The following is a 55,866-nucleotide window of genomic DNA, read 5'->3' on the forward strand; positions in this document are numbered from 1 at the left end:
CATGACCGCGCTGATCATCAAGCTGCTCGCAAGCAATGTCGATTTCCAGGCGCAGCTGAGACCAACCGATAAGCTGGAAGCCTTCTTCTCCGTCGCCGACAGCACCGGCCAGGCGACCGAGGATTCCGAACTGCTCTACGTCAACGCCCGTTTCGGCGATACGCAGACGCGCTTCTATCGTTTCCAGGATCCCGACGACGGTACGGTCGATTATTTCGACGAGAACGGCAAGAGCATCCGCCAGTTCCTGCTGCGCAATCCGGTTCCGAACGGCATTTTCAAATCGGGCTTTGGCATGCGCCGCCACCCGATCCTCGGTTTCGCCCGAATGCATACCGGCGTCGATTGGGCGGCACCGCGTGGCACAGCGATCATCGCCGCCGGCAACGGCACGGTCGAAAAAGCCGGCTGGGATTCCGGCGGCTACGGCAACCAGACGATCATCCGCCATGCCAACGGCTATGAATCCTCCTACAATCACCAGAGCGCCATCGCCAAAGGCGTCGTTCCCGGCGCGAAAATACGTCAGGGCCAGGTGATCGGCTGGGTCGGCACGACGGGTGAATCCACTGGCCCGCACCTGCATTACGAGCTGATCGTCAACGGCACCAAGGTAGATCCGCTGCGCATCCGCCTGCCGGGCGGCAAATCGCTGCAGGGCGAGCCGCTGGCGAAATTCGAAGACGAGCGAAAGCGTATCGATACGCTGCTGAACAACCAGACGCCGGATCAGGTGGCGAGCAAGTAATCTCAAGACGAAAATGGCGGCCAAAGCCGCCATTTTATTTCCCTGTAACCAATTTAAGCCGCTTGGCTTACCGTCTGCCGCGTTGTGAACTGCAACCGGTCCGAACCGTTCGTCACCTTGACAGTCGATCCGTCCGGCACCTGACCCGACAGGATCTGCTCGGCCAGCGGGTCCTGCACGAACTTCTGGATCACCCGCTTCAGCGGCCTTGCGCCGTAAATCGGGTCGTAACCCTTGTTCGCCAGCCAGTGCCGGGCTTCCTCGTCGAGATCGATGACGATCTTGCGTTCGGAGAGCAAGGCCACCAGCCGCTTCAACTGAATGTCGACGATCGCACCCATCTCTTCACGCTTCAAACGATGGAAGAGGATGATCTCATCGATGCGGTTCAGGAATTCCGGCCGGAAATGCCCACGCACGACGTCCATCACCTGCTCGCGAACCGTATCGCTATCGTCGCCGTCCCTGAGCTGGGTCAGATATTCGGCCCCGAGGTTCGAGGTCATGATGATCATCGTGTTGCGGAAGTCGACCGTCCGCCCCTGACCGTCCGTCAGCCGCCCATCGTCAAGCACCTGCAGCAGGATGTTGAAGACGTCGGGATGCGCCTTTTCGATCTCGTCGAACAGCACGACCTGATAGGGCCTACGACGCACGGCTTCCGTCAACGCCCCGCCTTCGTCATAGCCGACATAGCCGGGAGGTGCACCGATCAGCCGGGCGACGGAGTGTTTTTCCATATATTCCGACATGTCCATACGCACCATCGCCGTTTCGTCATCAAAGAGGAAGCGGGCGAGCGCCTTGGTAAGCTCCGTCTTGCCGACGCCGGTCGGGCCGAGGAAGATGAACGAGCCGATCGGCCGGTTCGGATCTTGCAGGCCGGCGCGGGCGCGGCGGACGGCGCGCGACACGGCCTGAACCGCATCGCCCTGGCCGATCACCGATCTCGCCAGCTCGTCTTCCATCCGAAGCAGCTTGTCGCGTTCCCCCTCCAGCATCTTGTCGACCGGAATGCCGGTCCAGCGGGAAACGACATGGGCTATATTGTCGGGGCTGACCACCTCCTGCACCATCGCGCCGCGCTCGCCGTCCTGCTTCTCGGCTTCGACCAGCTGCTTTTCGAGATCGGGAATGACGCCGTAGGTGAGCTCGCCGGCGCGCTGGAATTCACCCTTGCGCTGGGCAATCGCCAGTTCGTTGCGGGCGTCGTCGAGCTGCTTCTTGAGATCGGCGGCAAGGCCGAGCTTCTGCTTTTCCGCCTGCCAGCGGGCCGTCAGCGCGTCGGCCTCCTCTTCAAGCGCGGTGAGTTCAGTCTCCAGCCGCTTCAGCCGGTCGGCGGAAGCAACGTCGGTTTCCTTCTTCAGCGCCTCGCGCTCGATCTTCATCTGAATGATCCGGCGGTCGAGTTCATCGAGCTCTTCCGGCTTGGAATCCACCTGCATGCGCAGTCGCGCGGCCGCCTCATCCATCAGATCGATCGCCTTGTCGGGCAGGAAGCGATCCGTGATATAGCGGTTGGACAGCGTCGCGGCCGCAACCAGCGCCGCATCGGCGATGCGAACCTTGTGATGCTGCTCGTATTTTTCCTTGAGTCCGCGCAGGATCGAGATCGTATCTTCGACCGTCGGTTCGTCGACGACAACGGGCTGGAAGCGGCGGGCAAGCGCCGGATCCTTCTCGACATGTTTGCGATATTCGTCGAGCGTGGTTGCGCCGACGCAATGCAGTTCGCCACGGGCAAGGGCAGGCTTTAAAAGATTGGAGGCATCCATCGCTCCGTCCGCCTTGCCGGCGCCGACCAGCGTGTGCATCTCGTCAATGAACAGGATGATCTCGCCGTTTTCCGCCTGGACCTCATTGAGGACCGCTTTCAGCCGCTCTTCGAATTCGCCGCGGTATTTCGCGCCGGCAATCAGGGCGCCCATGTCGAGCGCCATCAGCTTCTTGTCCTTGAGCGATTCCGGCACGTCGCCGTTGACAATGCGCAGCGCCAGACCTTCGACGATCGCCGTCTTGCCGACGCCCGGCTCGCCGATCAGCACCGGATTATTCTTGGTGCGGCGCGACAGGACCTGGATGGTGCGGCGGATCTCGTCGTCGCGGCCGATCACCGGATCGAGCTTGCCCTCGCGGGCTTCGCCAGTGAGGTCGCGGGCGAATTTCTTCAGTGAATCGAAGCCCTGCTCGGCACTGGCGGAATCCGCCGTCCGGCCCTTGCGGATATCGTTGATGACCTGGTTTAGGCCTTGGGCTGTCACGCCCGCATTCTTCAGCGTCGAATAGGTCGAAGCCGAGGATTCGATCGCCAGCGCCTGCAGCAGACGTTCGACCGTGACAAAACTATCGCCGGCTTTCTTGGCCACCTCCTCGGCGGTCGAAAGCACCTTGGCGAGCGGCTGCGCCAGATAGATGTTGCCGTTGCCGCCTGATATCTTCGGCAACTTGGCAAGAACCGCGTCATTGGCAAGGCGAGCAGCCTTGGCATCGCCGCCGGCACGCTCGATCAGCGAGGCCGCCATGCCCTGATCGTCATCGAGCAGAACTTTGAGCACATGTTCGGGTGAAAATTGCTGATGACCCTGCGCCAGCGCATAGGTCTGGGCCGACTGGATGAAACCGCGCACCCGCTCGGAATATTTCTCGATATTCATATTCTACCTCCATTGATCGCCCTGCCCTTACGAGGCGCAGACCGATGATTGAGATCGACCCCCTGAAAAGGCAGGCCGCGCTTGGCCCGTCTGGGATTTGGGCGAAGCAGTCGAGGAGAATATGGTACGCTGTTCCGGGAGTTTAAAGACCCCGTAAGACGAAAATCCCCGGCACGAAGGCCGGGGATTTCCAAGGAAATCCGAACAGATGGCAGAGCACCCGGCTCTCTCCGAAGGGAGCGGCCAGATCCTTATTCCGATGCGGCGTCCGCCAGAACCGGCGCCTCGGCGGAAGCCCCCTCGCCTTCGGAGGCTGCATCGCCGTCTGCGCCCCGACGCGGGCGACGGGGACGATTGCCGGGGCTGCGACGACGGGGCTGGCGTTCGCGTGACTGGCCGGCAGAGCCTTCCTCGTCCATGGCGACCTCGGCGGGAATGCCTTCGATCTCCGGCTGCGGGCCGGTTCCGTCGATGATTTCGGGCTGGGGTGCCGGGGCAGGCGCCGCAACGGGTGCCGGCGCTGGCTTTGGCTGTGCCTGCGGTTGATGCTGCCTGCTCTGCGGCGGCTGGACGACGACGACATCGTCGCCATCATTGTCGCTGGTATCGATGTCGTCGCTGTCGCGATCCGCCGCGTCGCGGTCATTGTAGTCGCTGCGATCGTCGCGCTGGAACCGCTCCTGCATCTGCGCCTGAGCGCTGGCGATGATCCGATTGTAATGTTCGGCGTGCTGAAGATAATTCTCGGCTATCACACGGTCGCCGGAGCTCTGGGCATCACGGGCAAGCTGCGCATATTTCTCGGCGATATGCTGTGCAGTACCGCGAATCTTCACATCGGGGCCGGAGCTGTCATAGGTCCGGGTCAGCGGGTTGCCGCCCTTGCGGTTGAAATTGTTGTTATTGTTATTTCCGCCGCCGCCGCCATTGTTATTGTTGTTACCACGCCCTCGACCGCGCTTGTTTTGCTGTCCTGGCCTCATAGATCGTTCACCTGAATTCTCTGTTTGTGATGGATACATGGCACCAACCGCCATGACCGGAAAACCGGGTCAGGACCTTTGTGCCGCGAGCATACTGCGCCTTTGCGCCAACCTGCCGCTTGGTTCTCAAGTCAGTTTGACTGATTCACGCGTTGGGTCGTGTTTAACCGTTGAAACTCTCGTTTAAAAGAGCGGACCCCCGAGGCAAACCAAGTACCGAACGAATCTCGTTCATTCCTATCTGCCCAACACGTGCCCGCAACCTATATTGCTTCCCTCGGAAATCCAAGCCTTTTCTTCGCAATAGCAATAATGTCCGCCCCGGTGCCGCAATTATCGCCTTTTACGCGAGCGCGAAAACGAGCGCCCTGTCGTTCTGACCATAATCCTTCACAGATTTGAGGCACCTGAAACCTTTCGCTTCGAAGAGCGCCGTCACATCGTTTCGCTGATCGTAGCCGATTTCCAGTCCGAGAACCCCGTCGGGCCTCATGAACCTTGCCGCATCCTTGGCTATGGCTTTGTAAGCGTCAAGCCCATCCGGGCCGCCATCCAGCGCTGCAACCGGATCAAATTTCGTCACTTCGGGAGCGAGATCGTGAATGACACTGGAGGCAATATAGGGCGGATTTGAGACAATCGCGTGAAATGAGCCCTGGATGTTCTCGAACCATTTCGACTGCACGGCCTGAAAACGATCCTGCAACCCGTTTCTTTCTGCATTTGACTTCGCCGTCCTAAGTGCATCAGCCGATATGTCGCTGCCGATACCTGACGCCTCGGGACATTCGCTCAAGAGCGCGAGGCATATCGCTCCACTCCCGGTTCCGATATCAAGAATATGGAGATGGCGTTGCGGCTTTGCAAGATCCTTCAGATAAGGAAGCACCGTATCGACCAGGATTTCCGTATCCGGACGCGGCTCCAAAGTTTCCGCCGACAAGCCAAGCGGCAGGCCATAAAATTCCCGCTCGCCTAGAATACGATGCACCGGCTCATGGCCGAGCCGGCGTTCCAGGGCCCTCGAAATTGTCTCCGCCTGATCGGAAGAAAGCCTCTCAGTCGACCGCGTCAAAAGCTCCGTCGACGACAGTTTCAAAAGGCCAGCGACAAGCAGCCGCGCATCAGTCACCGGATCGACAATGCCCGCCTCTGTGAAACGACGGCGCGCTTCGGCAAGCATATCGGCGACCGTAGCACTCATAGTTGTTCGCCGAGCTGCGCCAGCTGGCTTGCCTGATAATCGGCCATCAGCGCGTCGACGACCTCTTCGATCTCGCCTTCCATCATCCGGTCGAGCTTGTAAAGCGTCAGATTGATGCGATGGTCCGTGACGCGCCCCTGGGGGAAATTGTAGGTACGGATGCGTTCCGATCGATCGCCGGAGCCGACCTGGCTCTTGCGATCGGCCGAGCGCTCGCTATCGGCCCGCTGCCGCTCGGCATCGTAAAGCCTGGAGCGCAAGACCTGCATCGCCTTGGCGCGGTTCTGATGCTGTGATTTTTCCGAGCTGGTGACGACGATGCCGGTCGGCAGATGGGTGATGCGCACCGCCGAATCCGTCGTATTGACGTGTTGGCCGCCTGCGCCCGACGAGCGCATCGTATCGATGCGGATGTCTTCCGGCCGGATGTCGATGTCGATCTCCTCGGCTTCCGGCAGCACCGCCACCGTCGCGGCCGAAGTATGGATGCGCCCGCCTGCTTCGGTCTCCGGTACGCGCTGCACCCGGTGCACGCCGGATTCGAACTTCAACTTGGCGAAGACCCCTCGGCCTGTGATCGTCGCGATGATTTCCTTGTAGCCGCCGGCTTCACCCTCGCTTGCCGAGAGCACCTCTACCTTCCAGCCCTTTTCCGACGCGAAACGCTCGTACATCCGGAAAAGATCACCGGCAAAAAGGGCAGCTTCCGAGCCGCCGGTGCCAGCGCGGATCTCCAGGATCGCGCTTTTTTCGTCGGCTGCGTCCTTCGGCAGAAGCAGGATCTGCATTTCCTGCTCCAGCGCCTCGATCCGCGCTTTCACTTCGGGCAATTCGAGTTCGGCAAGATCGCGCATCTCGCGATCGACCGATTTATCCTCGAGCAGCGTTTCGAGATCGGCAAGCTCGGCGCCAGCCTTCTCATAGGCGCGGATCTTCGTCACGACCGGCTGCAGCTCGGAATATTCGGATGCGAGCTTCACATAGACATCGGCGGCCGGCCCGGCCGACATGCGCGCCTCGATCTCGCCGAAACGGCGTTCAAGCTCGCGCATTTTTTCAACGGGAAGCTTCGCCACCCTGCACTCCGATTCTTCTTGTATTTCTCTAAAGGGGAATATTGTGGCTCTCGGCGAAGCGGGCAAGCACCTCGCGCATCGGCACCGTGCTGCGATGATCGTCCAGCACTTCGTCCATCACCTTTGCCAGGGCCCCGACATCAAGCCCGAGCAGCATCGCCTTCACCGGGCCGATCGAGGCCGGCGACATCGAGATCGACCGAAAGCCGATGCCGAGAAGCGCCATTGCCGAAAGCGGCTTGCCGGCAAGTTCGCCGCAAAGCGTCACCGGCGTCTTGTTCCGATCCGCCCCGCGCACGACATCGCGCAGGATCCGCAAAAACGGCTTGCCGAGTGGGTCGAAGCGATCAGACACCCGCGCATTGCCACGATCGACCGCCATGGCAAACTGGAAAAGGTCGTTGGAACCGACCGACACGAAATCGACCGCCTCCATCAGCTCGTCGAGCTGCCAGAGCAGCGCGGGCACCTCCAGCATCGCTCCGAATTGCAGCTTGCGCGGCAACCCGTGCCCGAAGCGCGACAGATGCTGTACTTCCTTCTGCAGGAGTTCGCGCACCATCTTCAGCTCGGAAACCTCGGTCACCATCGGCACCATCAGCTTCAGCTCGGTGCCGGCCGATGCCTTCAGCATGGCGCGCAGCTGGGTGCGCAACAATCCCGGCCGGTCGAGCGACAGCCGGATGGCGCGCCAGCCGAGTGCGGGATTTTCCTCCTCGTGGCCTCGGAAATAAGGCACCACCTTGTCGCCGCCGATATCGAGCGTGCGGAAGGTGACGACGCGGCCCGCCGCCTGTTTGATCACATTGCGGTAGAACTGCTCCTGCTCTTCCGCCTTCGGCATGGTCGAGGCGATCATGAACTGCAGCTCGGTGCGGAAGAGACCGATGCCCTCCGCACCCGATTCCGAGAGCTGCGGCAAGTCGACCAACAGGCCGGCATTCATCATCAGCGAAATCCGCTGGCCATCCTTGGTGACCGGCTCGATGGCGCGCAGCGCCCGGAACTGCTCCTGCCGCCGCGCCCGAAAACGCACCTTTTCCTCGTAGGAGCGCCGGTGATCGGCCATCGGCCGGAGGTGCACATGCCCTTCGTCGGCGTCGATGATCACGGCATCGCCATTCTCGGCGAGCGCGACAACACCCGCTGCCTGGCCGATGACGGGAATGCCCATGGCGCGGGCGACGATCACCACATGGCTCGTCACCGCCCCTTCTTCCAGCACCAGTCCACGGACATTGGCGCGAGGGTAATCGAGCAGCTCGGCCGCCCCCATGGCGCGCGCCAGGATGACCGCATCATTGGGGAAACCTTCGGCGGTCGTGCGCCCGGTATAACCCGTCAACTGCCTGAGCAGCCGGTTCGCCAGATCTTCGAAATCATGCATGCGTTCGCGCAGATAAGGGTCGGTCAGCCGCATCATTCGCGCCTTGGTGTCGCTCTGCACCTTTTCGACCGCCGCTTCCGCCGTCAGGCCGTTGCGGATCGCTTCCTCGAGCTTGCGCACCCAGCCCTGGTCGTGCGCGAACATGCGATAGGTTTCGAGCACCTCGCGATGCTCGCCTTCCATCGACACGTCGCGGCGAGACAGCATGTCGTCGATCGAGATCCGCAGCGACCCCATGGCCTCCGCCAGCCGGCGGATTTCCTTCTCCGCATCCTCGTTCAGCAGGTTGGTGACGACGATACGCGGCTCGTGCAAGACGACATAGCCGAGGCCGATGCCGTCATTATAGGTGTCGCCGTCAATCGTCACCGAACGCGTCAGGTCGAGTTCAAGGCCCGGTTTGGTGATCTTCTTGAGCTCGCCGGTGGCGATCATCTCGGCAAGCACCATCGCCGTCGTTTCGAGTGCTTCCACTTCCTCGTCGCGATAGTTGCGGCTCGCCTTGTTCTGGACGACGAGAACACCGAGCGAGCGCCCGGTTCTCAGGATCGGCACACCGAGGAAGGAATGGTAGATTTCTTCGCCCGTCTCCGGCAGGTAGCGGAAAGCCGGATGCGACTGCGCGTCGGAAAGGTTCAGCGGCTGCGCCGAGGCCGCGATCGTGCCGACGAGGCCCTGCCCCATCTTCAGCTGCGCCAGGTGCACCGCCTCGCGGTTGAGGCCTTCGGTCGCGTAGAGTTCGAGCACGCCGTCGGCGCGCAGCACATAGACGGAGCAGACTTCCGCCACCATGTTGCTGGCAATCTGGCGGACGATCCGGTCGAGGCGATCCTGCGGCTCCAGCGGCTCTGCCATCAACTCGCGCAGCCGCCTGAGCAGCACGCGCGGACCGCCGGAAAGGTCTCTCATGGCGTCTCAAGCTCCCGAAACAACGCACTCAGTCCCGGCAGGCTGGCCCTCGTCTCCTCAACCTGAAGGGGCAGGCCGCCCACTGGGAATCAATTCTTATCCAGACCGTAGCAGGAATGCAAAGTCCTGACAGCGAGTTCTGCATAGGGACCGTCTATCAGTATGGAAATCTTGATCTCGGAGGTGGTGATCGCCTTGATGTTGATGCCTTTTTCGGCAAGAGCGCGAAACGCGGTGGCAGCGACGCCCGCATGGCTGCGCATGCCGATGCCGATGACCGAGACTTTCACCAGCCCCGATTCGTTCTGCACGACATCGTAGCCGATCTTCTCCTTGTGGTCGCCGAGCACCTTGATCGCCTTCTCGACGTCACCTGACGGCACGGTGAAGGTCATGTCGGTCTTCGATCCGTCCTCGGAAATATTCTGGACGATCATGTCGACATTGATATGAGATTCGGCAAGCGGCCCGAAGATCGCGGCGGAGACGCCCGGCCGGTCGGCAAGACGGCGAAGCGAGATCTGAGCCTCATCCTTGGCATAGGCGATGCCGGTGACTACTTCCTGTTCCACGATTTCATCCTCGTCACAAATCAGCGTTCCGGGCGGGTTCAACAGATCGCCCATGCCCGGAGCATCGGGATCTTCGAAAGACGAGCGCACGAAGGTACGCACCTTGTGCACCATGGCAAGCTCGACCGAACGCACCTGCAGCACCTTGGCGCCGAGCGAGGCCATCTCAAGCATTTCCTCGAAGGCGATCTTCTTTAGCCTGCGCGCCTGCGGCACGATACGCGGATCGGTCGTGTAGACCCCGTCGACATCGGTATAGATATCGCAGCGATCCGCTTTGACAGCCGCGGCAATGGCGACGGCTGACGTGTCCGACCCGCCGCGCCCGAGAGTGGCGAGGCGGTTGTCAGGCCCCAATCCCTGGAAGCCGGCGATGACGGCGACCTGTCCCTCGCCCATCCGCTTGATGATGTCGGAGCCGTCGATTTCCAGAATCCGGGCCGCGCCATGCGCATTATCGGTTCGGATCGGGATCTGCCACCCCTGCCAGGAGCGCGCATTGATATCCATCGCCTGCAATGCGATCGCAAGCAGCCCAGACGTTACCTGCTCGCCGGAAGCGACCACCGCGTCGTATTCGCGCGCATCGTAAAAGGGAGAATTGGCGCCGATCACCTTCGGCATGCCCTGCACCCAGCCGACCAGCTCATTGGTCTTGCCGGACATGGCCGAGACCACCACTGCGACCTCGTGGCCGGCATCGACTTCGCGTTTCACGTGGCGGGCAACGTTCTTGATGCGATCCAGGTCAGCGACGGACGTGCCGCCGAATTTCATTACGATGCGTGCCATATGCCTCTACCACGTCTGGCGCCGGGAAGCGGAAAATCGGACCCGGCATAACGAGACCCAGGGGTGACCGGTTAGCGAGAGAGCCAGATCCCAGATTCTGGAACCGCTCCAAAAGCCAGGCCCCCAGAGGCCTCAAGTTGCGGCGTCTCTTAGCGAGTTTGGCGGGGTGAGGCAAGCGCGCGCGATAAAAGCAATTGCCGTGCGGTCCCGCGCCTGTCTGCCTCCTGATCTCCGCCCCTTGACTTATGCCCCCGATCGTCCGACTTCACATTTCACGAACGAAGGAGAGGACGATGACGGAAGGCGCCAGGAGCACGATCGACCAGGGCGAAGTGGACCGCTTCTCGGCGATGGCGACGGAATGGTGGAGCCCGACCGGCAAATTCAAGCCGCTGCACAAATTCAACCCCGTCCGCCTCGCCTACATAAGAGACAAGGCCTGCGAGAATTTCGGCCGTGATCCGAAAAGCGCCCGCCCGCTCGAAGGCCTGCGTGCGCTGGATATCGGCTGCGGCGGCGGTCTACTGTCCGAACCGGTCGCCCGCATGGGTGCCTCCGTCGTCGGCGCCGATCCTTCCGAGAAGAATATCGGCATCGCCTCGACCCACGCGAAGGCTTCCGGGGTTTCGGTCGACTATCGCGCCAACACCGCCGAGGAACTTGCCGACGCCGGCGAGACTTTCGATATCGTCTTGAACATGGAAGTGGTCGAACACGTCGCCGACGTCGAACTCTTCATGACGACCTGCGCAAAGATGGTCCGCCCCGGCGGCCTGATCTTCGTCGCCACCATCAACCGCACGATGAAGGCAGCAGCACTTGCCATCTTCGCCGCCGAAAACATCCTGCGCTGGCTGCCGCGTGGCACCCATCAATATGAGAAGCTGGTGCGCCCGGAAGAGCTGGAAAAGCCGCTCACGGCAAGCGGCCTTGAGATTACCGACCGCACCGGCGTCTTCTTCAATCCGCTGTCCAACCAGTGGAACCTGTCCAAAGATATGGATGTGAACTATATGTTGCTGGCGAAGCGGCCCGCATAGTTCCCGCAGGCAATACGCCGTTTACATGTCAGCGGCCGCTCCCGCCAACATTCAAGAAGACCAGGTGTCCTGACTTTGTTTCAATTTACGTCCTCAGGCAGCACCGGAATGGCGGCGATCTCGATGCCCTCCTCCACAAGAGCCTGTGCCTCGTCGACCGTCGCCTGGCCGATGATGCCGCGAGCATCCGCCTCGCCATAGTGGATCTTGCGGGCTTCCTCGGGGAACTTCGCGCCGACATCTTCGGAATTGGCCTTGACAGCCGCGACCGCCTCTTTCAGCTTTTCCAGGGCCTCCCGGCGCATGGCGTCCATCGCCAGCGTCTGCCTCTCATCCTTCTTGCGCGCGGTCGACACCGAAGGCGCCATCAGGAGCTTGGAAACGGCGGCAGAATGGCAGACTGGGCAGGTCAGGAACCCGCTCGCGACCTGACGGTCGAAATCGGCGCTTTCTGAAAACCAGCCTTCGAATTCATGGGCATTGTCACAGGTAAGGGAATAACGGATCAAGCGGCGACGCCTCCTGCGACTGCCCCCGCGATCTTCTCGACAGAGAATTCCCGGCCATTCCTCAAGTTCGGGATCTTGTCATGGGCGGCCTTGACCGCGCCTGGATCGATCTCGGCGACGATGACCGCCTCGCCGGTTGCGCCGCCCGAGGCCAGCACCGTCCCCCAGGGATCAATGATCATCGAGTGGCCGAAGGTCTCCCGGCCGTCCTCGTGCCGCCCATCCTCGTGCCGGCCGGCCTGCGCCGCAGCAACGACGAAAACGCCATTCTCTATCGCCCGCGCTCTCAGCAGGATTTCCCAATGCGCCTCACCGGTCTGCTTGGTGAACACGGCAGGAACCGTCATTACCTCGGCGCCGGCAACGGCCTGAGCGCGGAAAAGTGCGGGGAAGCGGACGTCGTAGCAGATAGCAAAACCCATTTCCGCAAAGGGCAGCGACAGAACGCGGGCTTCCGAGCCGGCGGTATAGAACGCGCTTTCGCGCCAGCTCTCACCATTGTCGAGATCGACGTCGAACATATGGATCTTGTCGTAGCGATTGAGAATCCGCCCGTCAGGACCGAAGAGGAAGCCGCGATTGGCGATCTTGCCATCGGTAAGCGCGATTGCGGTGGAGCCGACATGCATGTAGATGCCGAGTTCGCTGGCAAGCTCGGAGCCCGTTTTGACGATAATATCGCGCGTCTCGTCGGCAAGCACGGCGCGTGCCGCCGCGCGGTCACGCTGCAGCATGCCGGTCATTTCCGGCGTCTGCACATAGGTGGCGCCTCGGGCCGCAGCCTCGCGCACCAGCCGCGCCATCGCTGCAGCGTTCCTCACCGGATCGACCCCGGAGCACATCTGAACGGCGGCGGCCTTGAAGCTCATCGGTTCTTCCTCAAGCCGCCAGCATCGGATCGAGCTTGCCGGCCCGGTCAAGTGCGAAGAGGTCGTCGCAGCCACCGACATGTTCGGCGCCGATGAAGATCTGCGGGAACGTCGTGCGCCCGTTCGCCTTGCCGATCATCTCCTGGCGAAGATCCGGCGAATAGGTCGCGTCGTGCTCGACATAGTCGACACCCTTATGTTCGAGAAGGGACTTGGCGCGGCTGCAATAGCCGCAGAACTGCCGTGTATAGATCGTGACGGGTACCATGATATCTCCAGACGGATGCCGGGTATTTTCTGTCATATAGGCTCGGAGAGAGCCCTTGCAAAGGTCAAAACCGTTATCTCGGCCGCACCCGCCTTCCGCAGCGTCCGGCAGGCGGCGGCGACTGTCGCGCCTGTCGTGTAGACATCATCGACAAGCACAATACGCTTGCCGAAGACGTCGTTCTCGCAGCCTTTGGCAATCGCGAAAGCACCTCTGACATTGTCCTCGCGCGCCTTGGCGCCGAGGCCGACCTGCTGACTGGTGCGCTTGACGCGGATGAGCGTTGCGGCAAGCAGCGGTTTGCCCGATAGGCTCGCCACATGGCGGGCAAGTTCGGCAGCCTGGTTGAACTTACGGGCCAGCATACGGGTGCGGTGCAACGGCACCGGGATCAGCGCATCGCAGCTTTCTACCGCGCCGTCGGAGGCACGCAGCATCCAGCCGGCCATCATCGGCGCCAGATCGGTGCGATCGCGATATTTCAATCCGTGAACGAGATCTCGGACGGCGTGGTCATGTGTCGCCGCTGACCGCAACCGGTCGAAAGGCGGCGGATTGGCGATCGCCTCGGCGCTGAGGATGCCGGCGCCGAGATCATGCGAGAAGGGAATGCCGAGCACTTCGCAATAGGGCCGCTCGATAAAGCGGATGCCGGACCAACATTTCGCACACAGTCCGCGATGGCCGCCGGTCGAAATGCCGCAGACGGAACATGCGGGCGGATAGAGAAAATCGGCAAGCGCCGAAAACGGTCGCAGGAGATGCGCCCGGAGCAAATCTGTCGGCCATTCGGAATGGATCCGTTTCATAGGGTCGAGACTAGCCTGTTCTCTTCGAAAGGAAAATCGCCTTGCCGCTGCAGCGAGCCGGGACTATGGACATCCCCATGGAAACGATCTTCGACAGAGCCCTGATCGCCGCACATCGCCATCGCGCGCTTGTTAACAACGACCTGAAAGCCGCTTTCCTGCTCGACATCGCGGCGGAGGAAATGGCGGAGAGACTTGATGTCGTCGAGCGGCGCTTCGAAACCGCCGTTGAATTGCATGGCACGACCGGTGCACCCGCCCGCGCGGCAATGGCGACGGGCAAGATCGGCACGATGATCCGCGTCGAGAGCGAGAAGGCCTATGCGGGCCCGGGCGAAACTTTTGTCGAGGCGACGCTCGAGGAGGTGCCGCTTGCGCCGCAATCGGTCAATCTCATCCTCGCGCCGCTCAACCTTCATCTGACCAACGATACGCCCGGCGTTTTCGTCCAGATTCGTCGTGCCCTGAAGCCGGACGGCCTGTTCCTGGCGGCCATTCCCGGCGCCGGCACGCTGCAGGAACTGCGCGACGTATTCTTGGCAGCGGAGGTCGAGATGACGGGCGGCGCAAGCCCGCGCGTCATCCCTTTCGCCGATGTGCGCGATATCGGCAGTCTGATGCAGCGCGCCGGCTTCACCCTTCCGGTGATCGACGCTGAGAACTATACGGTCCGATATGACTCGCTCTTCCCGCTGATGCGCGATCTCAGGGCGATGGGCATGAACAATCCGCTTGCAGCCCGCAGTCGCATGCCGCTGACGCGCGCCTTCTTCCTGCGCGCCGCCGAGATCTACGCCGAGCGCTATTCCGATCCCGACAGACGCATTCGCGCGACATTCTCGATCATCTATGTCTCCGGATGGGCTCCGCACGAGAGCCAGCAGAAACCGCTTCAGCCGGGCTCGGCCAAAGCACGTCTTGCCGACGCTCTGAAAGTGGACGAACACAAGCTCAGGCAGTGATCGTCGGCAGCTTCGTCAATTGACGGTGATATTGTTGGTGACCACGTTGAAGACGTTCTGCAGGCTGCCGGTGAAGATGCCGAGACCCGAGACAAGTGCTGTGCAAATGATGGCGGCGATCAGGCCGTATTCGACCGCCGTCGCGCCTGTGTCATCTGCAAGAAATGCTTTCCAAAGACGCATTACCCAACCTTCTGCGTGAACCGCCTGCAACCATCAACTCCACGACCACCGGGCGATGACCGCCATTCCAAGCAACCGGCTTCAGCAACCGGCGCCGACGCCGTAGCCTTGGACGACGCAGACCGAGCCGGGCGTATCCTGAAGGACGCTACGACGAATCGTATAGTGCTTGCCGCTTTCGTTCTTCGGAATCGATCCGGTCGTGATTGTGTCGAAATCGACCGGGGCGCTGGCAAAGACGCTTTTCTTCGAGGAATCCGCAAGCATGGGTGTCAGAATCAGCGTCAGCGCGACCACAGCCGTGCCGAACAGAAGGGCGATATTGAGCGCCCCCGTCCTGCGCGAGGCAGACGAAGCCCGTTCCTTTTCCCGGACAGCTTTCCAGAAATCATCGTCCATGACGTCAAGCCTTTTAATACACGCACGCCAGATGCTTGATTGAGGCCGATCTTTGGCAGAAGGTGTTAAACGATCCATTAATATCCACAGCCGAAAACGCCGCGGCGCAATAATAATCAGCTAATGCTAATGCATGTTGCTTGGAAGCGTGCAGCGGTTCCAGGATGACGATATGCAATGGATAAAATCCAAAGCGCATCGCACCGATCAAATTCAACGGGACTCGCTTTAAAGAAAATCCTGCAGCATCGGGATAAGCGGCTCGTCGGCGGGCGGCATGGGGTAGTCGCGCAGCGCCTGCGCACGCACCCATTTCAAAGCCTGCCCCTCACGGCCCTCAGCAATCCCCTCATAGCGCCGGCAGATATAGAGCGGCATCAACAGGTGGAACGTCTCGTAGGAATGGCTGGCAAAGGTGAGCGGCGCCAGGCAGGCGATCTTAGTCTTGATTCCAAGCTCTTCCTCGAGCTCGCGCACCAGCGTCTCCTCCGGAGTCTCGCCGGGCTCGACTTTCCCTCCGGGAAACTCCCAGAGCCCCGCCAATGACTTTCCCTCCGGACGCTGTGCCAATAGGATACGCCCGTCGGCATCGATCAGCGCACAGGCGGCGACCAGCAATATTTTTCGGCCTGCCTCGCTCATCGCGACTCTCGCTGCCAATAGCAATAATGATAGGCGTCGCGAAAACCGAGGCGCTCGTAGAGCGCGATGGCCGGGCGATTGGAAAGCCTGACCTGCAGCCAGGCCGAGCGGGCGCTGCGCATCCGCGCCCAGCGCAATGCCGAGGTCAAGATTTCAGTGCCGAGTCCCTCGCGCCGCCTGGTTTCGCAAACTGAAAGCGACATGATGCCGGCAAGATCGTTGTCCTGGACGCAGAGCACGGTCGCGAGCGGTCCCTCCACGGCGTTCTCGATCATGAACAGACCCGACGGCGGCTTGATCGCCGAAATGATTTCGGCAAGCGCCGGCTTCAGGCTCAGCGGCGCCCTGTCGACCGCCAGGTTGGCATCGACGAAACGGCCGACATCATGGGTCGGCAGATGATCGAGCGTATCTGGCAACTCGGCCCCGGCGAGATCGCAGGTCATCACCACGGTCTCGTCGAACCGTGTCCAGTTCTGGGCGCTGAGAAGCTCGATCAGCACCGGCGAGGCGAGCGGCGTCTGGCGGACCACGGCGGCGCGACCATAGGCCTCGAACTTCCGGCTCGCCTTTTCCAGACGGATCTCGACATCGCGATGGTCCGAGGGGTCGAGCGGCACGATGGAATTCAGCCGGTTAGACGGGTGGCCCGCCGTCAGCCGCACCTGCCAGCTGCCGTCATATTGCACGGACGCCGCCGGCCAGGCGCGAAAGCCGACGGCCTCCAGCCTGCGGACCAACGGCAGATTCTTTGAAGATATGGATGCCTGGACCAATGGACGATCAGCTCCGATAGTCGCCATTGATTGCAACATATTCTTTGGTGAGGTCGCAGGTCCAGACGGTTGCCGACCCGGTGCCGAGGCCGATATCGACTTTAACGGGGATATCCTGCGCTTTCATCACGTTTGAGGCGGCTGCCTCGGAATAATCCGGGTCCCGCTCGCCGTTGACGGCGACCCTGATATCCCCGAACCAGATGGCGAGCCGGTCGCGATCCGCCATCTCCCCGGATTTGCCGACAGCCATGACGATACGGCCCCAATTGGCGTCTTCGCCGGCGGCCGCCGTCTTGACCAGCGGCGAATTGGCGATCGACAGTGCGATGCGCTTGGCGGCGGCATCGCTCTCGGCGCCCGTTACGGTGATTTCGAGCATCTTGGTGGCGCCTTCGCCGTCGCGCACCACCTGCAGCGACAAGTCCTTCAGCACTTCGTTGAGGGCGGCCCGGAAAGCGGCAAGGCGCGGATCGTCGGCACGTTCGATGCGGGGCTGGCCGTCCGCAGCCGCAGCCCCCGTCGCAAACAGCATCAGCGTATCGGAGGTGGACGTGTCGCTGTCGACGGTCATGGAATTGAAGGTCGGTCCGACGCCGTCGGACAGAAGCGCCTGCAGCGCTTCGGACGCGATATCGGCATCAGTGACGACGAAGGAGAGCATGGTCGCCATGTCGGGCGCAATCATGCCGGCGCCTTTGGCAATGCCGTTGATCGTCACGGCCACGCCGCCGATCTCGGCGCTGCGGGTCGAAACCTTGGGATAGGTATCGGTCGTCATGATCGCCTTGGCGGCTTCGAACCAGAAATCGCCGGTCGCCTCGGCCTGCATCCTGTCAAGGACGCCGGCGAATTTGGTGGCATCGAGCGGCTCGCCGATGACGCCGGTCGATGCCAGATAGATCTCGTTTTCGCGGCAGCCGACGGCCGCCGCAGCCGACTTCGCCGTCAGCGCGGTCGCCTGGCGGCCTTTCATGCCGGTAAAGGCATTGGCGTTGCCTGAATTGACGACGACGGCGCGCGCAGTGCCGTGCGGCAGGTTCGCGCGGCAGAAATCGACTGGCGCGGAGGGGCATTTGGAACGGGTGAAGACGCCCGCGACCGATGCCGGTTTATCGAAGACCATCATCAGCACGTCGGTGCGGTTCTTGTACTTGATGCCGGCCGACGCCGTCGCCATGCGCACGCCGCGCAGCGAAGGCATCGGAACGAAGGATTTCGGGGCGAGCGGCGAAACGGAACCGGACATGATGAAACCTGCCAATGGGCATTCCCCGGCGACTGAACGAACCGGCTCGCCGTCCGGAAAAGGCGACAACAACGATAAGGAAGGGCCCGGAAGAACCGGGCCCTGATGCGAATATTACTGCTTCGGCGCCGGCTGGGCGGGCTCGCTGCCCGGCTCCGGCTGCTTGTTGGCCTCGTCGTAACCCTTGCGCAGCGTCTCGTCCGAAATTTCGATCTTGGCAGACGACTTGGCCTCATTGAGGAGGGCAAGATACTTGTCGCGCATGACGAGCTGACGAACCTGATCCTGCACCTGGTCGAAAGGCGGCGGCGGAGCGTCACGTTTGTCCTCGACCTTGATGACATGATAGCCGAAATCGGTCTTGACGGGCGTTTTCGAATAGGCGCCCTTCTCGAGCGCGAAGGCCGCGTCCTCGAATTCCTTCACCATACGGCCGCGCGAGAAATAGCCGAGATCGCCGCCTTCCGACTTGTTCGGATCAGTGGATTTTTCCTTGGCGAGTTCGGCGAAATCCTTGCCGGCGTCGAGCTGCTTGATGATGTCCTTGGCTTCGTCCTCGGTCTTGACCAGGATGTGGCGGGCGTGGACTTCCTCCTGCTTCGGCAGGGCTGCGACTTCCTTGTCGTAACGAGCCTTGATTTCGTCAGGGGTTACGGTGTCGACGACGTGCTTCTTGAAATAGGCATTGTGAAGCTCGCGATCAGCGAGGTACTGCATGCGCTTCTTGAATTCGTCGGTCTGGTCGAGCTTCTCCGTCGTCGCGCCGGCCGCAAGCAGCTTCACATCGATGGCGGCGGACAGGGCTGCGACCTTCTTCTGGTCGTCCGGAAGCTGCGCCAGCTGCGGATCGAGGTTGGCGACGGCGAGATCGAGCTCAGACTGGTGGATCTCCAGATTGCCGACCTTGGCGACAACAGCGTCCTCTGCATGGGCCGGAGCCTGGAATGCAACAAAAGTTGCAAACGCCAGCACGGCGAATTTATTGGTGCTCAACATCAAATAACCCTTCACAGTTACATCGCCGGCTTCAGCATCGCCTGTTCCAGCTCAAAATAGCCATCAACACCGGATTGTGGCCTTTCTGTATCCGCCAAATCCGTTGACATCATTCGACCCCCCTCTTATCTGTCACGCAACCTCGCGTCCAGAACAGTTTCCGGGCGTTTCAAGGCGTGCGCCTGATTTTCGGCTGGGCCGCGGACAAGAAACGTCGCGGATGAATATTGAGAAAGGACCAGTCACATGGTCAGCTTTGGCGGTATAGCCCGCAAGTTATTTGGGTCGTCCAATGATCGCCGCGTGCGGTCCTACCAGCCGAACGTCGCCGCGATCAACTCCATCGAAGAGAAGACGAAGGCGCTGACGGACGAGCAGCTCGCGGCAAAGACCGTCGAATTCCGCGCTCTTCTCGCCGAGGGCAAGACGCTCGACGACATTCTGATTCCCGCCTTTGCCGTCGTGCGCGAGGCGTCACGCCGCGTTCTCGGCCTGCGACCTTTTGACGTGCAGCTGATCGGCGGCATGATCCTGCATTCGAATGCGATCGCCGAGATGAAGACCGGCGAAGGCAAGACCCTCGTCGCCACCCTGCCGGTCTATCTGAACGCGCTTTCCGGCAAGGGCGTGCACGTTGTCACCGTCAACGATTATCTCGCCCAGCGCGATGCCGCGACCATGGGCCGTGTCTACGGCTTCCTCGGCATGACCACAGGCGTCATCGTTCATGGCCTTTCCGACGAGGAGCGCCGCGCGGCTTATGCCTGCGACATCACCTATGCTACCAACAACGAGCTCGGCTTCGATTATCTGCGCGATAACATGAAGTACGAGAAGAACCAGATGGTCCAGCGCGGCCACAATTTCGCGATCGTCGACGAAGTCGACTCGATTCTCGTCGACGAAGCGCGCACGCCGCTGATCATCTCCGGTCCGCTCGACGACCGCTCGGAACTCTACAATACGATCGACGCCTTCATTCCGCTGCTCGCGCCCAGCGATTACGAGATCGACGAGAAGCAGCGTTCCGCCAACTTCTCCGAAGAGGGCACCGAGAAGCTGGAAAACCTGCTGCGTCAGGCCGGCCTCTTGAAGGGTAACGCGCTCTACGACATCGAGAACGTCGCAATCGTCCACCACATCAACAATGCGCTGAAGGCCCACAAGCTCTTCCAGCGAGACAAGGACTATATCGTCCGCAACGACGAAGTCGTCATCATCGATGAATTCACCGGCCGCATGATGCCGGGCCGGCGTTATTCGGAAGGCCAGCACCAGGCACTCGAAGCCAAGGAAAAGGTGCAGATCCAGCCGGAAAACCAGACGTTGGCATCGATCACTTTCCAGAACTACTTCCGCATGTACGACAAGCTCGCCGGCATGACCGGCACGGCGCAGACGGAAGCGGAGGAATTCGGCAATATCTACAATCTTGACGTTATCGAAGTCCCGACCAACCTGCCGATCAAGCGTATCGATGAGGACGACGAGGTCTATCGGACCTTCGACGAGAAGTTCAAGGCGATCATCGACGAAATCCTCGATGCCCACAAGCGCGGCCAGCCGGTGCTCGTCGGTACGACCTCGATCGAGAAGTCGGAGCTGCTCGCCGAGCGCATGCGCAAGCAGGGCTTCGACAATTTCCAGGTGCTGAACGCCCGCTATCACGAGCAGGAAGCCTATATCGTCGCCCAGGCCGGCGTGCCGGGCGCCGTTACGATCGCCACCAACATGGCCGGCCGCGGCACCGACATTCAGCTCGGCGGCAACCTGGATATGCGCATCGAGCGCGAGCTCGGCGAACTCGAAGCCGGTCCGGAGCGCGACGCCAGGATCCAGGCGATCGTCGAGGAGATCAAGGAGCTCAAGCAGAAGGCGCTCGCCGCCGGCGGTCTCTACGTCATCGCCACCGAACGCCACGAGAGCCGTCGCATCGACAACCAGCTGCGCGGCCGCTCTGGCCGTCAGGGCGACCCCGGCCGCTCGAAATTCTACCTTTCGCTCCAGGACGATCTGATGCGCATCTTCGGCTCCGATCGCATGGACAGCATGCTGACCAAGCTCGGCCTCAAGGAAGGCGAGGCGATCGTCCACCCGTGGATCAACAAGGCGCTCGAGCGCGCGCAGAAGAAGGTCGAAGCCCGCAACTTCGATATCCGCAAGAATTTGCTGAAGTATGACGACGTTCTCAACGATCAGCGCAAGGTGATCTTCGAGCAGCGCCTCGAACTGATGGAATCGACCAATATTTCCGAGACCGTCTCCGACATGCGCCGCGAAGTGATAGAGGATCTGGTTGAGAAGCATATCCCCGAGCGCGCCTATGCCGAACAGTGGGATGCCGTCGGCCTGAAGGCCGGCGTTGCCAATATTCTGAACCTCGATCTGCCGATCGAGGAGTGGTTCAAGGAAGAAGGCATCGGCGAGGACGACATTCGCGAGCGCCTGACGCAAGCCGCCAATGCCGCCTTTACCGAAAAGGCCGAGCGCTTCGGCGACGACATCATGCATTATGTCGAACGCTCGATCGTCATGCAGACGCTCGATCATCTCTGGCGCGAGCACATCGTCAACCTCGACCATCTACGCTCCGTCATCGGTTTCCGCGGCTATGCCCAGCGCGATCCGCTGCAAGAATACAAGTCCGAAGCCTTCGAACTCTTCACCGGCCTCCTCAATAATCTGCGCGAGGCGGTCACCGCCCAGCTGATGCGCGTCGAACTGGTGCAGCAGGCGCCCGCTGAGCCGGAACCGCCGCTGATGCAGGCCCATCATCTTGATCCGACGACCGGAGAGGACGATTTCGCCCCGATCTACCAGGCCTCTGAAGTCATCGTCTCACCCGAGAACCGCAATCCGGACGACCCCGCCACCTGGGGCAAGGTCGGGCGCAACGAGGCCTGCCCTTGCGGTTCCGGCAAGAAATACAAGCATTGCCACGGTGCCTTCGAGCAGGTCTGAGGCAAATCGCGAAAAGCTGGAATGCCGCCTTCGGGCGGCATTTTTCTTTTCTGCGGCAGCGCCGAGAACCCGATCTTCATAGCTTGATGGCAGCCCGATCCGGAACCGTTTCTTAACCCTGTTCTGTCAAGACTTCGGGGGCGATTTGCCTGACCTTTAGAGTTTTGCGTGTTCATCATGGCGGTCATAGAAACAGCGGAGAAACTGCTGCCCGCGGGCCTGCGCCCGATCGGCGGCCGCACGCTGCGCATGTTTGCCGCCATGCTCACCGAAGGCGGCGAAAAAGCGGCCGCCCGGCGGATGGCGCTGACGGCCTTCTCGATCCGTATCCTCAGCGCCGCGCTCGCCTTTATCTCCCAGATCGTGCTCGCTCGGCTGATGGGCGAATATGAATATGGCATCTTCGTTTTCGTCTGGGTGCTGATCGTCGTCTTCGGCGATCTCTCCTGCCTTGGCTTCCACACCGCGATCGTCCGCTTTCTGCCGCAGTACAAGGCGGCGGGCGCCTTCGACGAAATCCGCGGCCTGACCGGCACGGCACGCATCTTTGCGATGCTTTCCGGCACAGTGATGCTCGCCGCCGGCATGATCGGGCTGCATTTCTTCGGCGATAGGATCGAAGCCTATTACCTCATCCCGATCTTCCTCGGCCTGCTTGCCATGCCGATGATCGCGCTTGGCGATATTCTGGAAGGCACGTCGCGGGCGAACCATTGGCCGGTGATGGCGCTGAGCCCGGTCTATATCGTCCGGCCGGTCCTCATCATCGCCTTCATGCTGATCGCGATTGCGATGGGCGCAGAGCATACGGCCGTCACGGCCATGCAGGCGGCGCTTGCCGCCACCTTCGTCACCGCGCTTGGCCAATATGGCGCGACACTCTATCGTCTTCGCCGGCACTATGACGAAGGTCCGCGCAAGATCGATTTCCTCGCCTGGCTCAGTGTAGCCTTCCCGATCTTCCTGATCGAAGGCGTAAGTTTCCTGCTCACCAATTCAGATGTCATCGTCGTCGGCATTTTCCTTGAACCGCACGACGTCGCTATCTATTTCGCCGCCGCCAAGACCATGGCGCTGGTGCATTTCATCAATTTCTCCGTCAAGGCCGCTTCCGGCCCGCGCTTTTCCTCGATTATTGCCGAAGGCGACCACGCTCAACTGGCGGCGGCCGCCGCCGACGCCGCCCGCTGGACCTTCTGGCCGGCGTTCGGAGTCGGCCTCGTCGTGCTCGCGGCCGGCCACCTGCTGCTGTCGCTGTTCGGCGGCGCCTTCACGTCAGGTTATCTTGTCATGGCGATCCTGCTCGCCGGCATCCTTGCCAAGTCACTGGTCGGCCCGGCCGAAACGCTGCTGATGATGGCGGGCAAGCAGAACCTCTGTGTGGCTCTCTATGCCGGCGCATTGGCCGCCAATGTCAGCCTCAATCTTGCTTTGATCCCGCACTACGGCATCGAAGGCACCGCCGTCGCCACCGCCTCGGCCATGGCAGTCGAGGCTATCCTCCTGCATGTCGCCGTGCGCCGCACGCTCGGCATCGTCCTCTTCGCCTTCGCCAGCCCCTCCGCCGCAACGCCAGAAATGAGAGTTCGATAGATGGTGCGCCTACCACCCGTCACCGAAAGCACCGACAGCATCAGCAACCGCATGATCCATGAGCTCGCGGCGCTGCATTTTGAAGCGCCGCAGGCCGAGGCCCGCGCCGAGATCGGCCGGCCGGGGCGCGAGCTCTGCCTCTATCCCGGCAAGCTCGGCTACGAACTTCAGGACGAGCTCGACTTCCTTTCCAACCGAGCGATGGAACCGAACGTCTTTTTCTCCGGCCGCTTCCTTGCGCCCGCCATGCCGCGGATCGAAGACCGGCAAGTAAATTTCGCCCTGATCCGCGATTACAGCGCCGGCCGCAGCCGCATGCGCTTCCTCCTGCCGTTTTCGGTCGACAGACCGGGCTTTGCCGTCGGCCCCTCGATCATCCGCGGCTGGTCGAACAGCTTCGGTCCGCTCGGCACACCGCTCGTCGACAGCGAAGATGCGGCCGAAACCCTCGACAATTTCTTCGAAGGGCTGATCGCTCCCGATCTCAACCTGCCGAGCACACTGGTCTTGCCGGACCTGAGATTGAACGGCATTTTCGTGCGCATGCTCAAGGCCGTGGCGCTCGGCCGCAACCTTCCGCTCACCGTGACCAATCCCTATCAGCGCCCGATGCTGCAGAGTGAGGAAGAGGCGCCCGCCTATCTCGGCAAAACCATCTCCTCGTCGCACATGCGTGAGATGCGCCGCCAGTGGCGCCTGCTGGAGGAACAGGGAACGGCGGTCTATGCCGTCGCCCGCCAGCCGCGCGACGTCCACGTCCGTTTCGAGGAATTCTTGGCGATGGAGGCTGGCGGCTGGAAGGGCAAACGGCGAAGCGCTCTCGTCACCGATCGCTACCATACCGCATTCGCGCGCGAGGCCGTGTCGAACCTTGCCGCCGTCGACGCCGTGCGTATCCACACGATCGATCTCAACGGCAAAGCGATCGCTGCCATCGTGGTGTTGATGATGGGCGGCGAGGCCTATACCTGGAAGACCGCCTATGATGAGAACTATGCCCGCTATTCGCCGGGCAAGCTCTTGATGAGCGAACTCACGGAATGGCATCTCGATGACGCCAATATCGTGCGCTCCGATTCCTGTGCCGTCTCCGACCATCCGATCATGAGTCGCTTGTGGCAGGAGCGCGAGGAGATGGGAACTTTGGTCATCGGCCTGACCCAGAACGGCGACCGCGACATGCGCCAGGCCGCCGCCCAGCTCCACATGTACCGCAGCACGCGCAACATGGCGAAGATGCTGCGCGAGAAGATCATGTCGCTCACCGGCCGAGGCTAAAGCATCTCCGGGCGGCGCTCAGCCCTCAGCCGCAGCTTTCTCTCGCAGCAGCCGGCGGATGACCTTGCCGGTTGTCGTCAGCGGCAATGACTCGACGAATTCCACCTCGCGCGGATATTCGTGCATCGAAAGCCGCATCTTCACCCATTCCCTGATTTCGGCGGCCAGCGACTCGCTCGGCGAATGACCGGGTGATAGCACGATGTAGGCCTTGACGATCTCGGTGCGCACCGCATCGGGTTTGCCGACGGCCGCGGCAAGCTGCACGGCGGGATGGCCGATCAGGCAATCCTCGATCTCGGCCGGGCCGATGCGATACCCGGACGAGGTGATGACGTCGTCGTCACGGCCTTCAAAGGTGACGTAGCCGTCTTCGTCCTGCCGGCCGATGTCACCGGTAAGCAGCCAGCCGTGAAGAAATTTTCGCGCGGTCGCCGCCGCATCGTTCCAATAGCCGAGGAACATCACGGGATCGGGACTCGCGATGGCGATCTGACCGGATTCGCCCGCCGGCAGTTCGTCACCGGCCTCGCTGACGATCGCGACGCGATGGCCGGGCACCGCGCGTCCGATGGCGCCCGCCTTGGTGACGCCAAAGGCAGCACTCGACGACAGCACGAAATTGCATTCCGTCTGGCCGTAGAATTCGTTGACGGTGATGTCGAGCGTGCGCCGCGCCCAGTCATAGGTCTCGCGGCCGAGCGCTTCTCCCGCCGAGCCGATGGTGCGCAACACCAGATCATATTTCGACCGCGGATCGGAAACCGACCGCATCAGCCGCAGCGCCGTCGGCGGGATGAAGGCATTGCGCACCTTCATCTCCGCCATGATCCGATAGGCCGTGTTGGCATCGAATTTCTGCGCCGGCGACGAGACGACGGGAACGCCGAGCAGAAGGCTCGGCAGCAACGCGTTGAGAAGACCGCCGGCCCAGGCCCAGTCGGACGGGGTCCAGACCTTGTCGCCCGCCTTGGGAAACCCTTCATGGGCGAACTGCATGCCGGGAATATGCCCGGGCAGAACACGGTGGCCATGCAATGCGCCCTTGGGCGGCCCTGTCGTGCCCGAGGTGAAGATCATCAGCGCCGGATCGTCGGGCGTTGTCTTCTCTCCCTCGAAGACCGGCGCATGCGAGGCGGTCAGATCGGCAAAGGAGAGGGCGTCGCGAGCGCCGCTGACACTGATCACATGTCGCAGTTCCGGCAGGCGATCGCGGATTTGCCGGACCCGATCAAGGCCGAAATCATTGGTGATAATTGCCGCCGCGCCTGAGATTCTGAGCCGATATTCAAGCGCCTCGACGCCGAACAGCAGCGCCAGCGGCAGGGCGATCGCGCCCATCTTATAGATTGCGACGTGCGCAATCACGGTCTCGAAGGACTGGGGCACCAGCAGAGCGACGCGATCGCCACGCTTGATGCCGAGCGATGCCAGCGCATTGGCGAACATCGAAGATGCCGCGGAAAGTTCACCATAGGTCAGCGAAAGATCGTCTCCGTCCGGGCTGAAATGCTCCAGACAGACGCGTCCCGGATCTCGCACCGCCCATTCGTCGCTGACGGCGCGGCCGATATTGAAATCCTCCGGAATCCGCCAGGAAAAATCACGGCAGAGATCGTCATAACGATCAAGGGACGGCAGTCGCATAGTCGAGTTCCGGTGAATGCTGCGGCAGCTAACACCGTGCGGCGCGGATACGCAAGCTGCAGAGAAAAACGAGCCGATCACACACCATTGTATGCGTAGTCCGCAGATTGTTCATTCAGCCCCTGCGACTTTCGCAGTTGCGCACTAGATCATGAAACGCCGCGCGGGGTTATCTCAAGTCTTGGAGCGTTTCATGGAATACGTCAAATTCGGAAAGACCGGGCTCGAAGTCTCGAAAGTCTGCCTCGGCTGCATGACCTTCGGTGATCCCGGCCGCGGCAATCATGCCTGGAGCCTGCGGGAAGAGGAAAGCCGGACGATAATCAAGCAGGCGATCGACCTCGGAATCAATTTCCTCGACACCGCCAACACCTATTCCAACGGCTCTTCGGAGGAGATCGTCGGCCGTGCCATCAAAGACTTTGCCAAGCGCGAAGACATCGTGCTTGCGACCAAGGTGTTCAACCGCATGCGGCCGGGCCCGAACGGTGCCGGTCTGTCGCGCAAAGCGATCTTCGACGAGATCGACAATAGCCTGCGGCGCCTCGGCACCGACTATGTCGATCTCTACCAGATCCATCGTTTCGACTATACGACGCCGATCGAGGAAACGCTGGAAGCGCTGCATGACGTCGTCAAATCGGGCAAGGCACGTTATATCGGCGCCTCATCCATGTATGCCTGGCAATTCACCAAGGCGCTCTACGTCTCCCGGCTGAACGGCTGGACCGAGTTCGTCAGCATGCAGGACCACCTGAACCTGCTCTACCGCGAGGAAGAGCGCGAAATGCTGCCCTTCTGCGCAGACCAGAAGATCGCCGTCATTCCCTGGAGCCCGCTGGCCCGCGGCCGTCTGACCCGCGACTGGGACGAGACGACGGCGCGTAGCGAAACCGACGAATTCGGCAAGACGCTCTACACGCAGTCCATCGATGCCGACCGCAAGATCGTCGATGCCGTCGCCGAAATCGCCAGAGCCCGCAGCATCTCCCGCGCCCAGGTCGCCACCGCCTGGATCCTTCAGAAGAGCGTGGTGACCGCGCCGATCATCGGCGCATCCAAACCGAACCACCTGAACGATGCCGTTGCCTCGCTCTCGGTCAAACTCACCGCCGAGGAAATCGCGGCCCTGGAAGCCCCCTATGTCCCGCGCGCCGTCGCCGGCTTCAAGTAACCGCCGGCGGGATCGAGCTGCCGACGCATCGTCACCAGAAACTGCTCGGCAAGCGCCCTGTCCTCGACGGCGCGGGCAAGAATAACGGCCCCCATCATCGATGAGAGCGTCGTCGCTGCATTGGCGCGGCGCTCGTCCTCGGTCTTTCCGGGAACGATATCGGCAAGTGTGTCGACCAATACGGATAGCCCGTCGCTGAAGACGGCGCGCATCGCGCCGTGGCTGCGGCTCACCTCCTGAATCAAGGTCGCGAAAACACAGCTGCCGCCCGGATCGTCAACCGTGCGCCAGTGAATATAATGGTCGAGAAGTGCCTGCAGCGGCCGGTCGGGAGACTCGGCAATATGTTCCTTCCAGCGCCTCTCGACCTTGTCGATCAGCTTGCGGCTGACCTCAAGCGCCAACTCGTCCTTCGAACTGAAGTGGCCGTAGAAGCCGCCATGCGTCAGCCCCGCCGCCTTCATGATATCGACGACACCGACGCCGTCGAAACCGTTCTCGCGAAAGAGCACGCCGGCAACACTGAGTATCTTCTCGCGGTTCTCGGCAAATTTTTCGCGGCTGACCCGCATCTTCATCTCCAGAAATCGTCGCTTGACAAAATATATGATGTCCATCATCAATAAGCAAGAAATATGATGATCATCATGTAAATCGGCTCTGTATCTTCTCCACCTGAATTCGAATGGAATCCCCTCATGGTTTCAGCAGTTCTTGCCTCTTCCCTTGCGCGGCGCAACATTCACTACGGTTGGGTCGTCGTTGCCGCGACCTTCCTGACCATGCTGGTGACGGCAGGCGCCATGGGCGCCCCCGGCGTCCTCATCAAGCCGCTCCAGGATGAGTTCGGCTGGGAAACGTCGCAGATTTCCTCCGCTCTTGCGATTCGCTTGATCCTTTTCGGTTTCATGGGTCCGTTCGCCGCCGCCTTCATGAATTATTTCGGCGTGCGAAAGGTCATCGTCTTTGCACTGGCGCTGATTGGCGCAGGCTTCATCGGTTCGCTGTTCATGACCAGGCTTTGGCATCTGCTGGCGCTGTGGGGCATCGTCGTCGGCTTCGGCACCGGCCTGACGGCCATGGTGCTGGCGGCAACGGTTTCGACGCGCTGGTTCGTCAAGCACCGCGGCCTTGTCGTCGGCATGCTCTCGGCGAGTTCGGCAACCGGCCAGCTCGTCTTCCTGCCGCTGATGGCGGAACTCACCGAACGCTACGGCTGGCGTGCCACCGTGTTCTTCGTCTGCGCCATGATCATGGTTGCCGCGCTTCTCGTCCTTCTCTTCATGCGTGACCGCCCGTCGGACGTGAACCTGCCGTCGCTGGGAGAAGCCCATGTCGCGCCAGCGCCGGCCCGCACGACGCTCGGCGCTGCGCTGATGACGCCGATCACCACGCTCCGCGAAATATCGACGACCTCGACCTTCTGGATCCTGTTTGCGACCTTCTTCATCTGCGGCCTCAGCACCAACGGCCTGATCCAGACCCATTTCGTCACCCTCTGCGGCGATTTCGGCATCGTGCCGGTGGCAGCCGCCAGCGTGCTTGCCGTCATGGGCATCTTCGATTTCTTCGGCACCATCGGCTCCGGCTGGCTCTCCGACCGCTTCGATAATCGTTGGCTGCTGTTCTGGTATTACGGCCTACGCGGTCTCTCGCTGCTCTACCTGCCCTTCAGCGATTTCAGCTTCTATGGCCTCTCGATCTTCGCGATCTTCTACGGTCTCGACTGGATTGCCACCGTGCCGCCGACCGTCAAGATTGCCGCCGACCGCTTCGGCCGCGAAAAGGCCGGCCTCGTCTTCGGCTGGGTCTTTGCCGGCCATCAGCTGGGCGCCGCCACCGCCGCCTATGGCGCCGGCCTGTCGCGCACGGAGCTGTCGAGCTACCTGCCCGCCTTCTTCGTCGCCGGCGCCTTCTGCCTCTTGGCTTCGATCCTGGCGATCACACTGAAGAAGTCCGGCCTGACCAACCCGGCCCCTGCCGCCGCCCACTGATATGAAACAGGATCCGGCCTCGAGACCAGGCCGGATCTTCCAACGCTTCATTGCGATAACTTCGCCGGCCCGTCTTGCGCGCGCGGGCGCTCGCATGTTAGACAGCCGCCCGTCCGTATCCGTTGCCCCATTGGCGGAATTGGTAGACGCGCTCGACTCAAAATCGAGTTTCGAAAGAAGTGCTGGTTCGACCCCGGCATGGGGCACCAGCCTCCGCTCTGTGAGCTTCGGTCGGCGAGCCGAAGAGAGCATTGAGGCGGATGCAGCCGCGCCGCAGTTCCGTCAGGAACGAAGGCGGACTGGTTCGATTATGCTCCGCTTAGCGGCACCATTATCCCGAATACAATCGTGTCACGCCTCCGCATCATCAAGCTGACGCGGAAGCACGGAACGAATTCACATCTGCCCGAAACTACTTGTTCTTCAGCAGCCACATCTTGCCGGCCATCGTGATGCCGTAGACATCTTTTGATGCGTCATCGTCGAGATGCCGCCGCTCGAGGAAGCCCGGCTCTCTCAACTCGCCCAGCGTCTTAGCCGTGACCGATTTCACCTTCTGCGGCCGCTCTTTCCAGCGGTCGGTCTTTGCGTAGGTCACCGTCGCGTTCTGATGCGTCCATTTAATTGCTGGCTGAGGATAGAGATCTCCGGCCTTGGCGAGTTTAAGTGCGACGATCTGGGATGGGGTAAGCTCAATCATACTGAAAAATTCCTGTGCGGGGTTCTGTGCGCCGAAAATGCGCTTCGAACGAAAGGGTGCTCATAACACCGCCTGATCACTTCCACCACCGCATTGCGCGTGCGTGCCATTCGAAACGCGAAAACCCGGCTTGCGGGAGCCGGGCTTCGTCTTTGTCGCGAATCTTCGTCAATAGCAGCGCCTAACCGTCCGGGTTACTTCGCCTTCATCGGTCTGACGGGTGACGCTCCTGGTTTCGCAGCCATCATGTCGGTAGCGGCGGTGCTCACGTTCGCGCACAGCGCCGAGAGTGACGCCGCGCTCACTGATGGTGATGCCGGGCCGCTCCCGCTCGTAACGATAGTCATCGTCATACGAACGCTCCCTGACATAGACGCTGTCGGCGAGAACAGGCGCTGCAAACGAGCAGGCGGCAAGGGCCGTCACGGCACAGTTCAGAATGATCTTTCGCATGTCGTTTCTCCTTGTCTAAAGGGCCAACGAAGCAAAAGGGAAGTGGTTCCGACATAGGCGGCAAACCTGTCATTCTGGAGTGGACGCGGAATTTATTGTTCGTGACCAAGCCGACGCTTCCGAGAGCAGCCGCAAAACGCAAATCAACTATTTAATTTTGCTTGCGCTTCGTCCAAGGTGGCGCCGTTACCATCAGGCGAGGGCAGACGTGCATCAGGAAGTGGGACTCATCGCGACGGTCGCCGTCAGTTTTGTTTTCGCGGCGGTCCTCGGTTATGGCGCCGACCGGCTGCGACTGCCGCCGCTCGTTGGCTATCTGATGGCCGGCATCCTGATCGGGCCACTCACACCAGGTTTCGTCGCCGATACCGCCCTTGCCGGCCAGCTTGCCGAAATGGGTGTCATCCTGCTGATGTTCGGCGTCGGCCTGCATTTTTCCGCTTCCGACCTGCTTGCCGTACGCGGGATCGCTGTGCCGGGCGCGATCGGCCGAATTATTCTGGCCACTCTGCTGGGTATCGGCCTCTGCACGCTCTGGGGCTGGAGCCTCGGCGCCGGCGTCGTGTTCGGGCTCAGCCTCTCGGTAGCGAGTACGGTCGTACTCCTGAAGGCGCTGGAGGAGCGCAATCTCGTCAATGCGCCGAGCGGGCGCGTGGCCGTCGGCTGGCTGATTGTCGAGGATCTGGTGATGGTGCTGGCGCTGGTGCTGCTGCCGGCGCTGGCAGAGCTTCTCGGCGGCCACGCCGTTGATACGAATCACGGCCTCGGTGAGCTGCCGCTGGTGTTGACGATCGGACTGACCTTGTTCAAGGTGCTGGCTTTCGCCGCGATGGCAATCTTCCTCGGCCCCCGTATCGTGCCCTGGCTGCTGACGATGATCGCCCGCACCGGCTCGCGCGAACTCTTCACGCTGACGGTGCTGGCAATCGCGCTCGGCATCGCTTTCGGCTCGGCGGCGATTTTCGGTGTCTCCTTTGCACTCGGCGCCTTTTTCGCCGGCGTCGTCATGAGCGAATCCCAGCTCAGCCACAGAGCAGCGGCCGATTCACTGCCCTTGCAGAACGCCTTCTCCGTGCTGTTCTTCGTCTCGGTCGGCATGCTCTTCGACCCCTCGATCCTGGTTCGCCAACCGTTGGCCGTGATCGGCGCCCTGGCGCTCGTCATTCTCGGCAAGGCCGTCATCACCTTCGCCATCGTCATGCTGCTGCGATATCCGATCGGCATGGGGCTGACCTTGGCCGGCGGCCTTGCCCAGATCGGCGAATTTTCCTTCATCCTTGCCGGCCTCGGCGTCTCGCTCGGGCTTCTGCCGCATGAAGGCCAGGATCTGATCCTTGCCGCAGCGATCCTGTCGATCACACTCAACCCGATCGTGATCATCGCAACCGAGGGCCTGAAGAAACATATCCATGCGCAATGGCCCTCGCTCTTCGAAAATTTCGGCAGAAAGAGGCAGAAGACGCTCGGCAAAGAACTGGAAAAAATCAGGGCGCTCGGCGAGGAACGAGAACGCCAGCATCAGTTGAAGATGCAGCAGCTGATCGAAACCTTTCCGCTGTTCTCTCAGGTCGGGGAAGATGCGCAGGAAGAGCTGCTGCTGCTCTTCAAGGCGAAGTCGGCTCCACCAGGCGAACGCGTCATCCGTCGCGGCGATCGCGGCGACAGCATGTATTTCATCTCCTCAGGCGCGGTCGAAGTACGTCTCGCCAGCGGTGCGATCCGCCTGGAACCGGGCGCCTTCTTCGGGGAAATGGCGTTGCTGAGCGGCGGAAGGCGCACGGCAGACGTCATCGCCGTCGACTTCTGTCAGTTCGAGGTGCTCGAGCGGCGCGATTTCAATATGTTCATGTCGCATCATCCCAACTTGCGCGCCGTCGTCAGCGAAATGGCGCAAAAACGCACCGAAATGAACGTCCTGCGTCAGCAATGGGAAAAGTCGATGGATCTATCCTGACGCGGCGATCGTCTCAGCCCGCCGGCCAATAGCCGTCAGAGCGGAAATCGTCCGGGATCGGGTCGAGCCGCGACAAGGTCTCGGCCGCGAAATCGATCTGCATCGACAGGTATCTCAGGGAGGCCAGCATCGGCACGCCGGTGGCAAATTCCCGAATGCGGGACGGGTGATAACCACTTTCCTTGAGCCGCCGGTTCGCTTCCCGGCGCACATCTTCCCGGCTCGGTCCCGAACCCGCTTCGGCCCGGTCATTCATCTGCACGGCCCGCCCAAGGCCGCCTTCAATCACTTTGAACATTCTCATGCCACCCTGCACGTCGACCACGTAAACCTTGCCCTAGAATGGCCGATTCGCAATCCCATGAAATCTTGGGAGAGGCGGCGACGCCTCCGCATCACAAAATTTTTAGACGACGGTGGCACGAAGGACACGGGCGAGCATTTACAGCGCCGCATACGACCCCTAAAGCTTTTTGCACCGCAATAGGAAAGGAATGGAATGCTTCGCAGACTTTACGACTGGACCATGTCTCTGGCCTCGCGCAAATCGGCCGAAGTCTGGCTCGCCGTCATCGCCTTCGTCGAAAGCTCCGTCTTTCTCGTCCCCGCCGATGTGCTGTTTCTGCCGATGGCGCTTGCCAAGCCGGAACGCTCCTATCGCTATGCGCTGATCGCGACCGTCGCCTCCGTGCTCGGCGGCATCGCCGGTTGGGCGCTCGGCTTTTACGCCTACGAGACGGTGGCGCGGCCGGTTCTCGCATTCTACGGCAAGCTCGATGCCTTTGAGCAGATGAAGGCCTATGTCACCTACGAGTGGATCCTGTTGCTGCTCGTCACATCAGGTCTCGCACATCTGCCGCCGATCAAGATCGTGACCATCCTGTCCGGCGTCATCCACGTCAATCTCGGTCTTTTCATCGTTTCGGCGATCGTTGCGCGCGGCGCGCGTTTCCTGTTCCTCGCCTGGCTGCTGCGCCGCTACGGCGAGCCGATCCGGCATTTCATCGAAAAGCGCCTCGGCCAGATCGTCGGCATCGGTGCCGGGGCCGTGATCGTGCTATATGTCGGCTACCGCTCTTTCGCTCACTAGGCCCATCTTGCGGAGTTCCGCCATGACTGCCATCTCTTCGCCGCTCGTCCGCCCCGGCTTTACCTATTCGATATTGCTCGCTATCGGCATGGCGGCGGTGGTCGGCGCCGCGCTCGGCTTCCAATATATCGGCGGCTATATTCCCTGCGCACTCTGCCTCTTGCAGCGCCAGCCCTATTATTATGCCATCCCGATCGCCATTCTCGCCGCCATATGCGAGCTTGCCGGTCTGCCGAACTGGATTTCCCGGGCAATGCTGCTTGCGGCCGGCATCCTGATGCTGGTGACGGCCGGCATGGGCGTCTATCACGCCGGCGTGGAATGGCATTTCTGGCCGGGGCCGGCGACCTGCTCGACGACCGCAAACAGCATGACGAGCAATGCCGGCGATCTGCTGACCGAGCTCAATACGATCAAAGGTCCATCCTGCACCGATGCAGCGCTGCGGGTGCTTGGCCTGTCTTTTGCAGGTTGGAACGTGATCGCCGGTATTCTGCTGGCAGCTTTCGCCTTCGTCGGCGTCCGCAAATCTGCGTGAGGCGAGCCTATCAGGGCTGCAGTTCGGTATCCCAGTAGAGATAGTCGAGCCAGCTTTCATGCAGATAGTTGGGCGGAAACAGCCGGCCGTTATTGTGCAGATCCTGCACCGTCGGCTGGTAGGGCTTTTGCGCCGGGAACATGCCCGCCTGCTTCGGAAGCTTGCTGCCCTTGCGCAGATTGCAGGGCGAGCAGGCTGCCACGACATTCTCCCAGGTCGTCTCGCCGCCATGGGCACGCGGGATGACGTGGTCGAACGTCAGATCGTCATGAGAGCCGCAATACTGGCACTCGAACCGGTCGCGCAGGAAGACGTTGAACCGGGTGAAAGCCGGATTGCGCGATGGCTGAACGTAAGTCTTCAGGGACACGACACTCGGAAGCCGCATCGAAAAGCTCGGTGAGGAAACCGAATGTTCATATTCCGCGATGATGTTCACACGGTCGAGAAAGACCGCCTTGATCGCGTCCTGCCAGGACCAGAGCGACAAGGGATAATAACTCAGCGGCCGGTAGTCAGCGTTCAGGACGAGCGCCGGCAGGGCCTGCGGGGAGACTGCAATCGTCAAGGGACTCTCCTGATCGATTCGGCATCTGCATCTGTATATTAGGCCGGTTGTTACAGGATTGTGAAGTCCAATAAATTCAGAGGATAAAGGCAATTTGAAGAGTGTTGCCGATCAGCCGATCGGCAGCATGTCGCGCCGCATTTTCGTGGCGTAATAGGCCCAGAAAAGCCGCGCCGCCACCGAGCGCCATGGCGACCAGACTTGCGAGAGCCTGGCAAGCGCCTTGGCTTGCGGCCGCGCCGCAAGTCCAAGCGCGGTACCGACGGCATTCTGCAGCGCCACATCGCCGGCTGGAAAGACATCGGCATGGCCGCCGCAGAACATCAGATAGACCTCCGCCGTCCACGGACCGACGCCCTTTAAGGCGGTGAGTTCACCAAGCGCTTCGTCCGGCGGTTTCAGGCAGAGGCCGGAAAGATCGAGGCGGTCGGAGACAACCGCTTCAGCAATCCGCGACAGCGTGTCGGCCTTGGCGCGCGACAGGCCGAATTCCCGCCATGCTTCCGGCGCAAGCAGCACGTAGCCTTCGGCCGTCAACGGCCCGTCCGCCGGCAGCATCCGCCGCCAGATCGCCTCGGCGCTGGCGCGCGAGACCATTTGCGAGACGATGATATGGGCAAGGCCGGCAAAGCCGGGTTCACGCAACCGCAATGGGACAGGCCCTGCATCCGCCGCGATTGGTGCAAGGCGAGGGTCGAGGCGCAGCAATGCTTCGAGCCCCAGCCTGACGTCATCGTCGTTACGGATGATCTGCACGCGTCCTCCCAGTGGTTCGAAACCAAAATCCGTGGCAGAAGAAAGCATGACCACGAGCGAGCGTCAAAAGCCTGTCTTTCGTTTTGCGCCGAGTCCGAACGGACCGCTGCATCTCGGCCATGCGCTGTCGGCCTTTTTGAACCGCGACATGGCCGAAGCCGAAAATGGCCGCCTGCTGCTGCGCATCGAGGATATCGACCAGGCGCGCTGCACCCCCGAATTTGAGGCCGGCATCCTGAGGGACCTCGACTGGCTTGCTATCGATTGGGAAAGCCCGGTGCGGCGGCAGTCGGAACATTTCCCGGAATATCAGGCGGCGCTCCACGCATTGATCGAGCGCGGCCTGGTCTACCCCGCCTTCCTGACGCGCGGCGAGGTGAAGGCACGTGTCTCCGCCTACGAGGCAACGGGCCAATCCTGGCCGCGCGACCCCGATGGCACGCCACATTACCCGCCGATTGATCGCGAGCGGCTCGAGGCCGAATGGCGGGATATTCTTGCCTCCGGGAAAAAACATGCCTGGCGGCTCGATATGCGCAAGGCGCTCGACCTGATCGGCGAACTGCTGTTCTGGACCGAAACCGGCGACGGCAGGACGGGCGAGATCGCCGCCGAACCCGAGGTCTGGGGAGACGTCATCCTGTCTCGCTCGGATGCACCCTCGAGCTATCATCTTTCGGTGGTCGTCGACGATGCGCTGCAGGGCGTCACCCATGTCGTGCGTGGGCTCGACCTCTTCCACGCCACGTCGGTCCACCGGCTGCTGCAGGTGCTGCTCGGCCTGCCCCAGCCTCTCTATCACCATCATCGTCTCATCCTCGACGCCGATGGCCGCAAGCTTTCGAAAAGCGAAGGTGACAGCGGCCTTGCCGAATTGCGTGCCCAGGGCATGTCAGGGGCCGATATTCGCCGCCTTGTCGGGCTCTGACCGCCGTTCGGCACGCTCTCTGCCGACGATCGAAAGCGTGTGCGAGAACATCCGGAAGACGCGGAACTTGATCAGCGCCGCGTTGATCTCTGCGCCGATGATGAAGATGACGCCGACCATGTAGAGGAAGATCAGCACGATCATCACCGAGGCGAGACCGGCATAGGTCGCCGTATAATTGGCGAAGGTCGCAAGATAATAGGCAAAGACCAGCGCGCCGGCGAGCCACAGAAGCAGCGTCAGCAGCACGCCGGGAATGACGTCGAACACCCGCCGCTTACCGGCCGGCAGCCACAGATGCATGACGAGCAGCCCGACGGTGAGCACGACAAGCGTGCCGTAGATGCGCCAGCTGAAGACGATGTCGAGCGTATCGGCAAACAGCGGAAGCCATTTCCTGGCATAGTCGAGAGCCAATGGCACGGCCACCAGCAGAATGCTGATCGCCGCGAAGATGATGACGGCAATCAGCACATAGCCGAGGCTGGCGAGGCGGGTGAAATACCACGGCCGCGTTTCCTGCACCCGATAGGCACGGTTGAGCGAGATGCGCAGCGCTTCGACGCCGTTCGAGGCGAAATAGGCAGCCGCCAGCACCGAGACCGTCAGCAGCCCGCCGCGCTGAATGGTCAGGACCTGCAGCACCTGGTCGGCGAGCGGCTTGGCGATCGCTTCCGGCCAGGTGTCGAAGATCAGATGGATGGCGGTGGAGGAAAACTGATCGGCGCCGAGGAAGCTTGCAAGCGCCGTGCCGAAGATCAGGAAGGGAAAAACCGCAAGCAGGCTCGACAGCGCCACGTGGCTCGCCATTGCAAATCCGTCATCCTCGACCATGTGACAGATCGCGTCGTAGACCACGTCGTAGATCGTGCGCAGCACCTTCCGCATTCCGTCCCCGGCTTCCAGATTGTATCCTCTGGCCGAATATGGGAAACGAGTCTCATTTTGTACAGGAATCATTCCATGGCGGAACAGCGCACAATCGTCGTCACCGGCTGTTCCTCCGGCATCGGCGCTTACTGCGCCCGGGCGCTGAAGGCCGATGGCTGGCGTGTCTTTGCGACGGTGCGCAAGGCGGATGATCTGCCGGCACTGGAAGCCGACGGCATCGAGGCCTTCGTGATGGATTATGCCAGGGCCGAGACGATTTCCGACTTCGTCGGCGCGGCCCTCGGCCGCAGCGGCGGCCGCATCGACGCGCTCTTCAACAATGGTGCCTACGGCCAGCCTGGCGCCGTCGAGGATCTGTCGACGGCGGCGCTGCGCGCACAGTTCGAAGCGAACTTCTTCGGCTGGCACGAATTGACGCGGCAGCTCATCCCCTCGATGCGCAAACATGGTCACGGACGGATCGTGCAATGCTCCTCCATTCTCGGCCTGGTCCCCTATCGCTATCGCGGTGCCTATACCGCCTCGAAATTTGCGCTCGAGGGGCTCAGCATCACCCTGCGTATGGAGCTTTACGGCAGCGGCATCCATGTGAGTCTGATCGAGCCTGGGCCGATCGCCACGCGTTTCACCGCCAACGCGCTCGCAAAGATCAGGGAAAACATCGATCTCGAGAATTCGCCGCACGCAGCAGATTATGCCAGACAGTTGGCGAGGCTCGACGGATCGGGGCCGGTCAACCGCCACAAACTTGGCCCCGACGCGGTCTACTCCGTATTGAAACAAGCATTGAACTCGAAAAGACCAAAGCCACATTATCCTGTAACGACTCCGGCTAAACAGGGCATGCTCCTGAAGCGACTGCTTCCGGCAGACCTCTTCTACAATCTGATGCGCTGGACCGATTGACCGAGAAAGCTGAATACCATGTCCACGGCCACCTATATCCTTGCGATCATCGTCATGGGCATCGTCGCCCTCGTGCTGATCCGCGGCCTCTTCAACATGATGAAGGGCGGTGATGCCAACCTTTCCAACAAGCTGATGCAGCTTCGCGTCCTGCTGCAGGCAATCGCCGTCGTCCTGATTATGATCACGCTCTGGCTGACCGGCGGCGGCCGTCCGAGCTGACGGAAACTATGGAGTGGTTGGTGTGATGAGGAGTGGGAATGACCAAGGAGACGTGATCCCGGATGGGGTGTCTCTTCACGCAGCATCAAGTTTGGCGAAAGGGCCAACTCCATTCTCCGTCATCCTCGGCATTGAGCCGAGGATCTATGCCACGGCCTCTGATCGATGCGATCTGGATGCTCGGGTCAAGCCCGAGCATGACGGAGGTCGGGGTGGAACGACAATCCTCCCGCTAGGCGGTGCGACATGGTAAAACTCAACAAGATCTACACCAAAACCGGCGATGACGGCACGACCGGGTTGGTGTCCGGCCCGCGTCGGACAAAGGACGATCTGCGGGTCGAAGCCTATGGCACGATCGACGAGGCCAATTCCGCGATCGGCCTGGCGCGGCTGCACACATCAGGCTTGCCCGAACTCGACGCCATGCTGATGTCGATCCAGAACGATCTCTTCGATCTCGGCGCGGATCTCGCCACACCGGATATCGGTGAGACGCCGGCCTACGAACCACTGCGGATCATCGAGACTCAGGTCGCCCGCGTCGAGAGCGATATCGATCAGTTGAACGCCGGTCTCGAGCCGCTGAAATCCTTCATCCTGCCGGGCGGCAGCCCCGCTGCCGCATATCTGCACCTTGCCCGTACGATTGCCCGGCGCGCCGAACGTCTGATGGTGGCGCTTGCCCACACCGACGGCGAAATCGTCAGCGAGTCGGCGAGGAAATACGTCAACCGGCTCTCGGATTTCCTCTTCGTCGCTGCGCGCCATGCAAATGACCGGGGCCAAGCAGATGTGCTTTGGGTTCCCGGAAAAAACAGATAGGTTCGCCGCGACGACGATCGCCGGGGGGCCTTTATGTTCATACCACTTCACGACGCCAATACGCTGAAATATATCAAGGTCCAGTGGGTGACCCTCTCGCTGATCGCGCTGAATGTCGCAATCTGGCTATTCACCAGCCTGGAGAGCGAGCAGGCAGCCCAGGCGACAACAGTCGGGCTCGGTTACATCCCGGCCATCGTCTTCGGCGATGCGGTGCTGGCGCCGGGGCTCGAAATCGTGCCGGAACCGCTGACTTATCTCACCTATGCCTTCGTCCACGCCGGCTTCTGGCATCTCGCCGGTAACATGATCTTCCTATGGGTCTTCGGCGACAATGTCGAGGATGCGATGGGGCATCTGCGCTTCCTGATGTTCTACCTCGCCTGCGCAGCCGCCGGCGCGCTCTGCCACGGCCTGTTCAGCATGACGTCGCAAGCGCCGCTGGTCGGCGCATCGGGAGCGATCTCCGGCGTGGTTGCCGCCTATGTCATGCTGCATCCGCGCGTCAGGGTTTGGGTGCTGGTCTTCTTCCGTGTGCCGTTGCCCCTGCCGGCTTTCGTGCCGCTGCTTTTGTGGATCGGGCAGCAGTTCGTCATGCTGGCGATCACACCCGAAAGCGATGTTTCCTGGGGCGCGCATGTCGGCGGCATCATTGCCGGAGGTATTTTAATCCTCGTCTTGCGCCGGTCCGGCGTGCCGCTCTTCGACCGGGAGATCGTCACACCTCGGGCCGTGAGAAACAGTCCCGGCGCCGTTCCGAGCACCGCCGCCGGAACGGGGGGCGGGATAGGGCAGCGCTTCCCCTGGGGTCGGCGCTCATAGCGATATTGACGTGAACGTAAACGTCCATATATTGCCCGTCAAATCGCCTGCCTGCGTCATGCGAGCGTTGAAATTGGAGGAAAAACGCGTATCCATGTCGCCATTCGACAATCGGAGCAGCGCCTGAGCGCGCATTTTCTAGAAAAGTCTCTGAAGCCAGTTTTCCCTGAAGGAAGGACCCCATGAAGATTCTCGTGCCCGTCAAGCGGGTTGTCGACTACAACGTGAAGATCCGCGTCAAGCCGGATGGCACGGGTGTCGAGCTTGCCAATGTGAAGATGTCGATGAACCCGTTCGACGAGATCTCGGTGGAAGAGGCGCTGCGGCTGAAGGAGGCCGGCAAGGCGGAAGAAGTGGTGGTGGTGTCGATCGGCCCCGCCAAGGCCGAGGAGACGCTGCGGACGGCGCTCGCCATGGGCGCCGACCGGGCGATCCTGGTCGAGACCGACGATCAGGTCGAGCCGCTCGCCGTCGCCAAGATCCTGAAAGCGGTGGCTGATGCCGAGCAGCCGGGGCTTGTCATCGTCGGCAAGCAGGCGATCGACGACGATTCGAACCAGACCGGCCAGATGCTGGCGGCGCTGCTGGGCTCAGCCCAGGCAACCTTCGCCTCGAAGATCGAGATTGGGGACGGCAAGGCGCAGGTCACCCGCGAGGTCGATGGCGGCCTGCAGACGATCGAGATCAAGCTGCCGGCGGTCATCACCACCGATCTCAGACTGAACGAGCCGCGTTATGCCTCGCTGCCGAACATCATGAAGGCGAAGAAGAAGCCGCTCGACAAGAAGAGCCCTGCCGATTTCGGCGTCGACACGACGCCGCGGCTGAAGGTGCTGAAGACCGAGGAGCCGTCCGGCCGCAAGGCCGGCGTCAAGGTCAAGTCGGTCGCCGAACTCGTCGACAAGCTGAAGAACGAAGCCGGCGTGCTGTAATCGGGCTGGAACAGGAGCAACTATCATGACCATTCTTCTTCTGGCCGACCATGACGGCAATCACCTTTCCGACCAGACCGCCAAGGCGCTGACGGCGGCAAGCCAGATCGGCTCCGACGTGCATGTGCTGGTTGCCGGCAAGGCTGCCAGGGCTGCGGCCGATCAGGCGGCAAAACTTTCCGGCGTCTCCAAGGTGCTGCTCGCCGAAAGCGACGCGCTTGCCAACAATCTCGCCGAATCGCTGGCCGACCTGATCGTCTCGCTCGCCGGCTCCTACGACACGATCGTCTCGGCCGCCACTTCGGTCGGCAAGACGGTGCTGCCGCGGGTGGCCGCCCTCATCGATGTCGCCCAGGTCTCGGAGATCATCGAGGTCGTTTCCGCCGACACCTTCAAGCGGCCGATCTATGCCGGCAACGCCATCCAGACGGTGCAATCAAGCGATGCCAGGAAGGTGATCACCGTGCGCACCGCCTCGTTTGCTTCCGCGGCTGAAGGCGGCTCTGCCTCTGTCGAGGCGATCCCGGCGGTCTCCGATCCGGGGCTGTCGCGTTTCGTCTCCGATGCGCTGTCGGCCTCGGAACGGCCGGAACTGACCTCGGCCAAGGTCATCATCTCCGGCGGTCGGGCGCTCGGTTCGTCCGAGAAGTTCAGGCAAGTCATCCTGCCGGTGGCCGACAAGCTCGGCGCCGCCGTCGGCGCATCCCGTGCCGCCGTCGATGCCGGTTATGCCCCGAACGACTGGCAGGTCGGTCAGACCGGCAAGGTGGTGGCGCCCGATCTCTATATCGCCTGCGGCATCTCCGGCGCCATCCAGCATCTCGCCGGCATGAAGGATAGTAAGGTGATCGTCGCCATCAACAAGGACGAGGAGGCGCCGATCTTCCAGGTCGCCGACTATGGCCTCGTCGCCGATCTCTTTGAAGCACTGCCGGAATTGCAAAAGGCGCTCTGAGCGAGGCAAATGCCTTTCTTTCGCACTTGCGAATGACTGGAAAATTGTCTTTTATCGGTCTACTACATACTGCCGGACGATCCTTCGTCCGGCAGTATTGCTAATAATGCGGCAGCGCGGGGGCGAATGCCGAGCGGGGGTTTGGAGATGAGTGCGGTGTTGAAGAATATTGGTATCATTGGTGCCGGCCAGATGGGCTGCGGCATCGCGCATGTTTCGGCCGCCGCAGGTTACCGGGTCCACATCTACGATCTCTCACAGGACCGCATCGAATCCGGCCTCGCCACCATCAACGGCAATCTCGCCCGCCTGGTGACGAACGGCAAGATGACCGACGAGGAACGCAAGGCGACCTTGTCGCGCATATCAGGCTCCGCCGATGTCAACGATCTCGCCCCGTCCGATCTCGTCATCGAGGCGGCCACCGAGGACGAAAGCGTCAAGCGCAAGATCTATAGCCAGGTTTGTCCGGTGATGAAGCCGGAAGCGCTGCTGGCCACCAACACCTCTTCGCTTTCCATCACCCGGCTTGCTGCCGCCACCGACCGCGCCGAGCGCTTCATGGGCATACATTTCATGAACCCGGTGCCTGTCATGAAGCTGGTCGAGCTGGTGCGCGGCATTGCGACCGATGAGAAGACCTTCACCGCCGCCAAGGAGTTCGTCGGCTCGCTGGAGAAGACCGTCACCGTCGCCGAGGACTTCCCGGCCTTCATCGTCAACCGCATCCTGCTGCCGATGATCAACGAGGCGATCTATACGCTCTACGAAGGTGTCGGCACCGTCGACGCCATCGATACGGCGATGAAGCTCGGCGCCAACCATCCGATGGGGCCGCTGCAGCTTGCCGATTTCATCGGCCTCGACACCTGCCTGTCGATCATGCAGGTGCTGCATGACGGCCTGGCGGACTCGAAGTATCGCCCCTGCCCGCTGCTGGTGAAATATGTCGAAGCCGGCTGGCTCGGACGCAAATCCGGCCGCGGCTTCTATGATTATCGTGGCGAAGTGCCCGTCCCGACGCGATAAGCAGACATCATCAGAAAGGGCGAGTGGACCGCACGCCCGCGAAATGCTTTCCTTGCCGAGAACGGGAGGAATGCCATGTCGACCGAAACACCCATGTTCCTGCTGCAATGCTGCGTCCTGATCGGACTCGCGGGCGTCTTCCTCATAAGAGGAGATGGAGACTCCTGAGCAATATCCTCACGACCCGATCACAGCCTTGATCAGCGCCTTTGCATCTTCACTATCCCAGGCGGCAGGCCCGTTCATGGCGGAGATCAGGCAGCCTTTGTCGTCGAGCAGCAGCGTCACCGGCAGGCCGAAAGCGAGACCTTCCTTCTTCAAGCTGTTGAAGACGCCGATCGTATTGTCTCGGTAAAGCTGCAGCGCATCGACACCGGTCTCGGCAAGGAAACTCTTCGGCTTTTCATCATTGCCAGTGTCGATATTGACGGGCACGACCTGGAACTTGTCGCTGCCCATCTCCTTTTCCAGAGCGTTCAGCGCCGGCATCTCCTCGCGACAGGGCACACACCACGTGGCCCAGAGATTGAGAAGAACGGTCCTGCCGGCGAAATGATCGAGCGTCAGCGGTTTACCGTCCGGTTCGTTGAAGGAAACCGCGGTCAGCTTGCGCGGCTCGTTGGCGGCAACCATGGCGGCGACCTGCCCCTTCATGAGCGGCGCCAGATTGGCGGCGCGCTCCTTTGCCAGCGCGCATTCGGCTGAAGCGCTGCTGGCGATGCCATTGCCAATGCCCGTCTCCTTCACGTATACCGCTGCCGCACCTGCAACGACACCTGCGACGGCGGCGATTGCGATCAGTTTTCCGGACGGCAGGCCGAATGGTTTTTTCGTCGTCATTTCATTCTCCAGGACGGGCATCTTATGGCCGAGAAAAATACGGACACCAAATCCTCCAACCAGATGTGGGGTGGGCGCTTCGCCTCCGGCCCGGACGCGATCATGGAGGAGATAAATGCCTCGATCGGTTTCGACAAGAAGCTATTCGCGCAGGATATCCGCGGTTCCGTCGCCCATGCGACGATGCTCGCCCATCAGGGGATCATTTCATCAGACGATAGGGACAAGATCGTTCACGGGCTAAACACGATCCTGTCAGAAATCGAAAGCGGCAATTTCGAATTCTCGCGCCGGCTCGAAGACATCCACATGAATATCGAGGCGCGCCTGGCGACGCTGATCGGGCCGGCGGCCGGCCGGCTGCACACCGCCCGCTCGCGCAACGACCAGGTGGCGCTCGACTTCCGCCTCTGGGTGAAGGAAGAACTCGAGAAGACCGAGAAGATGCTCACCGGCTTGATCGCCGCCTTCCTCGACCGCGCCGAGGAACATGCCGAAAGCGTCATGCCGGGCTTTACCCATCTGCAGACCGCCCAGCCCGTCACCTTCGGCCATCACTGCATGGCCTATGTCGAAATGTTCGGCCGTGACCGCTCGCGCGTGCGCCACGCCATCGAGCACCTGGACGAAAGCCCGATTGGTGCGGCCGCCCTTGCCGGCACCGGCTATCCGATCGATCGCCACATGACGGCCAAGGCGCTTGGTTTCCGCGAGCCGACCCGCAACTCCATCGACACCGTCTCCGACCGCGACTTCGCCATCGAATTCCTGTCGATCGCCGCGATTACGGGCATGCATCTGTCGCGCCTCGCCGAAGAGATCGTCATCTGGTCGACCCCGCAATTCGGCTTTGTGCGCCTGTCCGACGCTTTCTCGACCGGCTCCTCGATCATGCCGCAGAAGAAGAACCCCGATGCGGCCGAACTGGTGCGCGCCAAGACCGGCCGCATCAATGGCTCGCTGATCGCGCTGCTGACGATCATGAAGGGCCTGCCGCTCGCCTATTCCAAGGACATGCAGGAAGACAAGGAGCAGGTCTTCGACGCGGCCGAGAGCCTGGAGTTGGCAATCGCCGCCATGACCGGCATGGTGCGCGACATGGCCGTCAATACAGCGCGCATGAAGGCGGCGGCCGGCTCCGGCTTTTCGACGGCGACCGATCTTGCCGACTGGCTGGTGCGCGAAGCGGGCCTGCCCTTCCGTGACGCCCATCACGTCACCGGTCGCGCCGTGGCGCTCGCCGAAAGCGAGGGCTGCGATCTTGCCGAGCTGCCGCTCTCCGATCTGCAGGCGATCCATTCCGCGATCACCGACAAGGTCTACGACGTGTTGACGGTGGAAGCCTCGGTCGCCAGCCGCAAGAGCTTCGGTGGCACGGCGCCCTCCGAGGTACGCAAGCAGATTGCCTTCTGGCGCGCCCGCAATTGAGAGATAGGGGGAGGCTGAAAGCCGCCTCCCCCTTGCTGCAAGCGCGGGAATGCCGTCCAACAATCAGGGTGCACAAGGCGGACAAACTTCGCTATGAAGATCCCGTCGTTCGAAATGAACGATATCAGCCATACGCCGCACAAGAGGATATCCATGCAGAAGAGCTTGCCGCACCTCATCCGCCTGACGGCGGTGCTCGCCGTCATCGGCCTTGCCGTTGCCGGATGCGGACGCAAGGGTGATCTCGATCCGCCGAGTGCTGCGGCGACGAAGGAAGGCGACGTTTCCAAGCCGACGAAACAGCCCGGCACCGTTGATAAGCCCTTCCTTCTTGACCCCCTCCTTTAAGGCGCGCACCCCGTGAACCATTTCGATTACCGCGACGGCATCCTTTACGCCGAGAACGTCCCCGTTCCCGAGATCGCCAGGGCGGTCGGCACGCCATTCTACGTTTATTCCACAGCAACGCTGGAGCGCCACTATCGCGTTTTCTCGGAAGCCTTCGCCGATGTCGACTCCATGGTTTGCTACGCGATGAAGGCGAACTCGAACCAAGCCGTGCTGAAGACCCTGGGACGCCTCGGTGCCGGCATCGACGTCGTCTCGGAAGGCGAACTGCGCCGTGCGCTTGCTGCCGGCATTCCGGCCAGCCGCATCATGTTTTCGGGCGTCGGCAAGACGCCGCAGGAGATGGATTTCGCCCTCGAGGCCGGCATCTACTGCTTCAACGTCGAATCCGAACCTGAGCTCGAGATTCTCAACCAGCGCGCTGTCAACGTCGGCAAGAAGGCGCCGGTCTCCTTCCGCATCAATCCTGATGTCGATGCCAAGACCCATGCGAAGATCTCGACCGGCAAGAAGGAAAACAAGTTCGGTATCTCCTGGGATCGCGCCCGCGCCATCTATGCCCATGCCGCCAAGCTGCCCGGCATCGAAGTCACCGGCATCGACATGCATATCGGCAGCCAGATCACCGAGCTGCAGCCCTTCGACGACGCCTTCAAGCTGCTGCGCGATCTCGTCGCGACGCTGCGTGCCGACGGCCACTCCATCCATCATGTCGACATCGGCGGCGGCCTTGGCGTTCCCTACAAGGATGACAACAATCCGCCGCCGCTGCCCGATGCCTATGCGGCGATCGTCAAGAACCAGCTGCGCGGCCTGAACTGCAAGATCGTCACCGAACCCGGTCGGCTGATCGTCGGGAATGCCGGCATCCTCGTGACCGAAGTTCTGTACGTGAAGGACGGCGGCGAGAAGACCTTCGTCATCGTCGACGGTGCGATGAACGATCTCATCCGCCCGACACTCTACGAGGCCTATCACGAGATCCGTCCGGTAACGATTTCGGCAGCGAACGCGCCGCGCATCCGCGCCGACGTGGTCGGCCCCGTTTGCGAGACGGGCGATTATCTGGCGCTCGACCGCGAAATGGCGATGCCGAAGCCCGGCGACCTGATGGCCGTCAGCACTGCCGGCGCCTATGGCGCGGTGCAGGCCGGCACCTATAATAGCCGTCTGCTGGTGCCCGAGGTTCTGGTCAAGGGCAGCGATTTTCATGTGATTCGCCCGCGCAGGACCTATGCTGAGCTGATCAGCCTGGATTCCGTTCCGGCCTGGCTCGACTAGAGCATGTCGCGCAGAAGTGTGAAGCGGTTTTGCGATAGCGACATGCGTAAAACAAAGAGTTAAAGCGCAAGAAGCGAATCTGAAAGATCGCGACGCGCTTTAGCAGCACCATCACTTTTCGGCGAATAAACGTGAAAAGGCGGTATTCCTGCCCGTTCGCCCTCGCCTTCGCCACAAAGAGTGTTATCCTTTCATTCATGAGCGTATTGCCCCGCAATCGCCGGAAGCGCCCTCTGTACCAGAACGCCAGAGCGCGGAGACCGGCCCGATGACAAGCCCCTCGAGGCGGAACAAGGGTGCATTTGTGCTCCGGCCCTCGCTTGCCCGGCTGGTAACGACGAAACGCCTGCTGGCGCGCACCGTGCTCTTCTTCGAGCAGTTGCTGCCGCTGCTGATGCCGGTCCTCTGCATCGTCGCGCTCTATTTCTCAGCCTCTTGGTTCGGCATCTTCCGCAACGTGCCGGACTGGCTGCGCATCCTGCTGCTGATCGCCTTTGCCGCGGCGTTCCTCGTCTCGCTTGTCCCCTTCCGCCAACTGCGCTGGCCGAAAACCGCTGAAGCCGATCGCATGCTGGAAGAGCGCAACGGCCTGCCGCACCAGCCAGTTGCCGTCCAGGAAGACGAACCGGCCTACGACACGCCCTTTTCGCGGGCACTTTGGCGTGAGCACCAGGTCCGCATGGCCGAAAAGATCGCAGCACTCGATGCCGGCATGCCGCGGCCTGATATCGCCGCACATGACCGCTTCGCCCTGCGCGCCATCCCTGCTCTGCTGCTCTTCACCGCTTTTGGCTATTCACTGTCGCTCAACGGCGGCTCGATCGGCGACGCATTGCAGTCAGCGCCTGAGCAGGTGGCGGTCGATCCGGCGGTGCGCATCGACGCCTGGGTGACGCCGCCCTCCTATACCGGCCGCGCGCCGATTTACTTGACCGCGGACGGCAGCGAACAGGGACCGATCGGCATTCCGCAGTTTTCCGGTCTCACCGTGCGTGTCAGCGGCGGAAAGACGGCTGAAAAGGTCGTGTTCCGCAAGGCGAACGGCGAGGCGCGGGATATCGCCCTGCAGGCCGACGCAAAGCCGCCGCAGGTGCCTGCACCTGCCGGCGAGCAGCCGACGGCCGGCGCGCCTGCCAACAATGCCCTCGTCGCGCAGACGCATGTGATGAAGCTTGAGGAAAACGGCGCGCTCGAGGTCAATGGTCGCCGCTGGAGCTTCGACGTGCTGCCTGACAAGGCACCCGAAATCGCCTTTGATGGCATGCCGAAGGTCAGCGTCAATGGCGCGCTGGAAATCGGCTTCACCGTCAAGGATGACTACGGCGTCCAGGAGGCCCATGCGGAGATTATTCCCGTCGAGGCCGATCCGACGGCGACGCCGCTCTATCCGCTGCCGGAGTACCGGCTGGATATTCCCCGCCGCAACGCCCGCGACGCCAAGGGCGTGACCAGCCGGAATCTGACCGAACATCCGCTTGCCGGCAAGCCGGTGCGCATTACCCTCGTCGCCAAGGATGCCGCCGGCCAGACCGGCCGCAGCCCGCCCTATGAGATGACGCTGCCCTCGCGGCCTTTCAGCGAGCCGCTTGCCGCAGCCGTCGCCGAGGAACGGCAGGTTTTCGCGCTCGATACCCGTAAGATGCCGCAGGCGATCGCGCTGAACCAGGCGCTGACCATCCGTCCCGAGGAGACCATCCCCAAGCTTACCAACTACCTGCTGCTGCAATCGGCCTTGGCCCGCATGAAGCTGGCAAAAGGCGAGGAGGCGCTGAAGGATACGGCCCAATATCTCTGGGAGATTGCGCTCGGCATGGAGGACGGCGATCTTTCGCTTGCCGAACGCAAGCTGCGCGACGCCCAGCAGAAGCTTGCCGATGCGTTGAACCGCAACGCCCCCGACGAAGAGATCAGGAAGCTGATGGACGAGCTGCGCAAGGCGATGCAGGATTACCTGAGCGAGCTTGCCCAGCGCATGCAGAACGCCCCGACGATGCAGCCGAACCAGAATGCGCAGAACATCCTGCGCCAGCAGGATCTGGAACGGATGATGGACCAGATCGAAAATCTCGCCCGCTCCGGCAATCGCGACGCGGCGCAGCAGATGCTGTCGGAATTGCAGCGCATGATGAACAACCTGCAGGCCGGCCGGCCGCAGCGGGGCCAGCAGGGTCAGGAAAACAGCGAAGCCCGCAAGCAGATCGATAAGCTCGGCGAGATCCTGCGCGATCAGCAGAAGCTGATGGAAGAAACCTTCCGCCTCGATCAGCAGCTCAAGGACCGCATGCAGCGTGGCGAATCCGATATGGGCGAAAACGATCCGCTGCTCGACGAGATGATGCCGGGAGAGAATGGCGAGCCGCAGGATCAGCAGCAAGGGCAGCAAGACCAGCGCCAGCAAGGTCAGGGCCAGCGACCTTCCGACCAGATGACGGCCGAGCAGCTCAGGGAAGCGCTGAAACAGTTGCGCGCCCGGCAGGATGGCCTCGGCAAGCAGCTCGGCGAATTGCAGAAAAAACTCGGCGAAATGGGCATGAAGCCCGGTCCCGGCTTCGGCCAGGCTCAACGCGAGATGGAGGGCGCCGGCCGCGAACTCGGCCAGGGCCGCGGCGACACGGCCGTCGAGAACCAGGGCCGCGCGCTTGAAGCCCTTCGCCAGGGGGCCCGCGACATGATGAACCAGATGATGCAGGCGCAACGGGGCCAGCAGGGACAGGGCCCGAATGGCCAAGTCGGCCAAGGCGATCAGAACGGCCGCGATCCACTGGGACGACCGCGCATGAGCAACGGCTATCTCGGCGACGACGGTGTGAAGGTGCCGGATGAGATCGACGTCCAGCGCGCGCGGGAAATCCTCGATGCGATTCGCGAGAAGCTCGGCAACAATCCGCCGCAAGAGATGGAACGGCGATATCTCGAACGGCTCCTGGATATCCAGTAGGCGAGAGCAATTCCAGGAAAAGTACAAAGCGGTTTTCCCAGGCAAAGCGCGAAGCGCTTTTGCCGGGAATTGCTTAAGTCCAAAAGAATAGAGCGGTTCTGCGCTTCAGAAAAAGCTGAACCGCTCTTGCGTCATCAATATCAGGTTAAGCGACGAGTGCCCGGGCGACAGCCTTGCGAATATCGGGAAGCGCAAATGGCTTGGCGACGACGTCGATGATTTTTTCTGCGAGGTCGTCGGCGCGCTCGCGCTGCTCGGCATAGCCGGTCATCAGCAGGATCTTCAAAGCGGGGAAGGCGTCTTTCGCCTGATGGGCGAGTTCGATTCCGTCCATCACGGGCATGCGGATGTCCGACAGCAGCAGATCGTAGACCCCGTCCTTCAGCTTCTCCAGCCCCTCGGCGCCGTCGGCCGCCTCATCGGTCTCGTGACCGTCGAGCCGCAAGGCCCGGGCTACGAAAGACCGCAGGGAGTCCTCGTCTTCCGTAATCAGAATTCTTGCCATATGTGCATTGCTCCGTCTTCAGCCCCGCGACGGAAATCACCAGACTTTCCTTTTCGATCGGTAAAGATGGTGAAGCGATGGACGAGATGGTTAACAACCCGTCTTCACGCGGCAAGGGAGCGACGCCTGCATTCCTCAGGCGTCGCCGGTCACCACGCCGACGAAGGGCAGTTCGCGAAACGCGTAGGCAACGTCCATACCGTAGCCGACGACGAAGTAATCGGGACATTCGAAGCCGACATAATCGGCCTCCAGCTTTTCCTTGCGCTTGACCCGCTTGTCGAGCAGCACGGCGATCGTCACGTTGCGCGCGCCACGTTCGAAGAGCAGTTCCTTGGCAAAGAGCAGCGTCCGGCCGGACTCGAGAATATCGTCGATCAGGAGGACGTCTCGGCCATGCACGTCGCTGTCGATATCCTTGACGATGCGCACGCCCTGCGAAACCGTGCCGGAGCCGTAGCTCGACAGCGTGATGAACTCGACCTCGGGGGCAAGCCCGGTGTCGTGCAGGGCGCGGATCAGGTCGGCGGCGAAGATGAAGGAGCCCTTGAGCACGGCAATGACGAGCAGGTCCTTGGTCGGCCCGTTAGCGATCTCCCGCGCCATGGCATGATTGCGCTCCGCGATCTGCTCGGCGGTGAAGAGCGGCTCGATATTTTTTCCGCGCACAACAGGCATAAGGGCTTGCTCCATGAAAAGAAGGGTAAGCCGTTAGCACATATGCGCGCCTGAAACAGCCTCGCCGGTCAGGAAATCAACGGGATCGGCGCATCTTGCGGCGGAAAGCCATCACGAATCGCGTTATTTCTACGGCAGGAAGGAAAGCCGGACCTCCGGCAATTTTCCGCCGGCGTGCTGGACTCGGGCCGAAAAGCCACGGCTTTGGCCGCCGTAGATGACGTCGGCGGGCGGGTCGATGACGACACTTGCCGTCAGCCGTTCGTCCGCCACCAGATCGGCGCGAATGGGATGCACCGTCTGCGTGGTGCCGCTTTCGTTTTCGATGATGCCGTTGATGACGAGCACGCGCATGCCGTTCGCATCACGCGGTGTCACGGTGACATGGGTGAAATGCAGCGGCGCTCCGGAGGAGGCCCCCGCGGCGGAAAGGCCGGAAAAGCCGCCTGCGAGCCCGAAAGCGAGCACGGCGAGCGCCAGCACCAGTCCCGCGAAGCTGCGCAGCGACGCCCGCTGCAGCCAGGATTCCGCCCTTCGCAGAGCGGAAGCAGCCATCGCCAGCAGGAGCGGCGGCGGTGTAACGCGCGCTGCCGCCATGCGCCTGCTGTTGTCGTTATGGATCCTGGGGCCGAAGTCCTTCGGCCGGGTTTTGCCGACCGTCACGAATTCGGCGTCGGAAACATCGGCAGGACGTGTTGAACGATACTGGCGGCGTGCGGGTTCGGGCGGCAGGAAATCATAGGCCTGACCCGGTGTCCGGCTGCTGAAGGAGGATGCTTCCATGGTGGCTGCCCCGCAGATGTCCACATGGTTTCGCTGCCGCAAGAAATCTTGGCATTGAAACGAATCCTCCTCAGTCGTAAATTTTAATGGTTAATGCTTCGCAAAGATTGCCGCCAAACGGGCGTCTTTCCGGCAAAATTTACCGGCTGTTAACGGTGTTGGTTAACAAGTCACGCGGTGAAACCAAGAACAGACTGAGTTGCCCGTTGATCCACTTCGAGAATGTCGGTTTGCGCTATGGCATGGGCCCGGAAATCCTCCGGGACCTGACCTTCGACATTCCGAAAAAATCCTTTCAGTTCCTGACCGGCCCATCCGGTGCCGGCAAGACCTCGCTGCTGCGGCTGCTCTTCATGTCGCTGCAGCCGACACGTGGCCTGATCCGCATGTTCGGGCGCGACATTTCCGAAATCCCCCGGCCGGAGTTGCCGCTGCTACGCCGGCGCGTCGGCATCGTCTTCCAGGATTTTCGCCTGCTCGACCATCTCACGACCTATGAGAATGTCGCTTTGCCCTTGCGGGTGCGCGGCAAGGAGGAAAGCTCCTACAAGACCGACGTTCTGGAACTCTTGAAATGGGTCGGCCTCGGCGAACGCATCAACGTGCTGCCGCCGGTCCTCTCCGGCGGAGAGAAGCAGCGCGCCGCTATCGCCCGGGCGCTGATGGACAGGCCGGAAGTCCTGCTGGCCGACGAGCCGACGGGCAATGTCGACCCGCCGATGGCGAGGCGCCTGCTCAATCTTTTCCTCGAACTCAATCGGCTTGGTACGGCTGTCGTCATCGCCACCCATGACCTGACGCTGATGGAACAGGTGGAAGCCCGCCGTATGATCCTCTCGGAGGGGCATCTCGATATCTATGACTGAGCCCCCGTCCAGGAACCGAGAGAAGGCGCCAGCCCAGCCTGCCGCCCAGCAGAAGCGCCCGGAAATGCGCGTGCGCCCGACCGCGCCGATCCTTCCGCCTTCCAATATCCAGGGCAACGCCTTGATGGTGGTCATATCGATCATGGCCTTTCTCGCCTGCCTGACGCTCGGCGGCGTCAGCATGGTGCGTTCGACGGCAGCAAGCTGGGAGAGCCAGATCTCCCGCGAGATCACCATCCAGATCAAGCCGGACGACAATCTCGACATGGAAAAGGCGCTGACGCAGGCACGCGACCTGGCGCTGACATTCGTCGGCACCAAGAGCGGCCAGATCGTCGACGAGGCAGCCACCGCCCGGTTGCTCGAACCTTGGCTCGGCCCCGGCCTCGATCTCAAGGATCTGCCTGTTCCCCGTCTCGTCGTCATCACGATCGACGAAAGCAATCCGCCGGATTTCGACGCGATGCGGAGCCTCCTGAAGGACAGCATCCCGCAGGCGAGCCTCGACGATCACCGCACCTGGGTCGACCGCCTGGTCTCCATGGCGCACACGACGGTGCTGATCGGCACCGGCGTCCTGCTCCTGGTTTTCTCGGCAATGGTGCTGACCGTCGTCTTCGCCACGCGCGGTGCACTGTCGGGCAACCGCCACATCGTCGAAGTGCTGCATTTCGTCGGTGCCGAGAGCTCCTTCGTCGCTACCGAATTTCAGAAGCATTTTCTGAAGATCAGCTTCAAGGGCTCGGCGATCGGCAGCGCGCTTGCGGCTCTTTTCTTTGCCACCGCCGGCTTCTGGCAGAGCCGCACGCTGGCAACACCGGAAACAGATCAGGCAACGGCGCTGTTCGGCACCTTCTCCGTCGGCGTACTCGGTTATGCCGGCATCTTCGCGACGATGATCGTCATCGCGCTCCTGACGACCGTCACGGCGCGGCTGACCGTCATGCGGACGATCTATGAAATCGATACATTGCGTTCGGATCCGACACGCACCGACGGCATCGCAAGTTGATCGTGCCATGCCGTTTTATCGTGAAAGCGTCTGTTCCGCGCCGCAATCAGCGTATAATCACGATTCATGACCATGGGCGATACGACACGCAATCCGATTCGGCAGGACCCGGAGCTTGATCGTCCGGCGGGCCTGCCGCCGCGGCGTGGTCCAATCCGCCGCCTGCTGCGCTGGGGTGGCTTTGGCTGCGTTCTGGCGATCGCTCTGGTGTTCGGCGGCTTTCTGCGGTTTGCCGATTCCGTGACAACGCTCAGGCCCCCGGTCGAGCCGAAGGCGGATGCCATCGTCGTGCTGACAGGCGGCTACCAGCGCATCGACCAGGCCGTGGAATTGCTGCAGAAGGGGGCAGGCAAACGACTGCTGATCTCGGGCGTCCACCCGACGACCACGCCAGCGCAGATTCGCAAGATGACGCAAGGCTCGGCCGATCTTTTCTCCTGCTGCGTTGATATCGGCCATGATGCGATAGACACGATCGGCAACGCCGAGGAAACCTCCAACTGGATCCACGCCAGGGGATACAGAAGCATTCTCGTCGTCACCAACAATTATCATATGCCGCGCAGCCTCGCAGAACTCTCCTATGTCGATCCGGACATCGAATTCATCCCCTATCCGGTGGTCAATTCGGATTTGAAGACCCGCAACTGGTTTACCGACCCGAACGCAATGCGCGTCATGCTCGCCGAATATGCAAAGGTGCTGTTAACAGGCGCCCGCAACATCACCGGCTTCGGCCGCCATACCGGACTGCGCTCGGCAGCCGTATCCCCCTCAGACTGAGCTTTTGCATCACGGCGGCATCAAACGCTTTTTATGACGGGCAATATCGTGTAGGCCGGTCGCATGAGCATGCCTCGGGATAATTTCATGATCGCCCTGCGTTCCGTCCTCTTCAACACGATCTTCTACGCCAATCTCATCATCCGGATGATCGTGCTCTCGCCCTATTATTTCGTGGTGCCGCGCCTGACGGCCTATGCGATTCCAAAGAATTGGGCGCGCTCCAACCATTGGCTGATGCGCATGATCGTCGGGACGACCTTCGAGATCGAGGGGTTGCAGAACCTGCCTGAGGGCAGTTTTATCCTGGCGCCGAAGCACCAGTCCTTCTGGGACACCTATGCGCTGCTGCCCAACCTCAAGGATCCGGTCTACATCCTGAAGCGCGAGCTGATGTGGATTCCGCTCTTTGGCTGGTATGCGAAGAAGCAGCGCATGATCCCGGTCGATCGCGGCGCCCGCGGCAAAGTGATGGTAGAGGTGCTGAAACGCACTAGGGAAGAGCTTTCGACCGGCCGCCAGCTGATCATCTATCCTGAGGGCACCCGCCGCCCGCCGGGTGCGGAGCCGGTCTATAAATACGGCATCGCCCGCATGTACCGCGATCTTGGCATTCCCGTCGTGCCGGTTGCGATGCATCCCGGCCTCTTCTGGCCGCGGCGGAGCGTCCGTCGTTATCCCGGCCATTTCAAGGTCAGGATCCTGCCGCCGATCATGCCGGGAATGGATCCGGATGCTTTCTTCGCTCAGCTGATCGAGGTCACGGAGCGGGCGAGCGACGAGCTCCTCATCGATACCATCGAACGCAATCCGCATCTGCCGTTGCCGCCGACAGCGATCGCTCGGCTGGCCGAGCTGCGCAAAGTGAAGGCGGCGACGGTCTGATCAGCCGGCCCGCAGCCGCTCCACCTCGTTGCCGACCTGCTCCAGCCACGGGTCGCGAATGCCCATCTGTTTCAGGTGCGCAAGTGTGTTGAAGACATAGGCATCGTTAGGGCCTGACTGCCCCCTGGCTTCGTTCACCACCCGCGCGGCCGCAACCGCGTCGAGCGTGCCGGCATATTGCTCGTGGTCGCGATCAGCGATGTAGGTCACCGCTTCCGTTCGGCGGCCGCCGGCAAACTGCAGCCGAACCCGGCGCTCCAGATAGACATTGGTGAC

56 protein-coding genes and 1 tRNA gene (2 of these 57 only partly in view) are annotated in these 55,866 nt (G+C 61.6%); 28 read left to right on the forward strand and 29 right to left on the reverse strand.

What is annotated here, in order from left to right; genetic code table 11:
* A protein-coding gene (locus tag NL154_RS19045) for a M23 family metallopeptidase (protein WP_210632841.1) crosses the window boundary here: on the forward strand, positions 1 to 748 show its 3' end. The gene continues 1,193 nt to the left of window position 1, outside the view; only the last 748 of its 1,941 coding nucleotides appear in the window; the start codon falls outside the window, past its left edge; the stop codon is at positions 746 to 748.
* A gap of 53 nt (positions 749 to 801) precedes the next feature.
* Here the strand turns inward: NL154_RS19045 and clpB are convergent, their stop codons facing one another.
* The 6 genes from clpB to NL154_RS19075 all read right to left on the reverse strand — a co-directional run bounded on the left by clpB (position 802) and on the right by NL154_RS19075 (position 10,325).
* On the reverse strand, positions 802 to 3,402 hold the full coding sequence (gene clpB, locus NL154_RS19050) for an ATP-dependent chaperone ClpB (RefSeq protein ID WP_210632842.1): 2,601 nt from the start codon (positions 3,400 to 3,402) through the stop codon (positions 802 to 804).
* A 251-nt stretch (positions 3,403 to 3,653) separates the two neighbouring features.
* Positions 3,654 to 4,385, reverse strand: a complete 732-nt coding sequence (locus tag NL154_RS19055) for a DUF4167 domain-containing protein (protein WP_210632843.1) — start codon at positions 4,383 to 4,385, stop codon at positions 3,654 to 3,656.
* 343 nt (positions 4,386 to 4,728) lie between these two features.
* The gene (gene prmC / locus NL154_RS19060; RefSeq protein ID WP_434733198.1) at positions 4,729 to 5,589 is read right to left on the reverse strand and encodes a peptide chain release factor N(5)-glutamine methyltransferase; all 861 of its coding nucleotides are present in this window, start codon (positions 5,587 to 5,589) and stop codon (positions 4,729 to 4,731) included.
* Positions 5,586 to 6,665: a peptide chain release factor 1 gene (gene prfA / locus NL154_RS19065; RefSeq protein WP_210632845.1), complete on the reverse strand. Its 1,080-nt coding sequence runs from the start codon at positions 6,663 to 6,665 to the stop codon at positions 5,586 to 5,588. The genes prmC and prfA overlap by 4 nt, the downstream gene beginning before the upstream one ends.
* 28 nt (positions 6,666 to 6,693) lie before the next feature.
* Complete coding sequence (gene ptsP / locus NL154_RS19070; RefSeq protein WP_210632846.1) at positions 6,694 to 8,961, reverse strand: phosphoenolpyruvate--protein phosphotransferase; 2,268 nt, start codon at positions 8,959 to 8,961, stop codon at positions 6,694 to 6,696.
* An 89-nt stretch (positions 8,962 to 9,050) separates the two neighbouring features.
* A complete protein-coding gene (locus NL154_RS19075; RefSeq protein WP_064686444.1) occupies positions 9,051 to 10,325 on the reverse strand; it encodes an aspartate kinase in 1,275 nt (424 codons plus the stop codon).
* Between the two features lie 293 nt (positions 10,326 to 10,618).
* On the opposite strand from NL154_RS19075, the gene ubiG reads away from it, so the two are divergent.
* The gene (gene ubiG, locus NL154_RS19080; protein ID WP_434733199.1) at positions 10,619 to 11,365 is read left to right on the forward strand and encodes a bifunctional 2-polyprenyl-6-hydroxyphenol methylase/3-demethylubiquinol 3-O-methyltransferase UbiG; all 747 of its coding nucleotides are present in this window, start codon (positions 10,619 to 10,621) and stop codon (positions 11,363 to 11,365) included.
* An 80-nt stretch (positions 11,366 to 11,445) separates the two neighbouring features.
* Here the strand turns inward: ubiG and NL154_RS19085 are convergent, their stop codons facing one another.
* The 4 genes from NL154_RS19085 to NL154_RS19100 are packed head-to-tail and all read right to left on the reverse strand — an operon-like array spanning position 11,446 to position 13,820.
* Entirely contained in the window at positions 11,446 to 11,874 is a 429-nt protein-coding gene (locus NL154_RS19085; RefSeq protein WP_085779603.1) for a DUF1178 family protein, read from the reverse strand.
* A complete protein-coding gene (locus NL154_RS19090) occupies positions 11,871 to 12,743 on the reverse strand; it encodes a carbon-nitrogen hydrolase family protein (protein ID WP_210632848.1) in 873 nt (290 codons plus the stop codon). The genes NL154_RS19085 and NL154_RS19090 overlap by 4 nt, the downstream gene beginning before the upstream one ends.
* A 10-nt stretch (positions 12,744 to 12,753) precedes the next feature.
* Positions 12,754 to 13,011 carry a glutaredoxin 3 gene (gene grxC / locus NL154_RS19095; protein ID WP_221147783.1) on the reverse strand — a complete coding sequence of 86 codons (258 nt, stop codon included), beginning with the start codon at positions 13,009 to 13,011 and terminating at the stop codon, positions 12,754 to 12,756.
* 32 nt (positions 13,012 to 13,043) lie between these two features.
* Positions 13,044 to 13,820, reverse strand: coding sequence for a ComF family protein (locus NL154_RS19100; protein WP_221147782.1), 777 nt, complete (start codon positions 13,818 to 13,820; stop codon positions 13,044 to 13,046).
* A gap of 77 nt (positions 13,821 to 13,897) precedes the next feature.
* Here NL154_RS19100 and NL154_RS19105 point away from each other — a divergent pair, with 77 nt between their 5' ends.
* Entirely contained in the window at positions 13,898 to 14,782 is an 885-nt protein-coding gene (locus NL154_RS19105) for a methyltransferase domain-containing protein (protein ID WP_434733200.1), read from the forward strand.
* A 15-nt stretch (positions 14,783 to 14,797) separates the two neighbouring features.
* On the opposite strand, the gene NL154_RS19110 is transcribed toward NL154_RS19105, so the two are convergent.
* The 6 genes from NL154_RS19110 to NL154_RS19135 form a co-directional block, all read right to left on the reverse strand.
* Positions 14,798 to 14,965 carry a Flp family type IVb pilin gene (locus NL154_RS19110; RefSeq protein WP_020922387.1) on the reverse strand — a complete coding sequence of 56 codons (168 nt, stop codon included), beginning with the start codon at positions 14,963 to 14,965 and terminating at the stop codon, positions 14,798 to 14,800.
* Positions 14,966 to 15,046: 81 nt separating this feature from the next.
* Positions 15,047 to 15,364, reverse strand: coding sequence for a hypothetical protein (locus NL154_RS19115; RefSeq protein ID WP_064697586.1), 318 nt, complete (start codon positions 15,362 to 15,364; stop codon positions 15,047 to 15,049).
* A 228-nt stretch (positions 15,365 to 15,592) separates the two neighbouring features.
* Entirely contained in the window at positions 15,593 to 16,006 is a 414-nt protein-coding gene (gene mutT, locus NL154_RS19120) for an 8-oxo-dGTP diphosphatase MutT (RefSeq protein WP_210632852.1), read from the reverse strand.
* Positions 16,003 to 16,809 (reverse strand): GNAT family N-acetyltransferase, encoded by an 807-nt coding sequence (locus tag NL154_RS19125; RefSeq protein WP_221156614.1) that lies wholly within the window; start codon positions 16,807 to 16,809, stop codon positions 16,003 to 16,005. The genes mutT and NL154_RS19125 overlap by 4 nt, the downstream gene beginning before the upstream one ends.
* Positions 16,790 to 18,031: a bifunctional glutamate N-acetyltransferase/amino-acid acetyltransferase ArgJ gene (gene argJ, locus NL154_RS19130; RefSeq protein WP_221147780.1), complete on the reverse strand. Its 1,242-nt coding sequence runs from the start codon at positions 18,029 to 18,031 to the stop codon at positions 16,790 to 16,792. Before argJ ends, NL154_RS19125 begins: the two co-directional genes overlap by 20 nt.
* Before the next feature lie 114 nt (positions 18,032 to 18,145).
* Positions 18,146 to 19,027 (reverse strand): peptidylprolyl isomerase, encoded by an 882-nt coding sequence (locus tag NL154_RS19135; RefSeq protein ID WP_210632854.1) that lies wholly within the window; start codon positions 19,025 to 19,027, stop codon positions 18,146 to 18,148.
* Positions 19,028 to 19,273: 246 nt separating this feature from the next.
* Here NL154_RS19135 and secA point away from each other — a divergent pair, with 246 nt between their 5' ends.
* From secA to NL154_RS19150, 3 genes are all read left to right on the forward strand, one after another.
* A complete protein-coding gene (gene secA, locus NL154_RS19140) occupies positions 19,274 to 21,988 on the forward strand; it encodes a preprotein translocase subunit SecA (protein ID WP_221103912.1) in 2,715 nt (904 codons plus the stop codon).
* Between the two features lie 177 nt (positions 21,989 to 22,165).
* Positions 22,166 to 23,581: a lipopolysaccharide biosynthesis protein gene (locus tag NL154_RS19145; protein WP_434733201.1), complete on the forward strand. Its 1,416-nt coding sequence runs from the start codon at positions 22,166 to 22,168 to the stop codon at positions 23,579 to 23,581.
* On the forward strand, positions 23,582 to 24,859 hold the full coding sequence (locus tag NL154_RS19150; RefSeq protein WP_210632857.1) for a GNAT family N-acetyltransferase: 1,278 nt from the start codon (positions 23,582 to 23,584) through the stop codon (positions 24,857 to 24,859). It begins immediately after the preceding gene.
* An 18-nt stretch (positions 24,860 to 24,877) separates the two neighbouring features.
* Here NL154_RS19150 and NL154_RS19155 read toward each other — a convergent pair whose 3' ends face one another.
* Positions 24,878 to 26,506: an AMP-binding protein gene (locus NL154_RS19155; protein ID WP_210632858.1), complete on the reverse strand. Its 1,629-nt coding sequence runs from the start codon at positions 26,504 to 26,506 to the stop codon at positions 24,878 to 24,880.
* A 193-nt stretch (positions 26,507 to 26,699) separates the two neighbouring features.
* Here NL154_RS19155 and NL154_RS19160 point away from each other — a divergent pair, with 193 nt between their 5' ends.
* Positions 26,700 to 27,680 carry an aldo/keto reductase gene (locus tag NL154_RS19160; protein ID WP_434733202.1) on the forward strand — a complete coding sequence of 327 codons (981 nt, stop codon included), beginning with the start codon at positions 26,700 to 26,702 and terminating at the stop codon, positions 27,678 to 27,680.
* Here the strand turns inward: NL154_RS19160 and NL154_RS19165 are convergent.
* Complete coding sequence (locus tag NL154_RS19165; protein ID WP_434733203.1) at positions 27,647 to 28,252, reverse strand: TetR/AcrR family transcriptional regulator; 606 nt, start codon at positions 28,250 to 28,252, stop codon at positions 27,647 to 27,649. The genes NL154_RS19160 and NL154_RS19165 overlap by 34 nt on opposite strands.
* Positions 28,253 to 28,378: 126 nt before the next feature.
* Here NL154_RS19165 and NL154_RS19170 point away from each other — a divergent pair, with 126 nt between their 5' ends.
* Both NL154_RS19170 and NL154_RS19175 read left to right on the forward strand, forming a co-directional pair.
* Positions 28,379 to 29,674, forward strand: a complete 1,296-nt coding sequence (locus tag NL154_RS19170; RefSeq protein WP_210632861.1) for an MFS transporter — start codon at positions 28,379 to 28,381, stop codon at positions 29,672 to 29,674.
* A 124-nt stretch (positions 29,675 to 29,798) separates the two neighbouring features.
* Positions 29,799 to 29,883: transfer RNA gene (locus NL154_RS19175), tRNA-Leu, on the forward strand.
* Positions 29,884 to 30,086: 203 nt separating this feature from the next.
* On the opposite strand, the gene NL154_RS19180 is transcribed toward NL154_RS19175, so the two are convergent.
* Together NL154_RS19180 and NL154_RS19185 are read right to left on the reverse strand one after the other, a co-directional pair.
* On the reverse strand, positions 30,087 to 30,374 hold the full coding sequence (locus NL154_RS19180) for a hypothetical protein (RefSeq protein WP_434733204.1): 288 nt from the start codon (positions 30,372 to 30,374) through the stop codon (positions 30,087 to 30,089).
* 168 nt (positions 30,375 to 30,542) lie between these two features.
* Complete coding sequence (locus NL154_RS19185) at positions 30,543 to 30,827, reverse strand: hypothetical protein (RefSeq protein ID WP_210632863.1); 285 nt, start codon at positions 30,825 to 30,827, stop codon at positions 30,543 to 30,545.
* 208 nt (positions 30,828 to 31,035) lie between these two features.
* On the opposite strand from NL154_RS19185, the gene NL154_RS19190 reads away from it, so the two are divergent.
* Positions 31,036 to 32,781: a cation:proton antiporter domain-containing protein gene (locus tag NL154_RS19190; RefSeq protein WP_430961990.1), complete on the forward strand. Its 1,746-nt coding sequence runs from the start codon at positions 31,036 to 31,038 to the stop codon at positions 32,779 to 32,781.
* A gap of 13 nt (positions 32,782 to 32,794) precedes the next feature.
* Here the strand turns inward: NL154_RS19190 and NL154_RS19195 are convergent, their stop codons facing one another.
* Positions 32,795 to 33,085 carry a hypothetical protein gene (locus NL154_RS19195; RefSeq protein WP_210633038.1) on the reverse strand — a complete coding sequence of 97 codons (291 nt, stop codon included), beginning with the start codon at positions 33,083 to 33,085 and terminating at the stop codon, positions 32,795 to 32,797.
* A 195-nt stretch (positions 33,086 to 33,280) separates the two neighbouring features.
* Between NL154_RS19195 and NL154_RS19200 the strand changes: the two genes are divergently transcribed.
* Together NL154_RS19200 and NL154_RS19205 are read left to right on the forward strand one after the other, a co-directional pair.
* Positions 33,281 to 33,871: a YqaA family protein gene (locus tag NL154_RS19200; RefSeq protein ID WP_210632865.1), complete on the forward strand. Its 591-nt coding sequence runs from the start codon at positions 33,281 to 33,283 to the stop codon at positions 33,869 to 33,871.
* 22 nt (positions 33,872 to 33,893) lie between these two features.
* Positions 33,894 to 34,409 (forward strand): disulfide bond formation protein B, encoded by a 516-nt coding sequence (locus NL154_RS19205; RefSeq protein ID WP_210632866.1) that lies wholly within the window; start codon positions 33,894 to 33,896, stop codon positions 34,407 to 34,409.
* Between the two features lie 10 nt (positions 34,410 to 34,419).
* On the opposite strand, the gene NL154_RS19210 is transcribed toward NL154_RS19205, so the two are convergent.
* Together NL154_RS19210 and NL154_RS19215 are read right to left on the reverse strand one after the other, a co-directional pair.
* Positions 34,420 to 34,977, reverse strand: coding sequence for an HNH endonuclease (locus NL154_RS19210; RefSeq protein WP_434733205.1), 558 nt, complete (start codon positions 34,975 to 34,977; stop codon positions 34,420 to 34,422).
* 111 nt (positions 34,978 to 35,088) lie between these two features.
* The gene (locus tag NL154_RS19215; RefSeq protein ID WP_210632867.1) at positions 35,089 to 35,781 is read right to left on the reverse strand and encodes a DNA-3-methyladenine glycosylase family protein; all 693 of its coding nucleotides are present in this window, start codon (positions 35,779 to 35,781) and stop codon (positions 35,089 to 35,091) included.
* On the opposite strand from NL154_RS19215, the gene gluQRS reads away from it, so the two are divergent.
* Entirely contained in the window at positions 35,780 to 36,661 is an 882-nt protein-coding gene (gluQRS, locus tag NL154_RS19220) for a tRNA glutamyl-Q(34) synthetase GluQRS (RefSeq protein ID WP_210632868.1), read from the forward strand. The two genes, NL154_RS19215 and gluQRS, sit on opposite strands and share 2 nt — an antisense overlap.
* Here the strand turns inward: gluQRS and NL154_RS19225 are convergent.
* Positions 36,626 to 37,549, reverse strand: coding sequence for a YihY/virulence factor BrkB family protein (locus NL154_RS19225; protein WP_210632869.1), 924 nt, complete (start codon positions 37,547 to 37,549; stop codon positions 36,626 to 36,628). The two genes, gluQRS and NL154_RS19225, sit on opposite strands and share 36 nt — an antisense overlap.
* Before the next feature lie 75 nt (positions 37,550 to 37,624).
* Between NL154_RS19225 and NL154_RS19230 the strand changes: the two genes are divergently transcribed.
* The 7 genes from NL154_RS19230 to NL154_RS19260 all read left to right on the forward strand — a co-directional run bounded on the left by NL154_RS19230 (position 37,625) and on the right by NL154_RS19260 (position 43,243).
* Positions 37,625 to 38,458 (forward strand): SDR family oxidoreductase, encoded by an 834-nt coding sequence (locus tag NL154_RS19230; protein WP_221156582.1) that lies wholly within the window; start codon positions 37,625 to 37,627, stop codon positions 38,456 to 38,458.
* Positions 38,459 to 38,476: 18 nt separating this feature from the next.
* A complete protein-coding gene (locus NL154_RS19235) occupies positions 38,477 to 38,680 on the forward strand; it encodes a twin transmembrane helix small protein (RefSeq protein WP_210632871.1) in 204 nt (67 codons plus the stop codon).
* Between the two features lie 246 nt (positions 38,681 to 38,926).
* Positions 38,927 to 39,505 (forward strand): cob(I)yrinic acid a,c-diamide adenosyltransferase, encoded by a 579-nt coding sequence (locus NL154_RS19240; RefSeq protein ID WP_210632872.1) that lies wholly within the window; start codon positions 38,927 to 38,929, stop codon positions 39,503 to 39,505.
* A 33-nt stretch (positions 39,506 to 39,538) separates the two neighbouring features.
* A complete protein-coding gene (locus tag NL154_RS19245; RefSeq protein WP_434733206.1) occupies positions 39,539 to 40,327 on the forward strand; it encodes a rhomboid family intramembrane serine protease in 789 nt (262 codons plus the stop codon).
* 182 nt (positions 40,328 to 40,509) lie between these two features.
* Positions 40,510 to 41,259 (forward strand): electron transfer flavoprotein subunit beta/FixA family protein, encoded by a 750-nt coding sequence (locus tag NL154_RS19250; RefSeq protein ID WP_430962038.1) that lies wholly within the window; start codon positions 40,510 to 40,512, stop codon positions 41,257 to 41,259.
* Between the two features lie 25 nt (positions 41,260 to 41,284).
* Positions 41,285 to 42,214, forward strand: a complete 930-nt coding sequence (locus NL154_RS19255) for an electron transfer flavoprotein subunit alpha/FixB family protein (protein WP_434733207.1) — start codon at positions 41,285 to 41,287, stop codon at positions 42,212 to 42,214.
* Between the two features lie 147 nt (positions 42,215 to 42,361).
* Positions 42,362 to 43,243, forward strand: a complete 882-nt coding sequence (locus NL154_RS19260) for a 3-hydroxybutyryl-CoA dehydrogenase (protein WP_011426994.1) — start codon at positions 42,362 to 42,364, stop codon at positions 43,241 to 43,243.
* Positions 43,244 to 43,420: 177 nt separating this feature from the next.
* On the opposite strand, the gene tlpA is transcribed toward NL154_RS19260, so the two are convergent.
* The gene (gene tlpA / locus NL154_RS19265) at positions 43,421 to 44,083 is read right to left on the reverse strand and encodes a thiol:disulfide interchange protein TlpA (protein ID WP_210632876.1); all 663 of its coding nucleotides are present in this window, start codon (positions 44,081 to 44,083) and stop codon (positions 43,421 to 43,423) included.
* A 24-nt stretch (positions 44,084 to 44,107) separates the two neighbouring features.
* On the opposite strand from tlpA, the gene argH reads away from it, so the two are divergent.
* From argH to NL154_RS19285, 4 genes are all read left to right on the forward strand, one after another.
* Positions 44,108 to 45,511, forward strand: coding sequence for an argininosuccinate lyase (argH, locus tag NL154_RS19270; RefSeq protein ID WP_434733208.1), 1,404 nt, complete (start codon positions 44,108 to 44,110; stop codon positions 45,509 to 45,511).
* A 153-nt stretch (positions 45,512 to 45,664) separates the two neighbouring features.
* Positions 45,665 to 45,859, forward strand: coding sequence for an LPS translocon maturation chaperone LptM (gene lptM / locus NL154_RS19275; protein WP_003582619.1), 195 nt, complete (start codon positions 45,665 to 45,667; stop codon positions 45,857 to 45,859).
* Between the two features lie 12 nt (positions 45,860 to 45,871).
* Complete coding sequence (gene lysA, locus NL154_RS19280; protein ID WP_210632878.1) at positions 45,872 to 47,140, forward strand: diaminopimelate decarboxylase; 1,269 nt, start codon at positions 45,872 to 45,874, stop codon at positions 47,138 to 47,140.
* 268 nt (positions 47,141 to 47,408) lie between these two features.
* On the forward strand, positions 47,409 to 50,078 hold the full coding sequence (locus tag NL154_RS19285) for a TIGR02302 family protein (RefSeq protein ID WP_434733209.1): 2,670 nt from the start codon (positions 47,409 to 47,411) through the stop codon (positions 50,076 to 50,078).
* Between the two features lie 145 nt (positions 50,079 to 50,223).
* On the opposite strand, the gene NL154_RS19290 is transcribed toward NL154_RS19285, so the two are convergent.
* The 3 genes from NL154_RS19290 to NL154_RS19300 all read right to left on the reverse strand — a co-directional run bounded on the left by NL154_RS19290 (position 50,224) and on the right by NL154_RS19300 (position 52,044).
* Positions 50,224 to 50,583: a response regulator gene (locus NL154_RS19290; RefSeq protein ID WP_010028815.1), complete on the reverse strand. Its 360-nt coding sequence runs from the start codon at positions 50,581 to 50,583 to the stop codon at positions 50,224 to 50,226.
* Between the two features lie 135 nt (positions 50,584 to 50,718).
* Complete coding sequence (gene hpt, locus NL154_RS19295; RefSeq protein WP_004671390.1) at positions 50,719 to 51,261, reverse strand: hypoxanthine phosphoribosyltransferase; 543 nt, start codon at positions 51,259 to 51,261, stop codon at positions 50,719 to 50,721.
* Positions 51,262 to 51,390: 129 nt separating this feature from the next.
* On the reverse strand, positions 51,391 to 52,044 hold the full coding sequence (locus tag NL154_RS19300; protein WP_434733210.1) for a hypothetical protein: 654 nt from the start codon (positions 52,042 to 52,044) through the stop codon (positions 51,391 to 51,393).
* 206 nt (positions 52,045 to 52,250) lie between these two features.
* Here NL154_RS19300 and ftsE point away from each other — a divergent pair, with 206 nt between their 5' ends.
* From ftsE to NL154_RS19320, 4 genes are all read left to right on the forward strand, one after another.
* Positions 52,251 to 52,910 carry a cell division ATP-binding protein FtsE gene (ftsE, locus tag NL154_RS19305; protein WP_064805284.1) on the forward strand — a complete coding sequence of 220 codons (660 nt, stop codon included), beginning with the start codon at positions 52,251 to 52,253 and terminating at the stop codon, positions 52,908 to 52,910.
* Positions 52,903 to 53,922, forward strand: a complete 1,020-nt coding sequence (locus NL154_RS19310) for a cell division protein FtsX (RefSeq protein ID WP_210632881.1) — start codon at positions 52,903 to 52,905, stop codon at positions 53,920 to 53,922. The genes ftsE and NL154_RS19310 overlap by 8 nt, the downstream gene beginning before the upstream one ends.
* Positions 53,923 to 53,988: 66 nt before the next feature.
* Positions 53,989 to 54,705: a YdcF family protein gene (locus tag NL154_RS19315; RefSeq protein WP_210632882.1), complete on the forward strand. Its 717-nt coding sequence runs from the start codon at positions 53,989 to 53,991 to the stop codon at positions 54,703 to 54,705.
* Positions 54,706 to 54,792: 87 nt separating this feature from the next.
* The gene (locus NL154_RS19320) at positions 54,793 to 55,590 is read left to right on the forward strand and encodes a lysophospholipid acyltransferase family protein (protein ID WP_210632883.1); all 798 of its coding nucleotides are present in this window, start codon (positions 54,793 to 54,795) and stop codon (positions 55,588 to 55,590) included.
* Here NL154_RS19320 and NL154_RS19325 read toward each other — a convergent pair whose 3' ends face one another.
* Positions 55,591 to 55,866: the 3' portion of a gamma-glutamylcyclotransferase gene (locus tag NL154_RS19325; RefSeq protein ID WP_210632884.1), read on the reverse strand. 255 nt of this gene lie beyond the right edge of the window; the window shows 276 of its 531 coding nt (coding positions 256-531); its start codon lies beyond the right edge, outside the window — the gene reads right to left on this strand; the stop codon is at positions 55,591 to 55,593.

Source organism: Rhizobium sp. YTUHZ044 (genome assembly GCF_051123975.1).
Taxonomy (GTDB): Bacteria; Pseudomonadota; Alphaproteobacteria; order Rhizobiales; family Rhizobiaceae; genus Rhizobium.

Coding starts and splice junctions, on each gene's coding strand:
- NL154_RS19115 (WP_064697586.1), bottom strand. CDS start 15,364: ATGGACGATGATTTCTGGAAAGCTGTCCGGGAAAAGGAACGGGCTTCG.
- NL154_RS19240 (WP_210632872.1), top strand. CDS start 38,927: ATGGTAAAACTCAACAAGATCTACACCAAAACCGGCGATGACGGCACG.
- NL154_RS19235 (WP_210632871.1), top strand. CDS start 38,477: ATGTCCACGGCCACCTATATCCTTGCGATCATCGTCATGGGCATCGTC.
- NL154_RS19105 (WP_434733200.1), top strand. CDS start 13,898: ATGGAAACGATCTTCGACAGAGCCCTGATCGCCGCACATCGCCATCGC.
- NL154_RS19170 (WP_210632861.1), top strand. CDS start 28,379: ATGGTTTCAGCAGTTCTTGCCTCTTCCCTTGCGCGGCGCAACATTCAC.
- gluQRS (WP_210632868.1), top strand. CDS start 35,780: ATGACCACGAGCGAGCGTCAAAAGCCTGTCTTTCGTTTTGCGCCGAGT.
- clpB (WP_210632842.1), bottom strand. CDS start 3,402: ATGAATATCGAGAAATATTCCGAGCGGGTGCGCGGTTTCATCCAGTCG.
- grxC (WP_221147783.1), bottom strand. CDS start 13,011: ATGGTACCCGTCACGATCTATACACGGCAGTTCTGCGGCTATTGCAGC.
- argJ (WP_221147780.1), bottom strand. CDS start 18,031: ATGTCCGGTTCCGTTTCGCCGCTCGCCCCGAAATCCTTCGTTCCGATG.
- NL154_RS19225 (WP_210632869.1), bottom strand. CDS start 37,549: ATGCGGAAGGTGCTGCGCACGATCTACGACGTGGTCTACGACGCGATC.
- NL154_RS19205 (WP_210632866.1), top strand. CDS start 33,894: ATGACTGCCATCTCTTCGCCGCTCGTCCGCCCCGGCTTTACCTATTCG.
- NL154_RS19075 (WP_064686444.1), bottom strand. CDS start 10,325: ATGGCACGCATCGTAATGAAATTCGGCGGCACGTCCGTCGCTGACCTG.
- NL154_RS19100 (WP_221147782.1), bottom strand. CDS start 13,820: ATGAAACGGATCCATTCCGAATGGCCGACAGATTTGCTCCGGGCGCAT.
- NL154_RS19310 (WP_210632881.1), top strand. CDS start 52,903: ATGACTGAGCCCCCGTCCAGGAACCGAGAGAAGGCGCCAGCCCAGCCT.
- NL154_RS19155 (WP_210632858.1), bottom strand. CDS start 26,506: ATGCGACTGCCGTCCCTTGATCGTTATGACGATCTCTGCCGTGATTTT.
- NL154_RS19315 (WP_210632882.1), top strand. CDS start 53,989: ATGACCATGGGCGATACGACACGCAATCCGATTCGGCAGGACCCGGAG.
- NL154_RS19090 (WP_210632848.1), bottom strand. CDS start 12,743: ATGAGCTTCAAGGCCGCCGCCGTTCAGATGTGCTCCGGGGTCGATCCG.
- NL154_RS19245 (WP_434733206.1), top strand. CDS start 39,539: ATGTTCATACCACTTCACGACGCCAATACGCTGAAATATATCAAGGTC.
- hpt (WP_004671390.1), bottom strand. CDS start 51,261: ATGCCTGTTGTGCGCGGAAAAAATATCGAGCCGCTCTTCACCGCCGAG.
- NL154_RS19185 (WP_210632863.1), bottom strand. CDS start 30,827: ATGCGAAAGATCATTCTGAACTGTGCCGTGACGGCCCTTGCCGCCTGC.
- NL154_RS19300 (WP_434733210.1), bottom strand. CDS start 52,044: ATGGAAGCATCCTCCTTCAGCAGCCGGACACCGGGTCAGGCCTATGAT.
- NL154_RS19160 (WP_434733202.1), top strand. CDS start 26,700: ATGGAATACGTCAAATTCGGAAAGACCGGGCTCGAAGTCTCGAAAGTC.
- NL154_RS19110 (WP_020922387.1), bottom strand. CDS start 14,965: ATGCGTCTTTGGAAAGCATTTCTTGCAGATGACACAGGCGCGACGGCG.
- mutT (WP_210632852.1), bottom strand. CDS start 16,006: ATGAGCGAGGCAGGCCGAAAAATATTGCTGGTCGCCGCCTGTGCGCTG.
- NL154_RS19285 (WP_434733209.1), top strand. CDS start 47,409: ATGACAAGCCCCTCGAGGCGGAACAAGGGTGCATTTGTGCTCCGGCCC.
- NL154_RS19145 (WP_434733201.1), top strand. CDS start 22,166: ATGGCGGTCATAGAAACAGCGGAGAAACTGCTGCCCGCGGGCCTGCGC.
- ptsP (WP_210632846.1), bottom strand. CDS start 8,961: ATGAGAGACCTTTCCGGCGGTCCGCGCGTGCTGCTCAGGCGGCTGCGC.
- NL154_RS19215 (WP_210632867.1), bottom strand. CDS start 35,781: ATGCTTTCTTCTGCCACGGATTTTGGTTTCGAACCACTGGGAGGACGC.
- ubiG (WP_434733199.1), top strand. CDS start 10,619: ATGACGGAAGGCGCCAGGAGCACGATCGACCAGGGCGAAGTGGACCGC.
- NL154_RS19180 (WP_434733204.1), bottom strand. CDS start 30,374: ATGATTGAGCTTACCCCATCCCAGATCGTCGCACTTAAACTCGCCAAG.
- NL154_RS19290 (WP_010028815.1), bottom strand. CDS start 50,583: ATGGCAAGAATTCTGATTACGGAAGACGAGGACTCCCTGCGGTCTTTC.
- NL154_RS19135 (WP_210632854.1), bottom strand. CDS start 19,027: ATGTTGAGCACCAATAAATTCGCCGTGCTGGCGTTTGCAACTTTTGTT.
- NL154_RS19250 (WP_430962038.1), top strand. CDS start 40,510: ATGAAGATTCTCGTGCCCGTCAAGCGGGTTGTCGACTACAACGTGAAG.
- NL154_RS19255 (WP_434733207.1), top strand. CDS start 41,285: ATGACCATTCTTCTTCTGGCCGACCATGACGGCAATCACCTTTCCGAC.
- NL154_RS19260 (WP_011426994.1), top strand. CDS start 42,362: ATGAGTGCGGTGTTGAAGAATATTGGTATCATTGGTGCCGGCCAGATG.
- NL154_RS19125 (WP_221156614.1), bottom strand. CDS start 16,809: ATGGCGACTATCGGAGCTGATCGTCCATTGGTCCAGGCATCCATATCT.
- tlpA (WP_210632876.1), bottom strand. CDS start 44,083: ATGACGACGAAAAAACCATTCGGCCTGCCGTCCGGAAAACTGATCGCA.
- NL154_RS19165 (WP_434733203.1), bottom strand. CDS start 28,252: ATGCGGGTCAGCCGCGAAAAATTTGCCGAGAACCGCGAGAAGATACTC.
- NL154_RS19200 (WP_210632865.1), top strand. CDS start 33,281: ATGCTTCGCAGACTTTACGACTGGACCATGTCTCTGGCCTCGCGCAAA.
- NL154_RS19055 (WP_210632843.1), bottom strand. CDS start 4,385: ATGAGGCCAGGACAGCAAAACAAGCGCGGTCGAGGGCGTGGTAACAAC.
- lptM (WP_003582619.1), top strand. CDS start 45,665: ATGCAGAAGAGCTTGCCGCACCTCATCCGCCTGACGGCGGTGCTCGCC.
- NL154_RS19320 (WP_210632883.1), top strand. CDS start 54,793: ATGATCGCCCTGCGTTCCGTCCTCTTCAACACGATCTTCTACGCCAAT.
- NL154_RS19150 (WP_210632857.1), top strand. CDS start 23,582: ATGGTGCGCCTACCACCCGTCACCGAAAGCACCGACAGCATCAGCAAC.
- argH (WP_434733208.1), top strand. CDS start 44,108: ATGGCCGAGAAAAATACGGACACCAAATCCTCCAACCAGATGTGGGGT.
- NL154_RS19195 (WP_210633038.1), bottom strand. CDS start 33,085: ATGAGAATGTTCAAAGTGATTGAAGGCGGCCTTGGGCGGGCCGTGCAG.
- secA (WP_221103912.1), top strand. CDS start 19,274: ATGGTCAGCTTTGGCGGTATAGCCCGCAAGTTATTTGGGTCGTCCAAT.
- NL154_RS19230 (WP_221156582.1), top strand. CDS start 37,625: ATGGCGGAACAGCGCACAATCGTCGTCACCGGCTGTTCCTCCGGCATC.
- prmC (WP_434733198.1), bottom strand. CDS start 5,589: ATGAGTGCTACGGTCGCCGATATGCTTGCCGAAGCGCGCCGTCGTTTC.